This is a genomic window from Kitasatospora sp. NPDC003701, from assembly GCF_053587085.1.
In genome coordinates this window covers 1-57671 of sequence record NZ_JBSFNM010000057.1, presented here as the reverse complement: position 1 = coordinate 57671, position 57671 = coordinate 1, and the positions used below count along the sequence as shown (strand labels likewise).

At 74.1% G+C, this 57671-nt stretch carries 48 protein-coding genes, 1 tRNA gene and 1 pseudogene (1 of these 50 running past the window's edge); 14 read left to right on the top strand and 36 right to left on the bottom strand.

The window, feature by feature from the left end:
* From ACWDRR_RS35390 to bldG, 14 genes are all read right to left on the bottom strand, one after another.
* A protein-coding gene (locus ACWDRR_RS35390) for a hypothetical protein (protein ID WP_449776363.1) crosses the window boundary here: on the bottom strand, positions 1-457 show its 5' end (the start). The gene continues 1160 nt to the left of window position 1, outside the view; the window shows 457 of its 1617 coding nt (coding positions 1-457); the start codon lies at positions 455-457; its stop codon lies beyond the left edge, outside the window.
* A gap of 291 nt (positions 458-748) precedes the next feature.
* Positions 749-822 (bottom strand) — tRNA-Thr (locus tag ACWDRR_RS35385).
* An 82-nt stretch (positions 823-904) separates the two neighbouring features.
* Complete coding sequence (leuE, locus tag ACWDRR_RS35380) at positions 905-1561, bottom strand: leucine efflux protein LeuE (RefSeq protein ID WP_449776373.1); 657 nt, start codon at positions 1559-1561, stop codon at positions 905-907.
* A 159-nt stretch (positions 1562-1720) separates the two neighbouring features.
* A complete protein-coding gene (locus ACWDRR_RS35375) occupies positions 1721-3406 on the bottom strand; it encodes an alpha/beta hydrolase (protein WP_449776362.1) in 1686 nt (561 codons plus the stop codon).
* A gap of 80 nt (positions 3407-3486) precedes the next feature.
* Complete coding sequence (locus ACWDRR_RS35370; protein WP_449776361.1) at positions 3487-4635, bottom strand: hypothetical protein; 1149 nt, start codon at positions 4633-4635, stop codon at positions 3487-3489.
* Between the two features lie 209 nt (positions 4636-4844).
* Positions 4845-6056 (bottom strand): DNA polymerase III subunit delta', encoded by a 1212-nt coding sequence (locus tag ACWDRR_RS35365; protein WP_449776372.1) that lies wholly within the window; start codon positions 6054-6056, stop codon positions 4845-4847.
* A 286-nt stretch (positions 6057-6342) separates the two neighbouring features.
* Complete coding sequence (tmk, locus tag ACWDRR_RS35360; protein WP_449776360.1) at positions 6343-9708, bottom strand: dTMP kinase; 3366 nt, start codon at positions 9706-9708, stop codon at positions 6343-6345.
* Between the two features lie 202 nt (positions 9709-9910).
* The gene (gene topA / locus ACWDRR_RS35355; RefSeq protein ID WP_449776359.1) at positions 9911-12772 is read right to left on the bottom strand and encodes a type I DNA topoisomerase; all 2862 of its coding nucleotides are present in this window, start codon (positions 12770-12772) and stop codon (positions 9911-9913) included.
* A 552-nt stretch (positions 12773-13324) separates the two neighbouring features.
* A complete protein-coding gene (locus tag ACWDRR_RS35350) occupies positions 13325-13786 on the bottom strand; it encodes a hypothetical protein (protein WP_449776358.1) in 462 nt (153 codons plus the stop codon).
* 259 nt (positions 13787-14045) lie between these two features.
* Positions 14046-15578, bottom strand: coding sequence for a DUF7059 domain-containing protein (locus tag ACWDRR_RS35345; protein WP_449776357.1), 1533 nt, complete (start codon positions 15576-15578; stop codon positions 14046-14048).
* A 167-nt stretch (positions 15579-15745) separates the two neighbouring features.
* Entirely contained in the window at positions 15746-16456 is a 711-nt protein-coding gene (locus tag ACWDRR_RS35340; RefSeq protein WP_449776356.1) for a hypothetical protein, read from the bottom strand.
* A gap of 116 nt (positions 16457-16572) precedes the next feature.
* Positions 16573-16941: a cyclophilin-like fold protein gene (locus ACWDRR_RS35335; protein ID WP_449776355.1), complete on the bottom strand. Its 369-nt coding sequence runs from the start codon at positions 16939-16941 to the stop codon at positions 16573-16575.
* Between the two features lie 289 nt (positions 16942-17230).
* Positions 17231-17647, bottom strand: a complete 417-nt coding sequence (locus ACWDRR_RS35330; RefSeq protein ID WP_449776354.1) for an ATP-binding protein — start codon at positions 17645-17647, stop codon at positions 17231-17233.
* A gap of 158 nt (positions 17648-17805) precedes the next feature.
* Positions 17806-18147, bottom strand: a complete 342-nt coding sequence (bldG, locus tag ACWDRR_RS35325) for an anti-sigma factor antagonist BldG (protein ID WP_148644090.1) — start codon at positions 18145-18147, stop codon at positions 17806-17808.
* 221 nt (positions 18148-18368) lie between these two features.
* Here bldG and ACWDRR_RS35320 point away from each other — a divergent pair, with 221 nt between their 5' ends.
* Positions 18369-20816, top strand: a complete 2448-nt coding sequence (locus ACWDRR_RS35320) for a DEAD/DEAH box helicase (protein WP_449776353.1) — start codon at positions 18369-18371, stop codon at positions 20814-20816.
* On the opposite strand, the gene ACWDRR_RS35315 is transcribed toward ACWDRR_RS35320, so the two are convergent.
* The 7 genes from ACWDRR_RS35315 to ssd form a co-directional block, all read right to left on the bottom strand.
* The gene (locus ACWDRR_RS35315; RefSeq protein ID WP_449776352.1) at positions 20811-21293 is read right to left on the bottom strand and encodes an Rv3654c family TadE-like protein; all 483 of its coding nucleotides are present in this window, start codon (positions 21291-21293) and stop codon (positions 20811-20813) included. The two genes, ACWDRR_RS35320 and ACWDRR_RS35315, sit on opposite strands and share 6 nt — an antisense overlap.
* On the bottom strand, positions 21281-21721 hold the full coding sequence (locus ACWDRR_RS35310; RefSeq protein WP_449776351.1) for a TadE family type IV pilus minor pilin: 441 nt from the start codon (positions 21719-21721) through the stop codon (positions 21281-21283). The genes ACWDRR_RS35315 and ACWDRR_RS35310 overlap by 13 nt, the downstream gene beginning before the upstream one ends.
* A complete protein-coding gene (locus tag ACWDRR_RS35305; protein WP_449776350.1) occupies positions 21711-21845 on the bottom strand; it encodes a DUF4244 domain-containing protein in 135 nt (44 codons plus the stop codon). The genes ACWDRR_RS35310 and ACWDRR_RS35305 overlap by 11 nt, the downstream gene beginning before the upstream one ends.
* A 260-nt stretch (positions 21846-22105) precedes the next feature.
* Positions 22106-22582: a type II secretion system F family protein gene (locus ACWDRR_RS35300; RefSeq protein WP_449776349.1), complete on the bottom strand. Its 477-nt coding sequence runs from the start codon at positions 22580-22582 to the stop codon at positions 22106-22108.
* Positions 22583-23043: 461 nt separating this feature from the next.
* Complete coding sequence (locus ACWDRR_RS35295) at positions 23044-23877, bottom strand: type II secretion system F family protein (protein WP_449776348.1); 834 nt, start codon at positions 23875-23877, stop codon at positions 23044-23046.
* 415 nt (positions 23878-24292) lie between these two features.
* Positions 24293-25561: a TadA family conjugal transfer-associated ATPase gene (locus ACWDRR_RS35290; protein WP_449776371.1), complete on the bottom strand. Its 1269-nt coding sequence runs from the start codon at positions 25559-25561 to the stop codon at positions 24293-24295.
* An 83-nt stretch (positions 25562-25644) separates the two neighbouring features.
* Positions 25645-26769 carry a septum site-determining protein Ssd gene (gene ssd, locus ACWDRR_RS35285; protein WP_449776347.1) on the bottom strand — a complete coding sequence of 375 codons (1125 nt, stop codon included), beginning with the start codon at positions 26767-26769 and terminating at the stop codon, positions 25645-25647.
* 930 nt (positions 26770-27699) lie between these two features.
* Between ssd and ACWDRR_RS35280 the strand changes: the two genes are divergently transcribed.
* Positions 27700-28557, top strand: a complete 858-nt coding sequence (locus ACWDRR_RS35280) for an HAD family hydrolase (protein ID WP_449776370.1) — start codon at positions 27700-27702, stop codon at positions 28555-28557.
* 440 nt (positions 28558-28997) lie between these two features.
* Here ACWDRR_RS35280 and ACWDRR_RS35275 read toward each other — a convergent pair whose 3' ends face one another.
* Positions 28998-29891, bottom strand: a complete 894-nt coding sequence (locus ACWDRR_RS35275; RefSeq protein WP_449776346.1) for an oxidoreductase — start codon at positions 29889-29891, stop codon at positions 28998-29000.
* A 267-nt stretch (positions 29892-30158) separates the two neighbouring features.
* Here ACWDRR_RS35275 and ACWDRR_RS35270 point away from each other — a divergent pair, with 267 nt between their 5' ends.
* The 3 genes from ACWDRR_RS35270 to acs all read left to right on the top strand — a co-directional run bounded on the left by ACWDRR_RS35270 (position 30159) and on the right by acs (position 36214).
* On the top strand, positions 30159-31151 hold the full coding sequence (locus ACWDRR_RS35270; RefSeq protein WP_449776345.1) for an ATP-binding protein: 993 nt from the start codon (positions 30159-30161) through the stop codon (positions 31149-31151).
* 469 nt (positions 31152-31620) lie between these two features.
* Positions 31621-34026, top strand: coding sequence for a SulP family inorganic anion transporter (locus ACWDRR_RS35265; RefSeq protein ID WP_449776344.1), 2406 nt, complete (start codon positions 31621-31623; stop codon positions 34024-34026).
* Positions 34027-34258: 232 nt separating this feature from the next.
* Positions 34259-36214: an acetate--CoA ligase gene (gene acs / locus ACWDRR_RS35260; protein ID WP_449776343.1), complete on the top strand. Its 1956-nt coding sequence runs from the start codon at positions 34259-34261 to the stop codon at positions 36212-36214.
* A gap of 163 nt (positions 36215-36377) precedes the next feature.
* Here the strand turns inward: acs and ACWDRR_RS35255 are convergent, their stop codons facing one another.
* Complete coding sequence (locus ACWDRR_RS35255; protein WP_449776342.1) at positions 36378-37706, bottom strand: serine hydrolase domain-containing protein; 1329 nt, start codon at positions 37704-37706, stop codon at positions 36378-36380.
* A gap of 390 nt (positions 37707-38096) precedes the next feature.
* On the opposite strand from ACWDRR_RS35255, the gene nhaA reads away from it, so the two are divergent.
* The 4 genes from nhaA to ACWDRR_RS35235 all read left to right on the top strand — a co-directional run bounded on the left by nhaA (position 38097) and on the right by ACWDRR_RS35235 (position 41870).
* Positions 38097-39536 carry a Na+/H+ antiporter NhaA gene (nhaA, locus tag ACWDRR_RS35250; RefSeq protein ID WP_449776341.1) on the top strand — a complete coding sequence of 480 codons (1440 nt, stop codon included), beginning with the start codon at positions 38097-38099 and terminating at the stop codon, positions 39534-39536.
* A gap of 283 nt (positions 39537-39819) precedes the next feature.
* Positions 39820-40296, top strand: coding sequence for a phage holin family protein (locus ACWDRR_RS35245; protein WP_449776340.1), 477 nt, complete (start codon positions 39820-39822; stop codon positions 40294-40296).
* A 120-nt stretch (positions 40297-40416) separates the two neighbouring features.
* On the top strand, positions 40417-41529 hold the full coding sequence (locus tag ACWDRR_RS35240; protein ID WP_449776339.1) for an alpha/beta fold hydrolase: 1113 nt from the start codon (positions 40417-40419) through the stop codon (positions 41527-41529).
* 131 nt (positions 41530-41660) lie between these two features.
* Positions 41661-41870 carry a hypothetical protein gene (locus tag ACWDRR_RS35235; RefSeq protein WP_449776338.1) on the top strand — a complete coding sequence of 70 codons (210 nt, stop codon included), beginning with the start codon at positions 41661-41663 and terminating at the stop codon, positions 41868-41870.
* Between the two features lie 192 nt (positions 41871-42062).
* Here the strand turns inward: ACWDRR_RS35235 and ACWDRR_RS35230 are convergent, their stop codons facing one another.
* The 6 genes from ACWDRR_RS35230 to ACWDRR_RS35205 form a co-directional block, all read right to left on the bottom strand.
* Positions 42063-42764: a metal-dependent hydrolase gene (locus ACWDRR_RS35230; protein WP_449776337.1), complete on the bottom strand. Its 702-nt coding sequence runs from the start codon at positions 42762-42764 to the stop codon at positions 42063-42065.
* Positions 42765-42898: 134 nt separating this feature from the next.
* Positions 42899-44083 (bottom strand): MarP family serine protease, encoded by a 1185-nt coding sequence (locus ACWDRR_RS35225; RefSeq protein WP_449776336.1) that lies wholly within the window; start codon positions 44081-44083, stop codon positions 42899-42901.
* A 46-nt stretch (positions 44084-44129) separates the two neighbouring features.
* Positions 44130-44891, bottom strand: a complete 762-nt coding sequence (locus ACWDRR_RS35220; RefSeq protein WP_449776369.1) for an NUDIX hydrolase — start codon at positions 44889-44891, stop codon at positions 44130-44132.
* A gap of 53 nt (positions 44892-44944) precedes the next feature.
* On the bottom strand, positions 44945-45829 hold the full coding sequence (gene nth, locus ACWDRR_RS35215; protein ID WP_449776335.1) for an endonuclease III: 885 nt from the start codon (positions 45827-45829) through the stop codon (positions 44945-44947).
* Between the two features lie 40 nt (positions 45830-45869).
* Positions 45870-47192, bottom strand: coding sequence for an MFS transporter (locus ACWDRR_RS35210; protein WP_449776334.1), 1323 nt, complete (start codon positions 47190-47192; stop codon positions 45870-45872).
* A gap of 173 nt (positions 47193-47365) precedes the next feature.
* Positions 47366-48307, bottom strand: coding sequence for a beta-ketoacyl-ACP synthase 3 (locus tag ACWDRR_RS35205; RefSeq protein ID WP_449776333.1), 942 nt, complete (start codon positions 48305-48307; stop codon positions 47366-47368).
* Between the two features lie 89 nt (positions 48308-48396).
* Between ACWDRR_RS35205 and ACWDRR_RS35200 the strand changes: the two genes are divergently transcribed.
* Positions 48397-49062, top strand: a complete 666-nt coding sequence (locus ACWDRR_RS35200; RefSeq protein ID WP_449776332.1) for a TetR/AcrR family transcriptional regulator — start codon at positions 48397-48399, stop codon at positions 49060-49062.
* 58 nt (positions 49063-49120) lie between these two features.
* Here ACWDRR_RS35200 and ACWDRR_RS35195 read toward each other — a convergent pair whose 3' ends face one another.
* The gene (locus tag ACWDRR_RS35195) at positions 49121-49978 is read right to left on the bottom strand and encodes an isocitrate lyase/PEP mutase family protein (RefSeq protein WP_449776331.1); all 858 of its coding nucleotides are present in this window, start codon (positions 49976-49978) and stop codon (positions 49121-49123) included.
* A gap of 449 nt (positions 49979-50427) precedes the next feature.
* On the opposite strand from ACWDRR_RS35195, the gene ACWDRR_RS35190 reads away from it, so the two are divergent.
* Positions 50428-51102, top strand: coding sequence for a Crp/Fnr family transcriptional regulator (locus tag ACWDRR_RS35190; protein ID WP_030240972.1), 675 nt, complete (start codon positions 50428-50430; stop codon positions 51100-51102).
* Positions 51103-51216: 114 nt separating this feature from the next.
* Here the strand turns inward: ACWDRR_RS35190 and ACWDRR_RS35185 are convergent, their stop codons facing one another.
* The 5 genes from ACWDRR_RS35185 to ACWDRR_RS35165 form a co-directional block, all read right to left on the bottom strand.
* A complete protein-coding gene (locus ACWDRR_RS35185; RefSeq protein WP_449776330.1) occupies positions 51217-52038 on the bottom strand; it encodes an MBL fold metallo-hydrolase in 822 nt (273 codons plus the stop codon).
* The gene (locus ACWDRR_RS35180; protein ID WP_449776329.1) at positions 52035-52229 is read right to left on the bottom strand and encodes a hypothetical protein; all 195 of its coding nucleotides are present in this window, start codon (positions 52227-52229) and stop codon (positions 52035-52037) included. The genes ACWDRR_RS35185 and ACWDRR_RS35180 overlap by 4 nt, the downstream gene beginning before the upstream one ends.
* Before the next feature lie 130 nt (positions 52230-52359).
* Complete coding sequence (locus ACWDRR_RS35175) at positions 52360-53226, bottom strand: NUDIX hydrolase (RefSeq protein ID WP_449776328.1); 867 nt, start codon at positions 53224-53226, stop codon at positions 52360-52362.
* A 62-nt stretch (positions 53227-53288) separates the two neighbouring features.
* A complete protein-coding gene (locus ACWDRR_RS35170; RefSeq protein WP_387880730.1) occupies positions 53289-53753 on the bottom strand; it encodes a RidA family protein in 465 nt (154 codons plus the stop codon).
* Positions 53750-53908: a DUF4177 domain-containing protein gene (locus tag ACWDRR_RS35165; RefSeq protein WP_094743074.1), complete on the bottom strand. Its 159-nt coding sequence runs from the start codon at positions 53906-53908 to the stop codon at positions 53750-53752. The genes ACWDRR_RS35170 and ACWDRR_RS35165 overlap by 4 nt, the downstream gene beginning before the upstream one ends.
* Positions 53909-54117: 209 nt before the next feature.
* On the opposite strand from ACWDRR_RS35165, the gene ACWDRR_RS35160 reads away from it, so the two are divergent.
* Together ACWDRR_RS35160 and ACWDRR_RS35155 are read left to right on the top strand one after the other, a co-directional pair.
* On the top strand, positions 54118-55200 hold the full coding sequence (locus ACWDRR_RS35160; RefSeq protein WP_449776327.1) for an ArsA-related P-loop ATPase: 1083 nt from the start codon (positions 54118-54120) through the stop codon (positions 55198-55200).
* Positions 55197-56378 (top strand): ArsA family ATPase, encoded by a 1182-nt coding sequence (locus ACWDRR_RS35155; protein WP_449776326.1) that lies wholly within the window; start codon positions 55197-55199, stop codon positions 56376-56378. Before ACWDRR_RS35160 ends, ACWDRR_RS35155 begins: the two co-directional genes overlap by 4 nt.
* A gap of 159 nt (positions 56379-56537) precedes the next feature.
* On the opposite strand, the gene ACWDRR_RS35150 is transcribed toward ACWDRR_RS35155, so the two are convergent.
* Positions 56538-56861 carry a WhiB family transcriptional regulator gene (locus ACWDRR_RS35150; protein ID WP_033333275.1) on the bottom strand — a complete coding sequence of 108 codons (324 nt, stop codon included), beginning with the start codon at positions 56859-56861 and terminating at the stop codon, positions 56538-56540.
* A gap of 423 nt (positions 56862-57284) precedes the next feature.
* On the opposite strand from ACWDRR_RS35150, the pseudogene ACWDRR_RS35145 reads away from it, so the two are divergent.
* Positions 57285-57671, top strand: a pseudogene (locus ACWDRR_RS35145) (transglycosylase domain-containing protein); the annotation flags it as partial.

Here is a 57671-nt window from a genome sequence, read left to right as displayed (position 1 = left end):
TGACGAGGCCGCTCGCCAGGTCCTTCTGCCCGGCCGACACGGCGAGGAGGAAGGCCCGGACCAGGTTCTCGCCTGCTCGCCAGCGACCGGGTACGACTTCCTGGGCCGCAGCGAACCACTCGGCGGCCTCACGGTAGTCGGCGATGGCCGCTCTGATGTGCAGATGCCGCTGACCGTGACCGGCGGCGGCCAGCAGATCGTGGAGGTGGGCCCGCACCCCGGGGTGCTCGGCAGTGTCGGCGTAGGTCGCCCAGACCTCCAGCGTCTCGGCCGGCACCTTCTCGATCTCGGCCGGCCAGCGCTCAGGAGTAGCGCCGCGGTAGAAGCTAGTGAAGGTGCCATCCAGGCCGAGCCGGTAGTTGGCCGCCGCCACGAGGGCCTCGACTTTGATCGAGTCTTCCGGCGCGGCGGACACCACCGCGGCCCCCAGACGGTCCGCCAGCTGGTCGAACGACACGAACCCCTCAGCTGCACGGTCCAGCGCAACAACGACCGGATCAGGCATCGACAGCCCCTCCCTCGCGGAAATCTCACGCTGTGTAACGAGGATCGGGGCGCTTCCGTTGCGCCAACCGCAACCCGTCCACGACCTGCCAAGTACCCCCGATACACGGCCCCGGACAACCGGGCACCCCTCGGGCACTTTCATGCCGCGTACATGCCATGATTCGCCCTGGCGGCAGCGTGCAACTTGACCGCGAACACACAAAACCCCAGGTCACGGCGAGTGAGTCCTGGGGTTTCGTTGAGCCGCCTATGGGATTCGAACCCATGACCTACGCATTACGAGTGCGTTGCTCTGGCCAACTGAGCTAAGGCGGCACCGTTGCCGCACGTGGTGGCAACGCGGGCCAGTCTACACAGGTTCGCGGGTGATCCGTAACGGGCTTCCGCGGCGGCGCGATCAGGCCGAGGAGACGGCCAGCTTGGCGGCGAAACCGGCGAAGAGGACGGCGACTCCGCTGGTGAGGCCGGCGGAGAGCCGCTTGCGGCGGCGGAAGGCGGTGGCGAGGGTGGTGCCCGCGAAGATCAGCATGGAGAGGTAGAGCAGGCTGAAGGTCTGCAGGATGCCGCCGAGCAGGGCGAAGGAGAGGGCCGGCTGTCCGTAGGTGGGGTCCACGAACTGGGTGAAGAAGGAGAGCAGGAAGAGGATCGCCTTCGGGTTCAGCAGGCTGATCACCAGGGCCCGGCGGAACGGGCGCTCGGTGGCCTCCGCGACGGGGGCGGCGGTCTCGGGGGCGGCCGCGGCGGCGCGGTGCTCGCGCCAGAGCTGGCGGGCGGCGCGGAGCATGCCGATGCCGATCCAGAGCAGGTAGGCGGCGCCGCCGAACTTCACCACGGCGAAGACCGCCGGGTTGGCCTCCAGCAGCGAGGCGGCGCCCAGCGAGGTGAGGCTGATCAGGGTGAAGTCGCCGACGAAGACGCCGGCGGCGGCGGTGTAGCCGGTCCGGACGCCCTTGCGGGCGGCGACGGACAGCACGTACAGGGAGTTGGGGCCGGGGAGGAGGATGATCACGAGGGCGCCGAGGATGTACGTCGCCAGGTCGTTGACTCCGAGCACGGTGGGCTCCGGTGAGGTGGTGGCAGGGGTGGCGGGGCGCTCATCGTAACGTCGCACCGGTCGGCAGTTGAAGCCGAAATTACCCGCGCTCCGCCCGCGCCCGCCCGCTCCCGGGCCCACTCCCCCGCCCGTCCCCGTCCCCGTACCCGTCCCCGCGCCCTACCCGCCGCAGCGCTTCCCCTGCTCCGGCGCCTCACCGCCCAGCAGGTACCCGTTGACCGCCCCGTCGACGCAGGCGTCGTGCCGGCCGTAGGCGGTGTGGCCGTCGCCGTCGAAGGTCAGCAGCCGGCCGGACTCCAGCTGCCCGGCCAGGGACTGCGCCCACGCGTACGGGGTGGCCGGATCGCGGGTGGTGCCGACGACCACGATCGGAGCGGCACCGGCGGCCCGCACGGTGTGCGCGGCGCCGGTGGCCCTGACCGGCCAGTAGGTGCAGGTCAGCGCCATCCAGGCCATGTCGCGGCCGAAGCGCGCCGAGGTCCGCTCGAAGTCCGGCACCGCCTGCTGGACGTCGGCCGGGGCGGCGAACGGCGCGGGCAGGTCCAGGCAGTTCACCGCCATGTTGGCGAACATGAGGTTGGGGTACGAGCCGTCCGGGCCGCGTTCGTAGTACGAGTCCGACAGCTTGAGCAGGGCGGTGCCGTCGCCGGCCTTGGCGTCGGCGAGCGCGGTGCGCAGCTTGGGCCAGAGGAAGTCGGCGTACATGGCCTGGATGACGCCGGTGGTCGCCTGGGACTCGGTGAGCCGGCGGGCGCCGTCGGCGGTGGTCAGCGGCTTGGCGTCGACGGCGGCGAACAGGGCGCTGAGCTGGTCGCCGACCTGCTGCTCGGTGCGGCCGAGCGGGCAGTCCTCGCGCTTGGCGCAGTCCTTGGCGAAGGCCGCCCAGGCGGTTTCGAAGCCGCCGGCCTGGGTGCGGTTGCCGCTGAGCGAGTCGAGCGACGGGTCCATCGCGCCGTCCAGCACGATCCGGCCGGTCCGGCCGGGGAAGAGCCCGGCGTAGGTGGCACCGAGGAAGGTGCCGTAGGACTTGCCCACGTAGTTGAGCCGTTCGTCGCCGAGCAGCGCCCGCAGGACGTCCATGTCGCGGGCCGCCTCGACGGTGCTGAGGTGGGCGAGGCGGTCGCCGGCCCGCTGCCGGCAGCCCTCGGCGAACTCCCGGTCGGCGGCCACCAGGGCGTCGATCTCGGCCTGGTCGTCGGGGGTGATGTCGGCGGCGGTGTACGCGTCCATCCGCTCGCCGGTCAGGCAGGTCACCGGGCTGCTGCGGCCGACCCCGCGCGGGTCGAGTCCGACCAGGTCGTACCGGGCGCGCACGTCGCTGTCGTACGTCTTGGCGACGGCCTCCACGTACTCGATCGCCGAGCCGCCGGGGCCTCCGGGGTTGAGCAGCAGCGATCCCAGCCGGCCGCCCCCCGCGCCCGACCCCGACCCCGAACCCGACCCGGCCCCGGACCCCGCATCGGCCGGGACGGCGACCGAGCGGACCGCCGCGAGCGTGAGGTCGCCGCCGCCCGGGTGGTCGTAGTCCAGCGGCACCGCGAAGGTGGTGCACTCGAACCCGTCGTCGCACGGCTGCCAGGCCGGCCGCTGCCCGTAGTACGGCGCCAGCGCGGCGGGGACGGCCGCCGGGAGCGGCTCCAGCGGCGTGGCGCCCGGCCGGGAGGCGGGCGCCGGCGCCGAGCCCCCCGAGGCGGGTGCGGAGGGCGAGGGGGCGCCGGGCCCGATGGTGTCCGAGGACGCCGCCCCGGGGGTGGACGAGGAGGAACTGCACCCGCCGACCAGCAACCCGGCGGCGGCCAGTACCGCGGCCACCGCCCGCCCGCGGCCGTTCCGCCCTGCCCTCATCCGCTTCCCTTCGGGTGCGGGGGCGCGGCCGCTGCCGACACCCCTGGTACCGCGCAGACTAGCCTCCGCCGGCACCCTGCTCAGGACGCCTTCGCCAGCGTCTCGGCCAGGTACTGCGCCGCCTGCCGGACCAGCCGCAGCCGCTCCCGGTCGGCCGTGTAGTCCTGCACGTTCTCGGAGATCCGGACGTCGGCGCGGGCCGCCGCGCCGGTGCCGCCGCGCAGCGCGGCCTGCAGCTTGCGGGCCGCGTCCAGGCCCGCGGCGTCGGCCTTGGCGGCGGCGAGCAGCAGCTTCGGGGCGGCGTTGGCGGGCGCCTCGGCACCCGTCCGGGTCAGCGCGACGGTGTCGTACCGGCCGGAGACCGCTGCGGCCGCACCGTACAGGTCGGGGCGGGCCAGGCCGGCGGCCGCCGCGCAGGGCGCGCCGCCCTCGACCCCGAGGGTGCCCCAGGAGGCCGGGCCGGGCGGCAGGGTGCGGAAGGTGGCCGCGATGGTGGTGCGCAGCGCGTCGTCGTCGGCGATGGCCTGCGGGGCGGCGGCGACCAGCTCGCACGGGTGCGCGGTGCCGTTCGGCGCCTCGGGGGCGACCAGGATGAACGGGCGGGCCTTGCCGGTCTGGACGGCGGAGCCGAGGCCCTCGAAGACGTCCGGGACTTCGGTGTCGGCGGTCTTGCGCGGGGTGGCCGCGTGCATCACGACCACCGGGAAGCGGGCGTTCGGGTCCTTGGCGTACTGGGCGGGCAGCCAGACCCGGACGTTGCGCGGGTGCCCGTCCGGGCCGGGGACGGCGGACTGCAGCAGCTCGCCGCCGCCCGGGTGGCCGACGCTGTCGAACCGGCTGGCCACGGCGGCCGGGGCGGGCGCCGGAGCGGGCGCGACCGCCGGGGCCGCCGGAGCGGGCGGGGCGGGCGCCTCGGCGGCGGGCGGCGCGGCTTGCCGCGCCCCGCCCTCGCTCGCGGTGTCGGCGGTGAGCTCCGCGGAGTCGGACCGCGAGGCCGGACCGCCGAAGCCGCCGAAGGTGCCCAGGGCCGTCAACAGGGTCAGCGCCGTGACGCAGACGCCGCAGACCATCGCGCCGGCCGCGCGCAGCAGCATCGGCCGCTGATCTCCGGTCAGCTCGTAGGTCTCGGCGGCCCGCAGGTCACGCCAGCGCAGCAGGGCGCCGCGGGCGAGCCAGATGCCACCTGCGGCGGCGGCCAGTAGGGGGACGAGCAGGAGCGAACGGACCATGGGACGCACCGCCTCGGGAGGAGGGCCGGACGACCGGTGGGGAGCCGGCGCCGGACGGGACGCGACGGCCCCGGCGTCGGGGCGCAGTCGGCCCCAGCGTGCAAGACGACCCGGCGGTCACACGCAGGTGTGCCCGGCGCGTACGGCCCGTTCACTCGAAGGTGGGACGCGCGGGTAGCGCGGGAAGCCCTACCGGCGACGGGACCGGCTCAGCCCGCCCGCAGCGCGACGGTCATCGCCTCGACGGCCAGCAGCGGGTCGACGTTGCGGTCCAGCGCCTGCCGGCAGGCGAGCACCGCCTCGATCCGCCGCAGCGTGCCCTCCGGCGGGCCGGCCTGGGCGACCCGGTTCAGCGCCGGCCGCTGGTCCTCGTTGGCGAGCGCGCCGGTGGAGCCCAGCTGGAGGGCGAGCACGTCCCGGTAGAAGCCGAGCAGGTCGAGCAGGGCGACGCCGAGCGTCTCCCGGCGGGTGCGGGTGGCGCGGCTCTTCTGCCGCTTCTCCAGCTCCTTGACCGCCCCGGCCATGCCGCGCGGGGTCTTGCTGCCCTCGGCCGCGCCGTACGCGGCCTTGAGGTCGTCGGTCTCCTTGGCGTCCTGGGTCTCGGCGAGCGCCTCGGCATCGGCCTTCGCCGTGTCGACCAGCCGCTGGGCGGCGGCCAGGCAGCCGCCGATGTCGCCGACCTCCAGCGGGATCCGCAGCACCTCGGTACGCCGGGTGCGGGCCTGGTCGTCGACGGCCAGCCGACGGGAGCGCTCGATGTCCCCCTGCCCGGCGAGCGCGGCCAGCCGGGCCGTCCCGGGGTCGACGCCGTCGCGGTTCACCAGCATGTCGGCGACGGCCTCGGCGGCGGGCTGGCGCAGCACCAGCAGGCGGCAGCGCGAGCGGATGGTGGGCAGCACGTCCTGCACGGAGGGCGCGCAGAGCAGCCAGACGGTGCGCGGCGAGGGCTCCTCCACGCCCTTGAGCAGCGCGTTGGCGGCGGCCTCGGTGAGCCGGTGCGCGGCGTCGACCAGGATCACCGACCAGCGGCCGCCGGTCGGATAGCTGGACGCCCGCAGCACCAGGGCACGCATGTCACCGACGCCGATCGACAGGCCGTCGGTGCGCACGTACTTCACGTCCGCGTGGCTGCCCGCCAGCACGGTGTGGCAGCCGTCGCAGAAGCCGCAGCCCGGCGTGCCGCCGAGCGCGAGATCCGGGCTGGTGCACTGGAGGGCGGCGGCGAAGGCACGGGCGGCGGTGACCTGACCGGCCCCGGGCGGGCCGGTGAAGAGCCAGGCGTGCGTCATCAGCGAGGCGTTGCCGCCCGGCTGCGTCGCGGCCCCGCGACCGGCGGCGGCCGTCGCCCCGGCCGCCCGGGCCGCGGCGGTCAGCTGCTCGACCACCCGCTCCTGGCCCACCAGGTCGTCCCAGACGGCCACTGCTGCTCCCAAGCTCGGTACGGACTGCGCCGGCTCCCGCCACCCGCGCGGCGGACGGCGCTCCGGGCACGGTTACCCGCGGTCGAGCATACGTGCCCGGTACGACGGCGGGCGGTGCCGCCGGAGCACCGCCCCGGCCGCACCGCCCGTCGTCCGTCGAATCACTGCCGGTCCGGGCGGAGTCGCCGCCCCTCGGACCGCGTCACCGCCGTCGACCGCTCACCTCGTGAACCGCCGACCGGCCGCGGCCCGGTCCGCCGGGTCGGCCGAGCCCGCCCGGCCCCGGTCAGCTCCGGCGCCCCCAGCGCCGGCCCTTGCCCTTGCCGTCGCCCCGGTCGTCGGTCGGACCCGGGCCGCTCTGCCCACCGGCGCCCGCCGGCGGAGCGGCCGCGCCGCCGCGCGGGTCCTGCGGCGCCCGGCCGGCGGGGCCGTCGTGCTGCCAGCGGGCCCACTCGTCGCGCGAGCCCAGCAGGGTGTCGGTGAGGCTCGGCAGGTCGTCCATCGGGGTCTCCTCGGCCCAGGAGGGCCGGGGGCGCGGTTCGGCGGCCGGCTGCTCCTCGACCACCGGGAGCTCCCGGGTGCTGTCGACCGGCGGCACCCGGTCGGCCGGGCGGCCCGGCTCGACCCGGGGCAGCACCTCGGTCCGGTCCGCCTGGTCGCGCCCCGTCCCGGACCGGTCGGCGTCCGCCGACGGCACCCGGGGCAGCACGGCCGTCTCGTCCGCCGGGGCGGCGGGGACGACCGGCAGCTTCGCCGTCGCATCGACCTCCGGAGCCCGGCTCCCCGACGCGCCGCCGGCTCCGGCGGCGCCGGCCGCCTCGGCCGCGCGGACGGCCGCCCGGCGGTCCCGCTCGGAGATCTCCTGGGTGGCGTCCTCGGGCTCCCGCACGATCCGCAGCTCGGTGGTCACGTCGTCGGCCGGAGGTGCGGGCCGGTCCGCCCGGTCCGCCGCGCTCTCGGCGGCGGCAGCGGCCGCGGCGAGCGCGGCGGCCTGCGCCAGCCGGGCCTCCTCGGCCCGCTGCAGGGCCTCCTCGGCGCGTCGGCGCTGCTCCTCGCGCTGCAGCTCCCGCTGCCGCTGGAGCTCCGCCTGGGCGGCCGCCTCGTCGGCGAGCCGCTTGCGCTCGGCGGCCTCGGCGGCCAGCCGGACCTCCTCGGCCGCGCGCTGCCTGGCCTCCTCCTCGGCCCGTCGGCGGGCTTCCTCCTCCGCCTTGCGCCGGGCCTCCTCGGCCGCCTTGCGCGCCGCCTCGGCGGCGGCCCGCTCGGCCGCCTCCTTGGCCAGTCGGTCCTTCTCCGCCTGCTCGGCCCGGAGCTGCTCCAGCAGCTCCAGCCGCTTGCGCTCGGCGGCCTCCTCCTCCGCGCGCCGGCGGGCCTCCTCGGCGGCGCGGCGCTCGGCCTCCTCCCGGGCGAGCCGCTCCTGCTCGGCCCGGGAGGCCTTCTCCTGCTCGGAGAGCGGCAGCTCGCGGTCGAGCCGGTGGCGGATCGCGGTGGTGACGAAGCCGGGCTGCTGGCTGCCGTCCACGACCAGGTACCGGGACGGGTCGGCGGCGGCCAGCGCGAGGAAGCCGGACCGGACCCGCTGGTGGAACTCGGTCGGCTCGGACTCCAGCCGGTCCAGCGCCTCGGTGAACCGCTCCCGCGCCCGGGTCGGGTCGACGTCCAGGACGACGGTCAGGTCGGGCACCAGCCCGCCGGTCGCCCAGCGCGAGATCCGGGCCACCTCGGTGGCGGCCAGGTCGCGGCCGGCGCCCTGGTAGGCGATCGAGGAGTCCATGTACCGGTCGGTGATCACCACCGCGCCGCGGGCCAGCGCCGGGCGGATGACGTTCTCGACGTGCTCGGCGCGGTCGGCGGCGTAGATCAGCGCCTCGGCGCGGTGCGACAGGCCGGTGTTGCCGACGTCCAGGACGAGGCCGCGCAGCCGCTGCCCGACGGGGCTTCCGCCGGGCTCGCGGGTGAGCACCACCTCGTGGCCCTTGCCCCGGATCCACTCGGCGAGCGCCTGGGCCTGGGTGGACTTGCCGGCGCCGTCGCCGCCCTCCAGGGCGATGAAGAAACCGGTACCGGTGGTGCGGTGCGGGGCCGGCCCGGTGGCGCCGCGCACGGCGTCCGCCAGGTCCCGGCCGAACGGGGCGATGCCCCGCCGGTCGTCGGTCTTGAGCAGCACGACGGCCGCGAGCACCAGGGTCAGCAGACCGGCGGTGGCCACCGCGAGGGCCGCGCCACCGTGGATGAAGGTGAACGAACCGGGCTCGACGGTGCCGTACTCGACCTCGCCGTAGGCCGCGGCGATCAGCGGGACGACGATCAGCGCACCGCCCACCACGGCCCGCAGCACCGCGTACAGGTGCTCGGTGACCTTCGGCAGCCGGGCCTCCTCGACCTCCTGGGCGAGCAGGGAGCGCCCGGCCGAGACGACGATCCCGGCGGCCAGGCCGGCCAGCACGGTCAGCAGCAGCACCAGGACGAAGTCCAGCACCAGGCCGGCCAGGATCAGCGCGACGCCCTCGGTCAGCAGCGCCAGCGCGAGCAGCCGGCGGCGGGAGAGCGCGGGCAGGGTGGCCCGGGTGAGCCGGGCGCCGAGCGCGGGCGTGCCGACGGCGGCGAGCACCAGCAGGCCGTAGCCGATCGGCCCGGCGCGGTGCTCGGCGGCGGTCAGCAGCGCGAGCGCGGCGACGCCCGCCATCGAGGCGTAGGCGGCCGCGACCGAGAAGGTGAAGTACGGGGCGGCGCCGGTGCGGCCCTTGCTCAGCGCGGGGCCGGGCGTGGCGTCGGTCGGGGCGCGCAGGCTCCGCAGCGGGGACTGCGGGGCGGCCGCCGTCGGGCCGCCGGGCAGCTCCTGCAGGTAGGCCCGGACGGCCGAGACCGCGAACAGGGCGGCCGCGCCGAGTGCCGCGAAGGTGGTCTGGTGGACGCGCAGCCAGTCCGAGCCGAGCGCCGCGAAGACGTTGTTGACCAGGGTGAGCACGACCAGCGCGGCGGCCGCGAGCGGCACGGTGGCCCAGCCGGTGCGGCGGTCCAGCGTCCGGACGCTCTCCAGGTTGGCCGCGGACGGGCGCTGCTCCCCGGGAGGTGCGAAGGGATTGGCCGGCGGGAGCAGACCGGGTACGGCGGCGCCCTTGGCGATCGCCCACACCCGCTCGGCCGCGCCGGTCACGAAGACGGTGGCGAGCAGCACGTAGGTCGCGGCGCCGGAGTGCCTGGAGCCGGAGCCCAGCCAGACGATCCACCAGGGCGCGATGCCGATCAGCACGGCCCGCAGCCCGTCCGCGCCGAGCAGCGTCCAGCGCCGGTCCAGCCTGCCGCCGAGCAGCCCGTGCACCGGGCCGAGCAGCGCGGCGCCGACCAGCAGGGTGGCGGCCAGCCGGGCCGCGAAGACCGCGGCGACGGCGAAGGCGAGGCTGCGCGGCAGGTCGCCGAACTGCCCGCCGAGGGCGGCCGCGATCACGGTCAGCGCGAGCAGCACCAGCAGCCCGAGCCGGTCGGCGGTGCCGCCGATCAGCTGAGTGGTCCAGAGGCGGCGGTACGGGCGCAGCCGCAGCAGCGCCCGGGCCCGCTCACCGGGCGTCCCGGCGGGCGCGACCTCGGGCAGGTCGGGCGTGCCGGCTCTGGCGGCACCGCCGGCGCCGGGGGTGGGCTGCTCCTCGCTCGTCATACGGTCAGCGTAGCGGTCGGCACCGGCCGGAAAAGAGGGGTGCGGGCTTCCGGATGCCCGTCATTGCAGGGTTGTGACGGACCGCGCACACGCTCGGCACCGCCGCCGGAGGGCCTCGCGCACCACGCCGCGCACCGGTCGTCCACGGACCGCGGGCCCGCGCCTCCGGAGAGGACGCGGGCCCGGTGCCACTGGTGGAGGGTCAGCCCTCGTCGGTGGCGGTGGTCTTGCTCGCGGCGGCCTTCTTGGTGGCCGTCTTCTTCGCGGCGGCCTTGGTCGTCGTCTTCTTGGCCGTGGTCTTGGCCGCGGCCGTCTTGGTGGCGGTGGCCGTCTTGGTGGCGGTCTTCTTCGCCGCCGCCTTCTTCGCCGGAGCCTTCTTGGCCGTCTTCTTCACCGGCCCGCGCGCCCTCTTCTCCGCGAGCAGCTCGTAGCCGCGCTCGGGAGTGATGGTCTCGACCTCGTCGTCCTTGCGCAGCGTGGCGTTGGTCTCGCCGTCGGTGACGTACGGGCCGAAGCGACCGTCCTTGACCACCACCGGACGCTCGCTGACCGGGTCGGTGCCCAGCTCCTTGAGCGGCGGCGCGGCGGCGGCGCGGCCGCGCTGCTTGGGCTGGGCGTAGATGGCCAGGGCCTCCTCCAGGGTGACCGTGAACATCTGCTCCTCACTGGTGAGCGAGCGGGAGTCGGTGCCCTTCTTGAGGTACGGGCCGTAGCGGCCGTTCTGCGCGGTGATCTCCACGCCCTCCGCGTCCACCCCGACCACGCGCGGCAGCGACAGCAGCTTCAGCGCGTCCTCGAGCGTGACGGTGTCCAGCGCCATCGTCTTCAGCAGCGACGCGGTGCGCGGCTTGACGGCGTTCTTGCCCGTCTTGGGCGTGCCCTCGGGCAGGATCTCGGTCACGTACGGGCCGTAGCGGCCGTCCTTGGCGACCAGCTGGTTGCCGCTGACCGGGTCCTGACCGAGCTCGAAGTCGCCGCTGGGCTTGGCCAGCAGCTCCTCGGCCAGCTCGACGGTGAGCTCGTCCGGCGGCAGCTCGTCCGGGATGTCGGCGCGCTGGCCGGGCTCGCCCTCGACGGTGGAGGCGCGCTCGACGTAGGGACCGTAGCGGCCGACCCGCAGGGTGAGGTCGTCGCTGATCCGGAACGAGCTGATCTCCCGGGCGTCGATCGCGCCGAGGTCGGTCACCAGCTCCTTCAGACCGCCCAGGTGGTCGCCGTCGCCGTTGCCGGCCTCGGCGGCGCCGCCGGTGGCGTGGCCCTCGCCCTCACCGAAGTAGAAGCGCTTCAGCCACGGCACGGACTGCGCCTCGCCCGCCGCGATGCGGTCGAGGTCGTCCTCCATCCGCGCGGTGAAGTCGTAGTCGACCAGCCGGCCGAAGTGCTTCTCCAGCAGGTTGACCACGGCGAAGGAGAGGAACGACGGCACCAGCGCCGTCCCCTTCTTGAAGACGTAGCGGCGCCCGATGATGGTGTCGATGATCGAGGCGTAGGTGGACGGGCGGCCGATCTCCCGGTCCTCCAGCTCCTTGACCAGCGAGGCCTCGGTGTAGCGGGCCGGCGGCTTGGTGGCGTGGCCCTCCGGGGTGAGCTGCTCGGCGGCCAGCGGGTCGCCCTCGGTCACCTGCGGCAGCCGGCGCTCGCGGTCGTCCAGCTCGGCGTTCGGGTCGTCGGCGCCCTCGACGTAGGCCTTGAGGAAGCCGTGGAAGGTGATGATCTTGCCCGAGGCGGAGAACTCGGCGTCCCGGCCGTCCGAGGAGCGGCCGGCGACCTTCACCGTGACCGACTGGCCGACCGCGTCCTTCATCTGGGAGGCGACGGTGCGCATCCAGATCAGCTCGTAGAGCCGGAAGTCGTCGCCGCTCAGACCGGTCTCGGCCGGCGTGCGGAAGCGGTCGCCGGACGGGCGGACGGCCTCGTGCGCCTCCTGGGCGTTCTTGACCTTGCTGGCGTAGGTGCGCGGCGCGTCCGGCAGGTAGTCGGCCCCGTAGAGCTGGGTGACCTGCGCCCGGGCGGCCGAGATCGCGGTCTCCGACAGCGTGGTGGAGTCGGTACGCATATAGGTGATGAAGCCGTTCTCGTACAGCTTCTGGGCCACCTGCATGGTCCGCTTGGCACCGAAGCCCAGCTTGCGGCTGGCCTCCTGCTGGAGCGTGGTGGTGCGGAACGGCGCGTACGGCGAGCGGCGGTACGGCTTGGACTCGACGCTGCGGACGCTGAACGCGGTCTGCTCCAGGGCGGCGGCCAGCGCGCGGGCGGCCTGCTCGTCCAGGTGCAGGGTGTTGGTGCTGCCGGCCTTCAGCCGGCCGTCCGAGCCGAAGTCGCGGCCGCTGGCGATCCGCTTGCCGTCGACGGCGGAGAGCCGGGCGCCGAAGGTCTCCGGGTTGGCGGCGTCGGCCGGGGTGCGCCCGGTGCCGAAGGTGCCGACCAGGTCCCAGTAGGACGCGCTGCGGAAAGCCATCCGCTCGCGCTCCCGCTCGACCACCAACCGGGTCGCGACGGACTGCACGCGGCCCGCCGAGAGCTTCGGCATGACCTTCTTCCAGAGCACCGGCGAGACCTCGAAGCCGTAGAGGCGGTCGAGGATGCGACGGGTCTCCTGGGCGTCGACCAGGCGCTGGTTCAGCTCGCGCGGATTGGCCACCGCCTCCTGGATCGCGGTCTTGGTGATCTCGTGGAACACCATCCGGTGCACCGGCACCTTGGGCTTCAGCACCTGCTGGAGGTGCCACGCGATGGCCTCGCCCTCGCGGTCCTCATCGGTGGCGAGGAAGAGTTCGTCGGACTCCGCGAGCAGCGACTTCAACTTGCTGACCTGGGACTTCTTGTCCGCGTTCACCACATAGATGGGCGCGAAGTCGTGGTCGACGTCGACGCCGAGGCGGCGCACCTCGCCGGTGTACTTGTCCGGGACCTCGGCCGCTGTGCTGGGCAGGTCCCGAATGTGCCCGACGCTCGCCTCGACGATGTAGCCGGGGCCAAGGTAGCCCTTGATCGTCTTCGCCTTGGCCGGCGACTCGACAATGACGAGTCGCTGTCCGTGCGCGGTCTCGCTGCTCGGGGACACCTTCGCTCTTCTCTCCCGGTCGTTATGTGAGCTGGTCGGCGCTGGCAGCACGGGCTGCGCTCCGCCCGACCCCTCCACCGTCCCGGGGCTGCCGCTGCACGACGACCCCACCAGCGGAGTGTGACCGTACCCCGGCCACCCTTGTCAAACGGAAGGATCCTGCTTTTTCACCGGCAAGGCCGACCGACGCCACTCGAACGGTAACCCGATGATGGAGGATCGCGCCCCGTGGAGGGGGGCTTCGGCGGGTTTCGAAGGATGGAATGACGGATTTCAAAATCTGTCAACGGAAAATCGACACGACCCCGCGGCCGGCCGGTGGTAGGGGGGCGGGCGGGCGTGACGGTGCGCCGCTCGGGGCCTGTGCGCCTTGTGCCCCGGTATCTCCCCGGGTCGGTGTGCCGTTGCGCCGCGCACCCGCCCGAGGCGGCGGATGTGCCGGTGTGCCGCGTACCGGAGCGACGGGTGCGCCGTTGTACCGCTGTGCCGTTGTACCGCTGTGCCGCTGTACCGCGTACCGGAGCGGCCCGGTCCGCTGCGGGTCCCGGCCGCTCAGCCCGTGAGGCCGGCGGTGATCAGGACGGCCCCCGCCGCGACGCAGCCGGTGCCGAGCGACGTCCAGAGCAGATCGGCCACCGCGGCCCGCCCGGTCTCGGCCGCCGCCAGGACCGCGCGGCTCGGCCGGTGCGGGTCGTAGGAGATACGGACGGAGGTACCCGGTGCGAAACGGGCCGGACGGCGCAGCGGGGTGTGGCCGCGCGGCCGTGTGATCACCAGCTCGGCGCATCGCCCCGGGCCGGGACCCGCGGTCGCGGCCGGCGCGGAGAAGGAGAGCAGCGGCGCGCTGTCCAGCTCACCGCGCGGGTCGGCCTCGGCGACCACCGTGGCCACCGCCGGCACCCCCCGGCGTCGCACGCGGTGGCGCAGGCGCACTTCGGCCGCGCACCAGAGCAGCAGTGCGCCGCCGAAGAGCGCGAGCACGGTGCCGCCCACCATGGCCGTCGTCGTGTCCACCCCTTGCCCCCAGCTCTGTCCACAGCCTGTGGACAGAGCTTCACAGTCGGGGGCCAACGCGGGACAGCCGTGCGGCGACCGGGGGGCGAACCGGGGGACACGGGGAGGTGAACCGGCCGGACGACGCCGGCCTCGGGCGACGCCGATGCGGCCCGGGCCGCATCGGGCCCGGGCCGGTGTGGCCGAGGGTGCCAGGGGGGCGGCTGGGCGGCGGGCGGGCCGCCGAGTGCCTGTTCCGGAGGCCGATCGGCCGCGGCGGTCAGTCGACCGGTCGGATGAACCCCTGCTCGGTGAGCAGCCGCAGCGACTCCGGCACCCGGTCCCGCAGCACCACCCGGTCCTCGCCCAGCAGTTGCGCGATGGCGTCCACGATCTCCCCGGCCGACAGCGTCCCGTCACAGACCCCCGCGAACCCGGCACCCACCGTGTCCACCTTGGTGGCCCGCCGCATGCCTCGGTTGTGACGCAGGATCACGTGTTCCGGGTCCTCCGCCCCCGGTGCGCCGACCTGCTCCTGGACCACCTCGTCGGCCAGCACGTACCGGGCCGCGAGCAGCCCCGCGTCGTCGTGCGTGCGCAGGTAGTCCTGCCGGTCGAACCACTCCTCGATGTGCGGGCCGAGCGGCTGCTCGACCGGGTGCGGCCACTCCTCCACCCGGACGGTGGGCCGCTCGGCACCGCTCGCCCGCAGCGTGATCCAGCCGAAGCCGATGCCCTCGACCCGGCCCTCCTCGAAGGCGTCCAGCCACTCGCCGTACCGGGCCTGGTAGTCGCCGCCGGGGCCGCGGTGGTCGCCGCCGTCACGCAGCCACAACTCGGCGTACTGGGCGATGTCCTGGACCTCCCGCTGGACGATCCAGGCGTCCAGGCCGGTACCCGCCACCCAGCCGGCCAGCCGGTCGTGCCAGTCCTCGCCCTTGACGTGCTGCCAGTTGGCGAGCAACTGGCAGTAGCCACCCGGCTCCAGGTGCGCGGCCGCGGAGCGGACCAGACTGCGGCAGAGGTCGTCGCCGGCCATGCCGCCGTCGCGGTAGGTGAACCGGCCGCCGGGCGAGATCACGAACGGCGGGTTGGAGACGATCAGATCGAACTTCCGCTCCCCGACCGGCTCGAAGAGGCTGCCGGCGGTGGCGTCGGTGTTGTCGAAACCGGAGAGCGCGAGGGTCAGCTCGGTGAACCGCAGGGCGCGCGGATTGAGGTCGGTGGCGGTGACCCGCTGGGCGTGCCGGGCGGCGTGCAGCGCCTGCACACCGGAGCCCGAGCCGAGGTCCAGAGCGGCCCGGACGGGGCGGCGGACCGTGATGTTGGCCAGCGTGGTGGAGGCGCCCCCCACCCCGAGCACGAGGTCCTTGCGGGCCACGCCGTGCGCGGTCTCACCGGAGCCGATGCCGCCCGCGCCGCCGACCGCGCAGCCCAGGTCGGAGACCACCCAGGCGTCCGAACTCGGCAGACCGGACACCTCGTTGGCGTACGGGCGGACGTCCACGGTGGCCCGGACCAGCTCGCCGTCCGGGCGCAGCCAGCCGTCGGCCAGGCAGTCCTCGACCGGCAGCGCGGCGGCGGCCGCCCGGTACGGCACGGGCTGCTGCAGCAGGAACAGCCGCACCAGCGTCTCCAGCGGGCTGCCGCCGCGGGTGGCGCGCAGCGCCGGCACGGCCTCGCTGCGCGCCAGCGCGGCGTAGCCGGTGGGCCCGAGCAGGTCGAGGCAGCCGTCGGCGGTGTACGAGGCCGCGAGCAGCGCCTCGCGGAACTTGGCGAGGCGGGTCGGGTCGAGAACGGGGCTACTGATCACCCCGCCATTGTCCCCCGGGCCGCCGGCCCCGCTCCCCCGCCCGACCCGGCCGCACCGCCGGACGACCGGTCCCCACGGGGGTCGAGCCGGGGCGGGTCGGGGCGGCGGCGGGCGGGGGCGGCGGCGGGCGGGGCGGGGGTGGACCGGGCGGCGGTGGACCGGTCGGGTCAGCTCGCCGAGGGGGCGGCGGGGGCGGCAGGGGCCGAGGTCGCGGCGGGGTCCGTCGCGGCCGGGCTGCCCGTCGGGCTCGCGCCGTCCGTCGCGCCGGGCGCGGGGGTGCTGGCGGTGCCGCCGGCGGCCGGGGCGCCGCTCGCCCCGGTGGTCGGCGCCGCGGCGGCCGAGCCGGGCTTGCAGCCCTCCTGCTTGGCCATCGCGGCACCGAGATCGCCACGCTGCAGCTTGGCCTGCGCCTGGGTGGAGAGCGCGCCCAGCTGCTGCAGCTGGTCGGAGACGCTGCGCAGCCCGTCCGCGAACTTCGCCTGGTCGTCGTTGGACAGCGCGTCCAGCTTCTTCTGGACGTCCAGGTAGCCGTCGGCCGCCTTGTTGAGCTCGGCGACGGTGTCCTTCTGGAGGGTCCCGCCGTCGTCGACCTTGGGCGCACCGGCGGAGTTGATGGCCGCGGCGATGTCCTGGTTGGTCTTGGCCAGCCGCCCGATGTCGGCGGAGAGCCGCTTCTGCAGGTCGCCCGGAGTCTCACCGGTCTTCACCTGGCCGGTGTCCGACAGGGCGGTCTGTGCCTGGGCGATCGGGTCCTTGGCCGCGCCGCAGACGTTCGCCGCCCAGGACTCCAGCTGCTTGCTGTTGTCGTCGCCGCAGCCGACGGCGCCGAACGCCAGCAGCACGCCGAGCGCGGGTACGGCCAGCAGTCGCTTGTTCACCGGGAGAAGCCCTTTCGGTCGGTCGTCGAACTGCGAACCTACACGGCTCCCGCCCGGCCCCCGGTTCCCGCCCGCCCCGGCCCGATCGGCCTCCCCCGGCCCCGGCCGCTCCGGACTCAGGCCCGCTCGACCCTGATCGGGTCTCCCGGGCGGACGGTCCGCAGCACTCCGGGGTCTCCGTCCAGGGCACCGAGGATGTTGCAGGGGCTGGCCAGCCGGCACTCCCCGTCCCGCGAGATCGGCGTCGGCCCGAACGGCAGCGCGAGGCTGTCTCCGTCCGTCCAGAACGCCACCGTGCCCGGCTCGACGACCTGCCGGGCACCGTCCTCCCTGGGCACGCTCACCGGCGTCCCGAAGTACACCTCCTCGCCCCAGGTGGCGGCCGACGAACTGATCGGCAGCGCGCCCCAGAGCACCTCGGCGGTGGGGGTGGCCTCAAGCGTGGCGAGCGCCTGACCGGCAGGCCACAGGATGCGAATCCGCATGGGTTCCCTCTTCTACGACAGGCCCGATCACCGATCGGACCCGGTCGTGCCGAGAGCAGGGAACCGCTGAATTCAACAACTTGTCAATGCTTTCCCGCCAGGTGGACCCTCGGACGGACGCCGGAGCGGCCACGGCACGCCGGACGGTGGCGGTGGCGGCGGCCCGAAGCGAAACGCCACCGGGTGCGCGCGGCGGTGACGGGCGAGCGGCCGCGAGGACCGCAGCCGGAACCCCGGAGCCGAAGCACAGGGTCCTGCGTCGGCCGAGGACGAAGGGTCGGTCCGCGCGTCAGAGCGCCATCGCGTCGACCGAGACCGGCCAGCTCATCCGGATCAGGCCACCGCTAGCGCCGCTGGTGACCTCCAGCTCCTCGACCAGCCCGGTGATCACGGCGAGGCCCAGGGTGTCCTCGTCCGGATCGCCCTCGGCAGCGCCCGGGGTCGGAACGGTGGCGGGACCCGCCTCGTCCTCGACCTCGATGAGGAAACGCTTCTCCTGGTCCGTGAGCGCGACCCGGACCGCGCCGGTGATGCCACCGCGCTGGTGCAGGCCGACGGCACGGGAGCACGCCTCACCCACGGCGAGCCGGACTTCGTCGAGCACCGACTCGTCGACCCCGGCTCGTCTTGCCACAGCCGCGGCCACCAGCCGGGCCGTACGGACATGCTCGGGAAGCGCGCTGAATCGAAGTTCGACGGTTGCCATCTCTCCCCCTCGGGGTGTCCGACCGGGGCCGGGCATGCGGGCCCCTACGGGCCGGTCAGAGCCGGCCCCGGGGCGGCCGGGACGGCCGGGGCCACGAGGGCCCCGGCACGACCGGACGCGTGGAACGGGCGGGCCGGCACAGGGCCGGCCCGGCCGGGTCAGTCGGTCGAGTTGACCGCGTCGTCCACCGAGGTGTGGATCGGGAAGACCTTGGTCAGGCCGGTGATGCGGAAGATCTTCAGAATTCGCTCCTGGTTGCACACCAGGCGCAGCGAGCCCTCATGGGCCCGCACTCGCTTCAGACCGCCCACCAGCACGCCCAGACCGGTCGAGTCGAGGAAGTCCACGCCCTCCATGTCGACGACGAGGTGGTAGTTGCCGTCGTTGACGAGCTCGACCAGCTGCTCGCGCAGCTTCGGGGCGGTGTACACATCGATCTCGCCGCCAACCTCGACGACCGTGCGATCGCCGACTGTACGGGTCGACAGGGACAGGTCCACGGAACCTCCAGCACCTTGCCTTGCTACGTCATTGCGATCTTCGGCCGGACGGCCGCCACCGCATGGTCGCGAGCCCCGGGCGCGCCCAGCCACGCGTGGCGAGCCTCAGCGCTGCGACCCCCGGCCGTACGGCCGTCACGGCCACATTCAACCACCTGCGACCATGACCGCACGATGGCTTACGACGATTCTCCGTCACGTCGGTGACACACTGGGTCCTCATGCCGCCCCGTCACAGCCTGCCCGAGGCACTGCTCACGACCCTGTCCACCACCCGGGGGCGGTCGGACCGGCTCACCCATACGGAGCACCTTCCCGCCCGACCAGCCCGTTATTCACCCTGGCCCGACTCGATCCGGTCCGAGATCGTCGACTCCGCCCGGGCGCTGGGTGTGGAACGTCCCTGGGCCCATCAGGCAGAAGCGATGAACCTGGCCAAAAGCGGCCATACTGTGGTGATCGCCACAGGGACCGCTTCGGGCAAGTCGCTCGGTTATCTGGCGCCGGTGCTCAGCGACCTGCTGGACGGCACCGAGGCCCGCAACGGCCGCGGCGCCACCGCGCTGTACCTGGCCCCGACGAAGGCGCTCGCCGCGGACCAGCGGCGGCGGGCCGCCGAACTCGCCCCGCCCAGGGTCCGGCCCGCCCTCTACGACGGCGACACCCCGCCCGAAGAACGCGAGTGGGTCCGCCAGTACGCCTCGTACGTGCTCACCAACCCCGACATGCTGCACCGCGGCATCCTGCCCGCCCACGCGCGCTGGTCCTCCTTCCTCAAGACGCTGCGCTACGTGGTGGTCGACGAGTGCCACAGCTACCGGGGCGTGTTCGGTTCGCACGTCGCCCAGGTGCTGCGACGGCTGCGCCGGATCTGTGCCCGGTACGGCTCCTCACCCACCTTCCTGCTGGCCTCGGCCACCACCGCCGACCCGGCCGCCACCGCCCGCCTGCTCACCGGGCTGCCCGCCGAGGCCGTCACCGAGGACGCCTCTCCGCGCGGTCCGATGGTCTTCGGGCTCTGGGAGCCGCCGCTCACCGAGAACGTCGGCGAGCACGGGGCACCCGTTCGCAGGACGGCCACCGCCGAGGCCGCCCACCTGCTGACCGACCTCGTCGAGCGGCAGATCCGCACCGTCGTCTTCGTCCGCTCCCGCCGCGCCGCCGAACTCGTCGCGCTGCAGACCCAGGACCAGCTCGGCCGGCCGCTCGCCGACCGGGTCGCCGCCTACCGCGGCGGCTACCTCGCCGACGAGCGCCGGGCACTGGAACGCGATCTGCACACCGGCCGGCTGCTCGGCGTCGCCTCCACCTCCGCTCTCGAACTCGGCGTCGACATCTCCGGTCTGGACGCCGTCCTGATGGCCGGATACCCCGGCACCCGTGCCTCGCTCTGGCAGCAGGCAGGGCGGGCCGGGCGGGAGGCCCAGGGCGCGCTGGCCGTCCTGATCGCCCGCGACGACCCGCTGGACACCTACCTGGTGCACCACCCGGAGGCGCTGTTCGCCACGCCCGTGGAAGCCACCGTGCTCGACCCCGACAATCCGCACGTCCTCGCCCCGCACCTGTGCGCGGCGGCCGCCGAGCTCCCGCTAACGGACACCGACCTGGAGCTGTTCGGCCCCTCGACCGGCCCGTTGCTGCCCGTCCTGGAGCAGCGCGGACTGCTCCGCCGGCGCGGTGGCGGGTGGTACTGGACCCGCCGCGAACGGGCGGCCGACGCCGTCGACCTGCGCGGCAGCGGTGGCAACCCGGTGCAGATCGTCGAGGCCCCGACCGGCCGCCTGCTCGGCACGGTGGACGCCTCCGCCGCCCACACCACCGTCCACACCGGGGCCGTCCACATCCACCAGGGGCGCAGCTACCTCGTCCGGGACTTCGACCTGGACAGCTCGGTCGCCCTGGTCGAACCGGCCGACCCGCCCTACACCACGGCCGCCCGCGACATCACCTCCATCTCGGTGCTCTCCACCGACACCTCCGTCGCCTGGGGCGAGGGCCGGCTCAGCTTCGGTTCGGTGGAGGTGGTCAACCAGGTGGTCGGCTACCTCCGCAAACGGATCTCCACCGGGGAGATCATGGGCGAGACCAAGCTCGACCTGCCGCCCCGCACCCTGCGGACCCGCGCCGTCTGGTGGTCCGTCACCGAGGACCAGCTGCTCGACGCGGACATCCCGCCCGACCAGCTCCCCGGGGCCGCCCACGCCGCCGAGCACGCCTCCATCGGCCTGCTGCCGCTCTTCGCCACCTGCGACCGCTGGGACATCGGCGGCGTCTCGGTACCGCTGCACCCCGACACCCAGCTGCCCACCGTGTTCGTCTACGACGGCCACGCGGGCGGGGCCGGCTTCGCCGAGCGCGGCTTCCAGCGCGCCGCCCAGTGGCTGACCGCCACCCGGGAGGCGATCGCCGCCTGCGAGTGCGAGCGCGGCTGCCCGTCCTGCGTGCAGTCGCCCAAGTGCGGCAACGGCAACGAGCCGCTGGACAAGGCGGCTGCCGTCCGACTGCTCGATGTCCTGCTGTCCGGCGCGCCCGCGGTCGACGGGGACCAGGACGGGGGCCGGGACTGGGGCCGAGACAGGACCCGGGATCAAGCCCAGGGCCGGTCCCGGGGCGGGGCCGGGGGCGAAGCACGGGGCGGGGCGGCAGAGCCCCCCAGCGGGGACTCATGACCCGCCCGCCGTCGCACTGACGTCCTCGTCCGTCACGGTGGCCGCGGCGCGGACCGGACCTGCTCGGGAACGCGCCCGGGCCGGTCCGATCGGCAGGTCCACCGGCACTCCGCCGATCCGGACCTCCGCCACCACCTCGACGGCGTCCGCCTCCCGGTCCACCGTGCAGGCCACCAGGGTGGCCGCCTGCGCCTGCGCGATCCCGGCCGCCCGCCCGCACCCGCCGTCCGGGTCCAACAACAGCCGGTCGGCCGCCGCGAGGGCCGCCAGGTCGGCGGCGGACTCGGCCCGGTGGCGGGCACCCACCACCGCGCCGACCGAGAGGGTCGCGGCGAACGTCGCACAGCCGAGCACCGCGAACGCGATCAGCCAGACCGTCGCGGAGCCGCCGTCGGGCGGACGCCCCACCGCCGTGCGGGTGGCCCGGGCCCGGGCCACCCGGCCCATCACGGCCACGACCGGGCTCAGGACGGCCATGGGCCCGCACCTCCTCCGGTGCCCGCCAGGGTGTCCTCGCGCGCCGCCACGGCAGCCGCGCCGAGCCGTACGGAGAGCAGGCCGGCGAGCCTGCCCGGGGCCGCCGACGGCGCGTCCACCGTGACCCGAACCGTGTCGGCCTCGACGGCCACCCGAACGGCCGCCCCGGGCGGGGCTGCCGCGCGGGCGATCTCGGCGGCGTCCGCCTCCCCGCGCGCGGCCGCCCGGGCACCCACCCGCGCCGCGTCGACGCATCGGATCTGCGCAGCCGCCGCCAGCACACCCCAGATCAGCATCACGGCGAGCAGGACGAGTGCCGGCAACGCCACCGCCGTCTCCGCCGTGACGAAGCCCGCGTCACGACGGCGGGTTCGTGCCGACCGAGCGGACCCGCCCGATCGCCCGGTGGACGGCCCGTCACGTCGCATGGAGCGCCCGGTCCAGGAGTTCGGTCAGCGCACCGAGGATGGCCGGGCTGGTCACCACCTTGTAGAGCCCGGCGGCCAGCGCACACGCCCCGAGCGTGCCCACGGCGTATTCGGCGGTGGTCATTCCGGCATCCGACCTGCTCCTGGCACGGGCCGCCCGACGGATCCGGACCGCCGCCCAGCGGCCCCGACGGCGACACACACCGACCAGGTGCCGGCACGGACGCCCGGCGCCGACGGACCTACGCGTGATCACTGCAGTCATGTCTCTCTCCTTGGGTTTCCTGCCGCCTGAGACCGACCGGCGGCCCCACCTGCGACTTCTCGCACGGCGGCTGCTTCGTCTTGCGACTTCTCGTACTTCGGACTGTTCTTGACGCTGCTTCAGATCGAACGGGCGAAGCCGGCGGTGAGCCCCATGACCACCGGAACCACGCTGATCAGCACGAACGCGGGGAGGAAGCAGAGCCCGAGCGGTGCTGTGGCGAGCACCCCGGCACGACGGACCCGGGTGTGCGCCGCGCGCACGGCCGCGCTCCGACAGGCCTGCGCCAACCCGATCAGCTGTCCCGTCGCCGGCGCTCCGCTGAGACTCGTCCGGACCAGGCAGCGTGCCAGTGGCGCCAGAGCCGGATGCTCCTCACCCAGCCGGTTCCAGCAGAGCTCCGGCGGTGCCCCCAGGGCCAGTTCGGCCGCGATGGTCACCAGCCGAGGACCCATCGGGGCGCCGACGCTCCGGCCGACCGCCGCCACCGCCGTGGCGGGAGAGGCGGCCGACCCGAGGCAGGCCGCGAGCAGCTCTGCCGTGAAGGGGAGTTGCCGGGCGAGCTGCTCCTCCTCCCACGCGAACCGTCGCTCCACCGGGGACCGTGCCCCGGACAGCCGTCGGTACAGACCCACGGCCAACAGGGCGCCCGCCACCACCCCGGCCCCGCCGCCGAGCACCGCTGCCGCCCCGGCCCCGGCGCAGGCCGCCACCACCGCCCGCCGCAGGTGCCCCGCCGAGGCCGCACCCGGTGCGGCGGAGCCGGCTTTCCGCAGGGCCCACCCCCGCCGGCCGAGCGGCCGCCTGTCCAGCCGCCCGCCCGGCCCCTCGGCCCGCGCCGTGCCCGGCGACTCACCCTGCGCGGCCCGGATCTGCCATCGGGCCCGAGCGAGGGGACCGGCTCGGCAGCGGGCCCGGGAGCGAGCCCCGGACCGGCCGCCGAAGCCGAGCAGGGCGACCGCCCTCCGACGCCCGGCCTGCCCGTCCGCCCATCGGTACAGAAACAGCGCTCCTGCCCCCAGACCCGCTACGAGGGCGACCCGCTCGGCGCCGGTCGTCACGCCGACGCCGTCTCGGCCCGGAACGAACCGCTGGGCCGTCCGGGCCGGGCCCGCGTGCGGGAGATCCCGCACCGCCACCCGCCGCCATCGAGCCGGTCACCGGAGCCGGAGCCGGGCTTGCCCCCGGCCACGCTCGCACCTCGGCCCCCGACCACGGCCTCGGCAGCCGCCCGCCCGCCGCCCAGAGGGTCCTCCAGGGCGCCCTGTGAGGCCGCCCGGACGATCCGGGCCGTCCACACCACACCCAGCCCCTCCAAAGCCGCTCCGCCCACCAGGCAGGCGAGCCCGGCCGGCGTGTGCAGCAGAACGGTCACCGGCCGGGCCCCGAGCGACGCACCGAGCAGCAACCCGGCGACGGGCAGCGCCGCCAGAACGGCGACCGTCGTTCGCGGCGCGGCCAACTCGGCGTCGATCTCCTCCGCCAGCGCGCGCTCGGCGCGCAGGGCCTCGGCGACCCCGTCCAGTCCGGCGGCCAGCCCCGCGCCCCCGTCGGACGTGACCCGCCAGCAGGCGGCGATCGCAGTCGCCCCACGTCCGCCCGGCAACTCCGCGAGCAGTTGGAAGGCCCCGGGCACGTCTCCGCCGTACCGACCGGCCGCGAGCCGGGCCACCGGCTCCAGACCGATCCGGCGCAGGGCCTCGCCGTCTTCGGCGAGACGCGTGGTCACCATGTGCAGCGCCTGCTCCGGCGTGGCCCCGCTCCGCAGCTCCCCCGCCAGAGCCGCGCAGAGGTCCACCACCGCGGTGGCCCGCTGCCGAGCCTCCGCCTCCACCGCGCGGCGCAGCCGCCAGCGCCGCAACGGGAGGAAGGCCAGCACGGCGGCCAGCACCGGGACTGGCGAGGCCGTCGCCTGCGCGACTCCCAACCCGCCGGGCAGGAGCAGCAGTTCCGGTGTCAGCCACCCCGGCCAACGGACCGGCGTGGCCGGGCCGCCTCCGGCTGCCCTCGGCCAGGGCCACAGGGGCGTCGGCGTACCACCGCTCCCTCCTCCTCCCCCACCGCTGCCACCGGCGAGCAGGAGCCTGGACCGCCTGCCACCCGTCGCCTGCCGCTGCAGAGCCCACCACCCCGCCAATGCCACCACACAGAGCATCGCCACCCAGCACAACTGGAACTGACTTCTCGTCATGTCATTCACCCCTCTCCTCGCTCACCCTTGCCACGCCACAGCCCCAGCAGCGCCACAGCGCCCGTCACGCACCCGCAGATCAGCAGGCCGAACGCCACCTCGGCCGCGCCCGCGATCACGGCGGGCCTTCCGGGAGCACCGCCCCCACGGCCACCCCGCGGGTCGCGAGCAGCCGGAGAAGGCGATCCCGGCCGACCCCGGGCACGGTGGCGCCGGCCGCCGTGAATGCCACCGCCGGGGTGGTGACGGCCAGCCCGTCGCGGTCGCCGGACAGCATGTGGATCTCGGCGACCCGGCGCCGCCCGGAGGCCGGCTCCCGCACCAGGTGCACCACCACGTCCAGTGCGGCCCGGAGTTGGCTGTGCAGTGCCGCCCGGTCCAGCCCCGCGAGCGATCCGAGCGCCTCCAACCTGACCGGCACGTCCGCCGCCGCGTTCGCGTGCACGGTGCCGCAGCCGCCCTCGTGGCCGGTGTTCAACGCGGCCAGCAAGTCCGACACTTCGGCTCCGCGGACTTCTCCCACCACCAGGCGGTCGGGCCGCATCCGCAGCGCCTGGCGGACGAGGTCCCGCAGAGTCAGCTCACCGAGCCCCTCCTGGTTGGGCGGCCGGCTCTGCAGCCGGACCACATGGGGATGGGCGGGTTCCAGTTCGGCGGAGTCCTCGACCACGATGATGCGCTCGCCGGCCCCGGCCAGCCCGAGCAGGGCTGCCAGCAGGGTGGTCTTGCCCGTCCCCGTGCCACCGCTGATCAGCAGGGAGAGCCGGGCCCGCAGGATGCCGGCCAGCAGCTCGGCACCGGCTGCGGGCAGCGCACCGCCGGCCACCAACTCGTCGAGCGTGAAGGGGCGGGGCCGGCAGACCCGCAGCGAGATGTGGGTGCACCCGGTCGCGATCGGCGGCAGTACCGCGTGCAGCCGGGTGCCGTCCGGAAGCCGCGCGTCCACCCAGGGCCGCGCGTCGTCGAGTCTGCGCCCCGCCGCCGTGGCGAGCCGGTGGGCCAGCCGGCGGACCGCCTCGGCATCGGCGAAGCGAACGCCGGCGGCCCTGCGCAGACCGCCGCCCCGGTCGACCCACACCTCGTCCGGCCCGTTGACGAGGACGTCCGTGACATCGGGCGCCGACAGCAGCCGGTCCAGCGGGCCCGCACCCACCAGCTCGGCGCGCAACGAGCGCACGGTGTCGAGGACTTCGTCGCCGCCGAGCGGCGGGCGGGTGGCCCGCAACACCGCCGCGACGGATCCGGCCGTCGGCGCGGCGCCCGACTCGGCCAGCCTGAGCCGTACGGCGTCGACCAGCGCCGCCGTCCGCTCCTCCCGGGCCGTTCGCCCGTAGGGGGGCGGCTCCGGCCCCGGGCCCTGCCCCGACGGCCCCGCGGCCGCCACAACACTGCGGAGCGGCCGGCGCTCCCGCACACCGGGGCTGCGCCCGGTGGCGATCGCCCTTCCCGCACCTCGAAGGCGAACCATCAGTACACACCTCCTCCGACCGCCGGAACCGGCGGCAGCACCTCGTCCAGGAAGGCCTCGCAGAAGCGCGCCAGCGGTCCGTCCGTACGGATCCCGGGCGGCACGCCCTGCTCGACGTCGGCGGCCAGCCCGGGCTCCGGCTCCAACTCCCCCGCGAGCTGGAGCCGCAGCCCCCGCGCGATCCGGTGGGCCGGGAGCCCGAAGGGCCGCAGCGGGCGCACCACGGCCCGTACGTCGTCGAGTCGCATCCGCACGGACGCCGCGATCCGGTCGGCGGCCGCAACGGCGCGCAGTTCGGCCGGCACCACCAGGAGCGCCGTGTCGGACTGCTCCAGTGCCTGCCCGGCGGCCGGGTCGAGCCGGCGCGGCACGTCGACCACGACCAGCCCGCCCCGGCGCCGGGCGGCGGCCAGCACGCTGCGCATGGCCTCGGGGGGCACGGCGAGCGTGTCGCCGCGGTCCCAGGACAGGCAGGAGAGCGAGCTCAGCCGTTTGAGCACCGGCAGTGCCTTGGCCAGCTCGGCGCCACTGACCCGGCCCCGCGACCCGGCCAGGTCGGGCCAGCGCAGACCGCCGGCCGTCTCGCCGCCGAGCAGGATGTCGAGCCCGCCGCCCAGCGGATCGCCGTCGACGAGTATGGTCCGCCGGCCCGTGCGCGCGGCCGTGACCGCCAGCGCACAGGCCAGGGTGGACGCGCCGGCGCCGCCCCGGCCGCCGAGCACCGCGACGGTGAGCGCCGGTGTGCCGATGCCCTCGGTGGCGTCGGCGATCCGGTCGAGCAGCCAGGCTTCGGCATCCGGCAGGAACAGCACGTGCTCGGCGCCGAGTTGAACGGCTCTCACCCAGATTCCGGGGTCGTCCAGGTCCAGCCCGAGCAGCAGCACCCCGGTCCGGCGGGGAAGCCCGGCGCATCGCTCGGCCTGGTCGTCCCCGACCAGCACGAGCGGCGAACCCTCCCAGAGCCCGCGCGTCGGCGGGGCTCCCCGGATCAGCTGTGGTTCGGTGCCGGCGGCGGCGCAGAGCCGCAGCATGTGCTCGGCCAGGCCTTCGTCCTCGGTGACGACGAGCGGGCCGGCGGCCTCCGGGCCGTGCGCGGCTGCGTGATCGGTGAGTGGTGTCGACATGACGGTCTCCCCTGTGCGGCGCCCTGCCGCGTTGAGCGGTACGGGCGCACATCCGGACGGACGCGGCGGGCGATCGCCCGGCCGATCCCGTAGGGCTCGCCCGGCAACCGCTGCCGTCCATCACGGTGGGGGGTGATCCGGATTCCGTCAGCCCGGTTCCGATTCCCTGTGGATAACTCGGGGCTGTGGATAAGTACGTTCACTCGGACAGGGGGCTATTGAGCAAAGAATTGACGAATCGGCCTCACCGAGAAGAACCGGCAGATCACAGAGAGCCGGAACGGCCGGCATCCGTCGGAGCCTCCCGAACACGCTCCGGGGCTTCTTCACGTCCTCTTCGAAGCGCCTCGGGAACGTCTTCGGAGTCGGGACGGGGCATCGGCAACTCTGAGCAACCGGCGACGGAGAGTAACGAAAGCGGGTCGGTGCATCCTCGACCCGACACCCCCTGTAGATCACCACCGGGCCGACCGCAGAGCCGTCCGCAAGAGCCGTTCAAGCCCTGAAAATGGCCCCGGACGTGCGACGACCCCCGCCGGGGGGGAGAGCGGGGGTCGTCTATCCACAGCCCGACTCGGGGGGGAGGAGCCGGACCGGGTTAGCACGGTCGCGAACGATCCGTGACTTCCATGGTGTACCCGAGCGGCCAGAAACACAAACCCGCGCGCCCATGAGTACGCCGAATGGCGGGCCGTTTTGCGGTGCCCTCTATCCTCGGTTCCCGTGGACACCACCGAGAACGCCGACGAGTACGCCGACGAGTCCCCGGACTCCACCGCCGAGACCGCCGACACCGTAGAGACCGCCGGGACCGCAGGGGCGGCCGAGGCCGCCGAGAACATCGAGCGCCCGGCGACCACCGAGCAGGCCGGGAGCGCCGGGGCGGCCCCGAACACCGCGGCCGCCGGGCAGAGCGGGCCTGCCGCGACCGTGGAGCCCGACGGGCCCGCCCCGGCCGACCTCCCGACGGCTCGCCCGCGCCCGGCCGGCCCCAGGACGGCCGCCTTCTTCGACCTCGACAAGACCATCATCGCCAAGTCGAGCGCCCTGGCCTTCAGCCGGCCCTTCTACCAGGGCGGCCTGATCAACCGTCGGGCCGTCCTGCGCAGCGCGTACGCCCAGTTCGTCTTCCTGGTCGGCGGCGCGGACCACGACCAGATGGAGAAGATGCGCGAGTACCTCTCCGCGCTCACCCGGGGCTGGAACGTCCAGCAGGTCCGCGAAATCGTCGCCGAGACCCTGCACAACCTGATCGATCCGATCATCTACGACGAGGCCGCCTCACTGATCGAGCAGCACCACGCCGCCGGCCGCGACGTGGTCATCGTCAGCAGCTCCGGCTCCGAGGTGGTCGAGCCGATCGGCGCCCTGCTCGGCGCGGACCACGTGATCGCCACCCGGCTGAAGATCGAGGACGGCCGCTACACCGGCGAGATCGAGTACTACGCCTACGCCGAGAACAAGGCCGCCGCCATCCGGGAGTTGGCCGAGGTCGAGGGCTACGACCTCGCCCAGTGCTACGCGTACAGCGACTCCTCGACCGACCTGCCGCTGCTGGAGGCGGTGGGCCATCCGTCCGCCGTCAATCCGGACCGTGCGCTGCGCAAGGAGGCGGTGGCCCGCGAGTGGCCGGTGCTGGTCTTCGACCGCCCGGTGGAACTGCGGCGGCGGCTCCCGGAATTCTCCGCGCCGAGCGGCTCGGTGCTGACGGCCGTGGCGATCGGCGCGGCCGTGCTGACCGCCGGCGTGATCTGGTACGCGGCGCGGCGACGCCGACCGGCGGCCTGAGGGCGCGCGCGGCGGCGGCCGGTGCACCGGGCGGGCGGGGCGCCCAGCCCGTACGCCCAGCGGCCACTGCGTGCGCCCCGCCCCAGAGGGTGGCGTACCAGCTCGTTTGGGACAAAACGGGCAAAAGCCGAAGACTTCTCGTTTCGGGTTCCCCTTTCCCCCGAAACGCGATACAAATGAAGCACGGCCCGCGAGACCCGGTCAGGACCGAAGAGGTCAAACCGACAACGCAGTTCAGGCCCCACGGACCGCACGTACAGATAGTCGAGCACCCACATGCAGCCGACCCGCTGTCGGGCCGCCGCACCAGACGAACGGGCAGGATCCCCGTCTGATGGGCACTTCCGGTGCATGCATGGTCACCCGGCACCTGTACCAGCGGCGGCATCCGGCAGGATCGGGTGCCGCCGCATCTCTCTGCCCCGGGCCGCGCGGTCCGGTCAGACCATGCCGCGCTGCATCGCCTCGCAGACCGCCGTACTCTCCCGCACGCCGAGCCGCAACGCCCGCCCGCAGTGGGCGATCCAGGCCGCCAGACCTTCCGGCGTGCCGGCCAGATAGCCGGCCAGCGCACGCCGGTAGGCGTCCGTACCGAGCTCGGCGAAGCCGACCTCGGCCGGGCAGATCGACTTCGGGTCGAGCCCCTCGGCGATCAGCACGATCCGCTGCGCGGCCCGCGCGATCACACCGTTGTGCGAGCCGAACGGACGCAGCGCCAACAGCTCCCCGTGCACCACCGAGGCCACCACCAGGGCCGGCGTTCCGACGCCCTGCCCCTCGGCGCGCGCGATCAGCAGCCGGGAGAGCTGGTCGAGCCGGGCGGCGACCTCCTCCGCCCCGGGGGCCGGCGGCAGCTCGACCGCCGGTCCGGCCGGAGCGGCCTCCACCTCGACGCTCTCCACCGGCTCGAGCTCCAGCGGGAACAGGGCTTCCACGCCCTCTCCGGCCTGCCGCGGCCGCCCCGCCGCGAGGTCGGCGTCGCCGACCGCCAGCAGATGCAGCCGGGCCAGCACCTGGAGCGGGGAGTGCCGCCAGATGCTCAGCAGCTGACCCGCTTCGGCCGCGATCCGCAGGGCCGCGCCGACCGTACGGGACTCGGGGTCGGCGCTGAAGTCGGTACGGCGCCGGACCTCCTCCAGCGGCCAGTCCGCCCCGGCCAGTGCCGCCGAGGCGCGGGCACCGCGCAGCGCGGACTCGGAGGTGACCTCGTCCGCTCGGCGGCGCATCACCCGGTGGCCGTAGAGGCGGTCGACGGCCTTGCGCACCTCGGCCACCGCGTCGGGCACCCCGGGGAGCTGGGCCAGCGGGGCGAGGGGATCTGTTCCAGTGCTCACCTACCCGAGAGTAATGAACGAGGCGCCCCTCCCGGAACAGCAACCCCGCATCACCCGTTAGAGGCAATCCTCACTTCCCTTCGACGGTGAACCCGAAACCGCGGATAGCATGGCCACTATCGGAGACGATAACGATTTCCAACTCCGGAGATCGTCGGCCTCGGCGCAGCGCGCAAGCGACCTGGAAGGGCGCTGCGGAAGCGGCCCGGAAGAGGCCCGAGCAGGCGGCCCCGAGGTCGGGCCCCAGAGCGAGAGCGGGAGTCCCAGGTGAAGATCGCCTTCGTCGGCAAGGGCGGCAGCGGCAAGACCACGCTGTCCTCACTGTTCATCCGCCATCTGGCCGCCGCGGGCCGGCCGGTCATCGCCGTCGATGCCGACATCAACCAGCACCTCGGCCCCGCGCTGGGCCTGACGGACGCTCAGGCCGAGGAGCTGCCGTCCCTCGGCGCCCACCTGCCCGAGATCAAGGAGTACCTGCGCGGGGACAACCCGCTGATCCGGTCCGCCGAGGAGATGATCAAGACCACGCCGCCCGGCCGGGGTTCGCGCCTGCTGCGGATCGTCGAGGAGAACCCGGTGTACGCGGCCTGCGCCCGCCCGATCGCGCTCGACGAAGGGTCGGTGCGACTGCTGGCGACCGGCGCCTTCACCGAGGAGGACCTCGGGGTGGCCTGCTACCACTCCAAGGTCGGCGCGGTCGAGCTGCTGCTCAACCACCTGGTCGACGGCCGGGACGAGTACGTGGTCACCGACATGACGGCGGGCTCCGACTCCTTCGCGTCCGGGCTGTTCACCCGCTTCGACCTGACCTTCCTGGTGGCCGAGCCGACCCGCAAGGGCGTCTCGGTGTACCGCCAGTACAAGGACTACGCCCGCGACTTCGGCGTCCGGCTCCGCGTGGTCGGCAACAAGGTGCAGAGCTCCGACGATCTGGAGTTCCTCCGCGCCGAGGTCGGGGACGACCTGCTGACCACCTTCGGGCAGTCCGACTGGGTGCGCCGGCTGGAGCGGGGCGCCGAACCGCCGCTTCGGACCCTGGAGCCCGGCAACCGGGCGGTACTGGAGCAACTGCGCGCCGAGGCGGACACCGCCCACGGCCGGCGGGACGCCCTCCGCTACACCGAGCAGGCCGTCCTCTTCCACCTCCGCAATGCGGAGAGCTGGGCCAACGCGAAGGTCGGCATCGACCTCGCCACCCAGGTGGACCGCGACTTCGTGCTGGGCGCAGAGCAGCCCGCCCCGGCAGGCGCCCACGCCTGACGGCCGCCACCCCGGCTCCGCCGCCCCCGGGCCGCCGCCCCCGGGCCGCCACCGCCGCCCCACGCCGCAGACGGGCCGCGGCCTCCCCAGACCGGGGGAGGCCGCGGCCCGTTGCGCACGTCCGGCCCCGATCCGGACGCCACCAGCAGATTTCCATCGGTTCGAACACCACCCAATGGGGTGAATCCAGGGCATTGGCCCTGGCCCCCGGGATGACGCTGTGCAAAGCTTTCATTACCCTCGGTTTACCGAGTCTTGATGGTCCTCTCTGCGGCCTGGTTCTCCACGCCTCTTCGAGGCCCCCTGATGGTCCACGGCCCGGCCGGTGACACCCGCAATCCCCGCCGCGCCCAACGCCATCCCGCCACACCGTCGCAACCCACGACAGCCGATCCGAGTCCCCGAGCCCCCACAACCGGACTCACCACCGGACCTGACTGCGTTCGTTCCCCGGAAAGACGGGAAGACAATGACCCTCGACATCTCCAGTGCACCCATCGCCTCCGACACCAACGATCACGCCCCGCCCGGCCCGCACTCCCGCAGCCGGTGGGTGCAGGACTTCTCCGCCTCCCTGGTGGTCTTCCTGATCGCGGTGCCGTTCTCCCTCGGCATCGCGATGGCCACCGGCGCCCCACTCACCGCCGGCCTCGCCGCGGCGGCCGTCGGCGGCATCGTCGTCGGGTTCCTCGGCGGCACTCCCCTCCAGGTCAGCGGCCCCTCCGCCGCACTGACCGTGATCACCGCCGGGCTGATCACCCAGTACGGCTGGCAGGCCACCTGCGCCATCACACTCGCCGCCGGACTGCTCCAACTCCTCCTCGGCGTACGCCGGGTGGCCCGCACCGCGCTCGCCGTCTCGCCCGCCATCGTGCACGGCATGCTGGCCGGCGTCGGCCTCACCATCGCCATCGCGCAGCTGCACGTCGTCCTCGGCGGCTCGGCGCAGAGTTCGGCGCTGGCCAACATCCTCGCGCTGCCGAGCCAGTTGGCGGGACCGCACCCGTCCGCACTGGTCGTCGGCACCGTCACCGCCGCCGTCCTGCTCGCCTGGCCCAGGCTCTCCCGACTCCCCGGCCGGGCCGGAGCGTTCGGCGCCCGGCTGGCCAAGGTGCCGGGTCCGCTGGCCGCCGTGGGCGCCGCCACGGCGCTCTCCATGACCCTCGGGCTGCAGCTCGCCCGGGTCGAACTGCCCGCCTGGCAGCCGCACGACCTCGTCCCCGACCTGCCGCACGGGCCGTTCGCCGCGGTCCTGGCCGCCGTGCTGACCGTCACCGCCGTGGCGAGCGTCGAGTCACTGCTCTCCGCCGTCGCGGTCGACCGGATGTCGCACCGCACCGGGGACCTCGACCGCGAGCTGCGGGGTCAGGGCCTCGCCAACATGATCAGCGGCCTGCTCGGCGGGCTGCCGATCGCCGGCGGCGCGGTCCGCAGCACCGCCAACGTCCGGGCCGGCGCACAGAGCAGGTGGTCCTCGATCCTGCACGGTGTCTGGGTGCTCGCGGCCGCACTGGCGCTCACCGGCGGGCTCCGCCGGATCCCGCTCGCCGCGCTGGCCGCCCTGGTCCTGGTCGTCGGCCTGCAGATGGTCAGCTTCGCGCACATCCGCAAGGTGCACCGGCACCGCGAGTTCCCGGTCTACCTCGCCACCGTGCTCGGCGTGGTGCTGCTCGGCGTCCTGCTCGGGGTGGCGCTGGGCGCCGCGACGGCCGTCCTGCTCGCGCTCTACCGCCTGACCCGCGCCCACGTGGACGTCCTGGCCGGCCCCGACGGCTCGTTCACGGTGCAGACGCACGGGCCGCTCACCTTCACCGCGGTGCCCCGGCTGAGCCGCGCGCTGGCCGGCATCCCCGCCGCCGCCGATGTGGCGGTCGTCCACGACGGCTCCTTCCTGGACCACGCCGCGTACGAAACGCTGCACAGCTGGCGAACGGGCCGGCAGGCGGCCGGCGGCCGGGTCTCGATGGTGACGCGCCGCCAGGACGACGAGGTCCTCGATCCCGACGGCACCGTCCGGGCGGGCAGCTCCTCCGGCCCGCACCGCTGCCGCGCCTGGACCCCCTGGGTCGGCCACCACTGCATCGATCAGCAGGAGGATCCGCACGGCCGACTGCTGGACGGCGTCCGGGTGTTCCAGCTGCACACCGCCCCGCTGGTGCGGCCCGAGCTCGCCCGGCTCGCCCGGGAGGGGCAGACGCCCTCCCAGCTCTTCCTGACCTGCGCCGACTCGCGCATGGTCACCAGCATGATCACCAACAGCGGACCGGGCGACCTCTTCACCGTCCGCAACGTGGGCAACCTCGTACCGGCGCCGTTCGAGCCGGGCGCGGCCGACGATTCGGTGGCCGCCGCGGTGCAGTACGCCGTCGAAGCGCTGGAGGTGCGCTCCATCACGATCTGCGGGCACTCCGGCTGCGGCGCCATGAAGGCCCTGCTGGACGGTATCCACGAGCGTCCGGGACCGCCGACCCCGCTCACCCGTTGGCTGCGCAACGGCCGCGGCTCGCTCGACCGGCTGCGCCGCGCCCCCGCCGAGTTCACCGGCCGCCCGGTGGCCGATCTGGCGGAGCAGCTCTGCATCACCAATGTGGTCCAGCAGTTGGACCAGTTGCTGGCGAACCCCGCCGTCGAGCGCAGGGTCGCCGAGGGCACCCTGCGGCTGGTGGGGATGTACTTCGACTTCGCCACCGCCCAGGCCTACGTGCTCGACCGGGAGAGCGGCCGGTTCAGTCCGGTCGAGGCCCTGGGCGGCACGGCAGGCCCCGCGCCCTGCGACACGCCCGAGCGAATGAGTGAATTCGAACAGGTCCCCGCCGACGGCGCGGACCTCACCGCGGCCGCCGTCACCGGGAGCGACCCCCGGCTGGCCGCCTGAGAGCCGGGCCCGTGCTCTGCCGGGCGGGCAAGGGCACGGGCCCACTTCACCGCATCGCCGCCGAGACCCTCCTCCCTCGGCCTGCCGTTCGACTCTCGGTCAAAGGTCTACACCAATTACCCGGTGCCTCTTGTCAACCGACCACTTCGCCTGGTGAGCTGTGCGCTGGGACACACGGGACAATCCCCACGCACGGGATTGACCCCGATCATGACTCGATGAGGAGTGCGCGTTGAGCAACGAGAGCCTGGCCAACCTGCTCAAGGAGGAGCGGCGCTTCGCCCCGCCGGCAGAGCTCGCCGCCGCCGCCAACGTCACCGCGGCCGCGTACGCGCAGGCCTCCGAGGACCGCCTGGGCTTCTGGGCCGAGCAGGCCCGCCGCCTCACCTGGGCCGTCGAGCCCACCGAGACGCTCGACTGGTCCAACCCGCCGTTCGCCAAGTGGTTCGCGGACGGCAAGCTCAACGTCGCGTACAACTGCGTCGACCGCCACGTCGAGGCGGGCAACGGCGACCGGGTCGCCATCCACTTCGAGGGCGAGCCCGGTGACAGCCGCTCGATCACCTACGCCCAGCTCAAGGACGAGGTCTCGCAGGCCGCCAACGCGCTGCTGGAGCTCGGTGTCACCAAGGGCGACCGGGTGGCGATCTACCTGCCGATGATCGCCGAGGCGGTCGTCGCGATCCTCGCCTGTGCCCGGATCGGCGCCACCCACTCCGTGGTCTTCGGCGGCTTCTCGGCCGACGCCGTCGCCTCCCGGATCCAGGACGCCCAGGCCAAGCTGGTCATCACCGCCGACGGCGGCTACCGCCGCGGCAAGCCGTCCGCGCTCAAGCCCGCCATCGACGAGGCGCTGACCAAGGCCGACGGCGTCGAGCACGTCCTGGTGATCCGCCGCACCGGCCAGGACGTCTCCTGGACCGAGGGCCGCGACGTCTGGTGGGACGAGATCACCGCCCGCCAGTCCACCGAGCACACCCCCGAGGCGCACGACGCCGAGCACCCGCTCTTCATCCTGTACACCTCGGGCACCACCGGGAAGCCCAAGGGCATCCTGCACACCTCGGGCGGCTACCTCACCCAGGCCGCCTACACCCACCACGCCGTCTTCGACCTCAAGCCGGAGACCGACGTCTACTGGTGCACCGCGGACATCGGCTGGGTCACCGGCCACTCGTACATCGTCTACGGTCCGCTCGCCAACGGCGCCACCCAGGTCATCTACGAGGGCACCCCGGACACCCCGCACCAGGGCCGGTTCTGGGAGATCGTCCAGAAGTACGGCGTGACGATCCTCTACACCGCGCCCACCGCGATCCGCACCTTCATGAAGTGGGGCGACGACATCCCCGCGAAGTTCGACCTCTCCTCGCTGCGCGTCCTGGGCAGCGTCGGCGAGCCGATCAACCCCGAGGCGTGGATCTGGTACCGCGAGCACATCGGCGCCGGCAAGGCCCCGATCGTGGACACCTGGTGGCAGACCGAGACCGGCGCGATGATGATCAGCCCGCTGCCGGGCGTCACCGAGACCAAGCCCGGCTCCGCCCAGCGCGCCCTGCCCGGCATCGCCGCCACCGTCGTCGACGACGAGGCCAACGAGGTCCCGAACGGCTCCGGCGGCTACCTGGTCCTCACCGAGCCGTGGCCGTCCATGCTGCGCACCATCTGGGGCGACGACCAGCGCTACATCGACACCTACTGGTCGCGCTTCCAGGGCCGCTACTTCGCCGGCGACGGTGCCAAGAAGGACGAGGACGGCGACATCTGGCTGCTCGGCCGGGTCGACGACGTCATGCTGGTCTCCGGCCACAACATCTCGACCACCGAGGTGGAGTCGGCCCTGGTCGGTCACCCGTCCGTCGCCGAGTCCGCCGTGGTCGGGGCCACCGACGCCACCACCGGCCAGGCGATCGTCGCCTTCGTCATCCTGCGCGGCAGCGCCACCGACAGCCCCGAGCTGGTCGAGGAGCTGCGCGCGCACGTCGGCCGCACCCTCGGCCCGATCGCCAAGCCGAAGCAGATCAAGGTCGTCGGCGAGCTGCCGAAGACCCGCTCCGGCAAGATCATGCGCCGACTGCTGCGCGACATCGCCGAGGGTCGCGAGGTCGGCGACACCACCACCCTCGCAGACAGCTCGGTGATGAGCCTGATCCAGTCCCAGCTCCCCCCGGCGGGCAGCGAGGGCTGACGCCCCCTCGAACGGCGCAGTGCCCCGGGCGGTCGTGACCGCCCGGGGCACCGTCGTCCGCGCCTGCCGTCCACACCCGTCGTCCGCGCCCGTCGACGCGGCATCAGGCGTGCATCCGGCGGGCATCAGGCGGGCATCAGGCGTGCGTCCGGCTTCCGCGGGGTCAGTCCCCCGGTGCCCGACGTTCGGCGACCAGCGTGCGCAACGTGTCGTACGCGTTCTGGACGAAGCCCCGACTGCGCAGCGGTAGCGTGCCGGCCATCACCGCCAGCCCCACCTGCGCCCGCGGACTGAACCCGACGAACGTGGTGAAGCCCCGGGTGGCTCCGGCGTGGTAGACGACCTCGTCGGCGAACTCCCGGCCCACACCGGTACCCGTGACAGCACCCGTGTCACCACTGGCGCCACCGCGTGTGTCGTCGTCCACCGGGCCGTCCACCGGGCCACCCATCGGGTCGTCCACCGACTCGGCAAGCAGTTCGGCAGCCGACTCGGCCGCCGGCCGGTGCGCTTCCGGAGCTGCCGGGACCGAGCGGTGGTTCCAGCCCAGGCAGATCCGCGTCCCGCCGCGCCGTCGGCCGGCCCGCGGCCGCCGGACCTCGCCCAAGGCCGTCCGCAACGCCGCCGCGTCGGCCCGTTCGGGCAGCGGGACGGCGTCCAGCGCCAGATGCGCCTGAAGATAGCGGAGCATGTCGTCCGCCGTGGAGCGCAGCGCGGAGGCGCCGGGCAGTGCGGGCAGGCGGAAGGACGGGACGCGCCGACCGCGCCGGTACCCGGCGGCGTCCTCACGGCCGGGGCCGCAGGAGGTGTCCACCAGGCCGAGCGGTCCGCAGACCCTGGCCTCCAGCAGGTCGTCGTAGCGCTGTCCGGCCGCGTTGGCCAGCAGCAGGCCGAGCAGACCGCAGCCGAGGTTCGAGTAGCGCACCTGCGCGCCCGGGGTCCCGCGGACCGGGGTGCGGGGCAGGGCTCTGAGCAGGTGGGCCGGGCCGAACGTGGCGTACGGGCTGGTGAACCACCTGGGGGCCATCGCCGGGAGCAGCCCGACCGGCAGCCGGGGCAGCCCCGAGGTGTGGGTGGCCAGGTGGAGCAGGGTGATCGGCCGCTCGTGCGGGTAGCCGGGGGCGGCGTCGGCGGGCAGGTAGCGGTCGATCGGATCGTCGTAGCCGACCTCGCCGCGGGCGGCCATCTCGGCGAGCAGCAGTCCGGTGAAGGTCTTGGTGACGGAGCCGAGCTCGAACCTGGTGTCGGCGCGGACCGGACGCTCGCTGGAGCGGTCGGAGTGGCCGCGACAGGCGACGGTCCGTTCGCCGCCGCGGATCACCACGACGGCGACGCCACCGCCCGGGGCGGCGGCGCGGAACAGCGGGCGGAGCAGGCGGTCCAGTTCCGGGCCGGGCTCGGTGGCCGCATCGGTGGCCGCGTCGGTGGCCGCATCAGCCGCAACGGCGCCGGGAGCGGCTCCGGCGAAGAGGTCGTGCGTCGAGCCGTTCACCGGTCCGCGCTCCACCGGAGCAGCCGGCCGAACGGCAGGGGCGATAAGAGGGGCGGTCTGGGCATCGTCGTGTCTCCACAGCAGAGCGGGAACAGGGAAATCGCGCCACTCGAACGGGTGGCACTGTGATCGACGATAAGGAGGCGTTCACCCGTCTGCATGCGGCCGACTCCATTCGAGTGCCACGCACGAGTGCAGAACGGGACATCAAGGCCTAGGTCCTGAAGTATGACAATACGGATATCCCATTCTCGCTCCGGTTAGACTGTCAAAGACGCGACAAGATCTCCCCCGGGAACTTCGTCGCGTCACAGGGCGCGCCGGGAAGTCTGGTCGGCACTGCACCACAGGTGCATCCGTACACCGATCCCCCGCCCCAGGAGGTCCCGCGTGGCCGACCAGCAGCCCGTCAACGAGCCGACCCGACGCCGCCAGTTCCTCGGCAGACTGCCCCTCCCCGAGCGGGCCTACATCGCCGACGCCCTGCGCACCGAGACGGTCGGCGGCATCCTGCTCCTGGTCGCCGCCGTGATCGCCCTGATCTGGGCCAACGTCTGGCCGCACGCGTACGAGAGCGTCCTCGACTACACGATCGGCCCGTCCGGCCCGCTCCACCTGGACCTCAGCCTGGACGCCTGGGCCAAGGACGGCCTGCTGACGATCTTCTTCTTCGTGGCCGGCATCGAGCTCAAGCGCGAGTTCGTGGCGGGCGAACTGCGCAGCCCCAGCGCGGCGCTGCTACCGGTCATAGCCGCGGTCTGCGGCGTCGCCCTGCCGGCGATCGTCTTCGCGATCGCCAACTCCGGCAGCGGCGGCCACCCGGGCGGCTGGGCGATCCCGACCGCGACCGACATCGCCTTCGCACTCGGCGTGCTGGCCGTGGTCGGCAGCCACCTGCCGTCCGCGCTGCGGGCCTTCCTGCTCACCCTCGCCGTGGTGGACGACCTGATCGCGATCCTGATCATCGCGGTCTTCTACAGCTCGGGCATCAAGTTCTGGGCGCTCGGACTGGCCTTCGCCGGCCTGGTGCTGTTCTGGTTCCTGCACCGGCGCGGGGTGCACGGCTGGTACCTGTTCGTGCCGCTCGCCTTCGTGATCTGGGCGCTGATGCACGAGAGCGGTGTGCACGCCACGGTGGCGGGCGTCGCGATGGGCCTGATCCTGCGCTGCCACCGGGAGGGCGACGAGAAGTACTCCCCCGGCGAGCACATCGAGCACCTCGTCCGACCGCTCTCGGCCGGGCTGGCCGTCCCCGTCTTCGCGCTGTTCGCGGCCGGGGTGACGATCTCCGGGCCGGCGCTCGCCGACGTGTTCACCCAGGCCACCCCGCTCGGGATCGTCCTGGGCCTGCTGGTCGGCAAGACCGTTGGCATCTTCGGCGGCACCTGGCTGGCCGCCCGCTTCACCCGCGCCGAGCTGAATCCGCAGCTCAAGTGGGCCGACATGTTCGCGGTCTCGGTCCTCGCCGGCATCGGCTTCACCGTCTCCCTGCTGATCAGCGAGCTGGCCTTCCCCGACGACGCGGACCTCGCCGACCTCTCCAAGGCCGCCGTTCTGGTGGGCTCGCTGCTCTGCGCGCTGGTCGCCACCGTGCTGCTGAAGCTGCGCAACCGGCACTACCGCGACCTGTGCGAGGAGGAGGACCGCGACCTCGACGGCGACGGCATCCCCGACGTCTACCAGCAGGACGATCCGGCCTGGCAGGCCCGAGTGGCGGAGGCGTCGCGCCATACGGGCGAGAGCGGCCCCGGTGGCGCCGGCCCCGACGGCGTCGGCCCCGGACCGAACCCCGGCCCGAGCTCCGGACCGAACCCCGGCCCGAGCCGCTGACGGCGCACCCTCCGAACAGGACACGCCCCGCTGCCGACGCACCCCGCCGAACGGAACGGACCCCCTGCCGACGCACCCCACCGAACGGGACACGTCCCTCCGCCGGGGCCCCGGAGTGGTGTGCGACTGACCGGTAGGGGCATGATTCTGAGCTGTCGACAGTCCACAGACGCCGCCGGCCGCTCCGACCCCTGGAGCGGTCCACGGAAACAGCACCCGGAACGACCCGGGAGCAGCACCGCCCGGCGGCGTCACGCCGCACAGCCGCAGAGGAGAACCGCTGATGCCCGCAGGAGCCGCAGACCCGTCCAGCAACGGCCGGGCGCCCTACGAGGGCGAGCGTTCGGTGGGGCAGCTGTTCGCGGCGGCCACCGCGGACCTGTCCGCCCTGGTCCACGACGAGATCGCGCTCGCGAAGGCGGAGATCCGCGCGGACGTCAAGCGCGGCGTCTCCGGCGGTGTCTCGCTGGCGGTCGCCGGCGTGGTGGCTCTGGCCGCGGTGCCGATGCTGAGCGCCGCGGCGGCGTTCGGGATCCACGCGCTGGGCCTCTCGCTCGGCTGGTCGTTCCTGATCGTGGCCGGCGCGTACCTGCTGCTGGCGGTGCTGCTCGGGCTGCTGGCGCTGCGCTCGTTCAAGCGGATCGAGAAGCCGCACCGCACCATCGAGGGCGCCCAGAAGACCGCCGACGTGCTCAAGAACGCCCGGCCCCGGCCGGCCACCCAGGAGGAGATCGACCGGGCCCTCGGCCGCATCCCGTAGGCCCGTCGGACGCCCCGGCCGCGCCCGGCAGGCACGGCGTCAGCGACCGCGTCCGCTCCGGACGCCCGGAGAGCGAGTGCCGAACGCGTACCCGGCGCGCCGATGTGACACGCTCTCGGTATGCCGCTCGACCAGAATCCCGTGCCCGCGCAGCCGTCCGCCAGCTCCGGCCCCGACCGCACGGTCGGTCAGGACGCCGTCGACCACGGTCAGGACGCCGTCGAGGAGACCGCCGGCACGCCGGCGGACGGTGAGGACGAGGGCGAGGGCGAGGGCGACGGGGGCAGCGAGGGCGACGAGGGCGGCCCCGCGACGGGGGCCGTGCCCGCGGCACCCTGGGACATCCGGCAGGGCGGCCCCTGGAAGCACCGCGACCTCGCGGCCAACGGCGCCCGGTTCCACATCGCCGAGCTGGGCGAGGGCCCGCTGGTCCTCCTGGTGCACGGCTGGCCCGAGTACTGGTGGGCGTGGCGTCACCAGCTGACCGCGCTCGCCGAGGCCGGCTACCGGGCCGTCGCGCTCGACCTGCGGGGCATCGGCGGCAGCGACCGCACCCCGCGCGGGTACGACCCGGGCAACCTCGCCCTGGACATCACCGGGGTGATCCGCTCGCTCGGCGAGCGCCGGGCGCACCTGGTGGGCCATGCCTCCGGCGGCACGCTGTCCTGGGTGGCGGCGGTGATGCGACCGTCGGTGATCCAGAGCCTCACCGTGGTCTCCGCGGCGCACCCCCGGGACCTCCGCCGGGCGCTGCTGACGGACCGCCGCCAGATGGCCGCCTTCGAGCACGTGCTGGGCTTCCAGCGGCCGTGGATACCGGAACGCCGCCTGGTGGCCGACGACGCCGCGCTGGTCGGCCGCTACCTGGACGCGTGGACCGGCCCCAACCAGCTGGACCGGACGGCGGTGGCCGCGTACCGGCAGGCGATCCAGATCCCCAGCACCGCGCACTGCTCGATCGAGCCGTACCGCTGGCTGCTGCGCTCGATGGCCCGACCGGACGGCATCCAGTTCGCCCGCCGGATGAAGAAGCCGATCACCGCGCCCACCCTGCACGTCCAGGGCGCCGCGGACCCGGTCCTGCTGTCGCACACCGCGCTGGGCGGCGGCGAGTACGTGGCCGCGCCGTACCGCTGGCGGCTGCTCCCCGGGGTCGGGCACTTCCCGCACGAGGAGGCGCCGGAGCAGTTCACCGCCGAGCTACTGGACTGGATCGGCCGCCACAAGGACTGAGCGCCGTCACATTCCGGAGACGGAAGCGGAACTCAACTCCCTTTATATTGCGCTCATATGACAAACGCATAGGCCAAGTTGACGACCCCCCGGGCGGTTACTCCGGCCGGCCCAGGGGCATCCATTCCGGTATGACCTGGATGCCCGATCACGGCAGCGCCCCGCGCGGCCGACGTCACAACAGCTCGCAGAGGTCCGGCCACCGCCCCGACTGGGCGGACGACCTGGGTCACGACGGCACGGACCACCGCCGGAGCACGACACAGCGGCAGCTCGGCATCCCGCGGATCCTCGGCCGCCGCGCCCGCTGGGTGGGCGCGCGGCTGCGGCGCGAGACCTGAGAGCGCGAGACCTGAGAGCGCGCGCCGGGGCGGGCCGGCACCCGGCAACGGGCCCGGCCCGCCCCGGCCCAACAGCCGCCCCGGCCCACTGCTGAGCCCGGCCCAGCGATCGGCCCGGCCCGCTCCGGCCCAGCGATCGCCCGGCCCGCTCCGGCCCAGCGATCAGCCCGGCCCAGCGATCAGCGCACCCGCTCAGTTCACCACCGTGTGCGACACCGCGGTGAACCAGAGCAGCACGAAGGTCGCCACCGACATGATCGGCACCAGCACCTTGGTCTCGACGCTGTTGCCACTGCGCTTGATCAGCACCACCTCGTAGCGCTCCTTGTGCGGCCAGAGCAGCGGCGCGCCCTTCTTCGTCAGGCAGTCGCCCAGCAGGTGCGCCAGCGTGCCCAGCGCCACCGCGTACGGCAGCCAGCCGGGGGCGTTCGGCATCCAGGTGTTCATCCCGGCGGTGCCCAGCACGGCGAGGCCGATGATGGTGATCCACATCGTCGGGCCGTCGCCCGGCGGGTGCAGCCGCAGGGCGCGGATCGCGAGCGCCAGGAGGAAGAACGTCATTCCGAGGGTGAAGTTCCGGCCCAGGAAGGTGACGCCGGCCCAGGTGCCGCCGCCCATCAGCGCCACGAACAGCAGCGAGTGGGTGGCGTGCCGGTGCCCTCCGGAGATCCAGGCCACCAGGCGGCAGAGCACCTTGGAGATCGGGCCGAGGAAGTTGGCGATCGTCCCGTCGTGGTGGTCGAGGTCCGGCAGCAGGGCGGCCCCGGCGCACAGCACCGTGCCCATCAGGATGTCCGCCGGCTGCAGGGTGGTGTCGAGCAGCAGCGGCGGCAGGAACGGCGCCGAGGCCGCGTACAGCATCGCCCCGCTGACCGCGTGCGAGTGACCCATCATCGGACGCCCCCGACCTCCGCTCGGCCCACGCCGGGACGGCGCCCGATTGAGCCGAACGGGTGAGCGCGGCCGACGCTACCAGCCGGGAGCGGCGGGGCGGCGGACATCGGCCGTACCGGGTCCGGCCGGCCGCGTCAGAGCGCGCAGCCCTGGGTGTCCACCCGAGCCGTCGCGGTGCTGCCCTTCTCGGCGTCCTCGCGCACCTCGGCGGCGGTCAGCACGTATCCGGTGTCCGCGCTGTCCAGCGACTTGGCGAAGACGACCCCGAAGACCTGGCCGTCCGGGGTGAGCAGCGGGCCGCCGCTGTTGCCCTGGCGGACCAGCGAGCGCACCGAGTAGACGTCGCGGACGACCTGGCCGCGGTGGTAGATGTCCGGACCGTTGGCCTGGATCCGGCCGCGGATACGGGCCGGCTGGACGTTGAAGGCGCCGTTCTCGGGGAAGCCGGCCACGATCGCGCTGTCGTTGGTCTTCGCCTCGCCCGCGAAGGAGAGCGCCGGCGCGTTCAGCTTGGGCACGTCCAGGATCGCGATGTCGCGCTGCCAGTCGTAGCGGACCACGGTCGCGTCGTAGAGCTGGCCGACGCCGCCGACCTGCACGGTGGGTTCGTCGACGCCGCCGACCACGTGCGCGTTGGTCATCACCCGGTGCGGGGCGAAGACGAAGCCGCTGCCCTCCAGGGTCTTGCTGCAGGCGGTGGCGGTGCCGACCACCTTGACCAGGCTCTGCTTCGCCCTGGCCACCGCCGGGCTGGCGGCCAGCGCCGGATCGGGGAGGTCGACCTGGGTGATCGGCTCGTGCTCGAAGGGGTTGAAGACCTGCGGGAAGCCGTTGCGGGCGAGCACCTTGGAGAAGTCGGAGAACCAGTTCGGCGCGTCGGAGGGCAGCGTGTCCTGGACGCCGCCGAGGATCGCCGAGGTGCGGACCTGCTTGGAGACGGTCGGCAGGGACGTTCCGGCGAGCGCCGAGCCGATCAGCCAGGCCACCAGCAGCATCGAGATCACGTTGACCACCGCGCCGCCGGCGGCGTCCAGCGCCTTCGCCGGGCGGCGGTCGATGTGGCCGCGCAGCTTCCAGCCGAAGTGGGTGGTGACCGCCTGGCCGATCGCCGCCAGCACGATGACCACCACGACGGCCACCACCGAGGCGGTGGTGCCGGGGCTGAGGTGGTCGAGCAGCAGCGGCAGCAGCTGGACGGCGAGCAGGCCTCCGCCGAGGAAGCCGAGGACCGACAGCACGCCGACCACGAAGCCCTGGCGGTAGCCCGACACGGCGAACCCCACGGCGGCGGCGATCAGCAGCAGATCCAGGACATTCACCCCGACACCCTCCCACGACGGGCGCCGGGGCCACACAGGCGGGCGTTCACGTGGTCCTGGCGTCGCCGCCCAGCAGCGCGCGGGAGCGGTCGCGGTCGCCCTGGACCAGCGCCAGCGCCTCGTCCGAGAGGTCGACGATCCGGGCCGGGTCCCAGGGCAGCTCCAGGCCGCTGTGGTGCAGCACCCGGTCGATCACCCCGGCGGTGAAGCCCCAGACCAGCCGGCCGCCGACGGCGAAGGCCGGTCCGAGATGGCCGGACGGGTGGCGCAGCCGGGCCCGGTTGGCCGGGTCGGTCAGCTCGGTGATCGGCACCCGGAACACCGCGCCGGTCTCGCCCGCGTCCACCGGGCGGACGGGTGACTCCTCGCGCCACCAGCCGAGCACCGGGGTCACCACGAAGCGGCTGACCGGGATGTAGAGGGCGGGCAGGGCGGCGAAGACCTGCACCCCGGACGGGTCCAGGCCGGTCTCCTCCCAGGCCTCGCGCAGCGCCGCCGCGATCGGGCCGGGCCCGTCGGGGTCGCCGTCCTCCGGGTCCAGCGCGCCGCCGGGGAAGGACGGCTGGCCGGCGTGCGAACGCAGCGAGCGGGCCCGTTCGATCAGCAGGAGGTCCGGACCGGCCTCGCCCTCGCCGAAGAGCATCAGGACGGCCGCGGCGCGTCCGCCCTCGGCGGGCGGCAGGAAGCGGCTGAGCTGCTCGGGCAGCACGCGCTCGGCGGCGTCCCGGACCGGCTCCAGCCACGACGGCAGGCCGTCCCGCTCGATCCGCCCGTCCGGTCCCGGCCGCTGCTCGTGGCCCCGCTCGATCCGCCCGTCCGGCCCCGGCCGCTGCTCGTGGCCCCGCTCGGGTCGGTGCGCCGTCACTCGGCCACCGCCAGGTCCGCGACCTTGCCCCGGTGGGCGACGGCGTCGGCCCGCGCCGCCGCCTCGCCCGGGAAGTCGGCGGGCGGCCGCAGCCGCTGGCCGGGGTGACCGCCCATCTCGTACTTGAGCAGCTTCTTCGCCTTCTCCGGGTCGGTCTCGCCCTCCCCGTACGCGGGGCAGAGCGGCGCGATCGGGCAGGCCCCGCAGGCCGGCTTCTGGGAGTGGCAGATCCGGCGGCCGTGGAAGACCACCCGGTGCGAGAGCATCGTCCACTCCGACTTCGGGAAGATCTCCGCGACGGCCGCCTCGACCTTGACCGGGTCCTCCTCGGCCGTCCAGCCGAACCGCCGGGCCAGCCGTCCGAAGTGGGTGTCCACGGTGATCCCGGGCACCCCGAACGCGTTGCCGAGGACCACGTTCGCGGTCTTGCGCCCGACGCCGGGGAGGGTGACCAGGTCGGCCAGCCGGCCCGGGACCTCCCCGCCGAACTCGTCCCGCAGCGCGATCGAGAGCCCGATCAGCGACTTCGCCTTGTTCCGGAAGAACCCGGTCGGCCGGATGATCTCCTCCAGCTCCTCGGGAACGGCCGCGGCCATGTCCTCCGGGGTGGGGTACTTCGCGAACAGCGCCGGCGTCGTCTGGTTCACCCGCAGGTCGGTCGTCTGCGCCGACAGCACGGTGGCCACCAGCAGCTGGAACGGATCGTCGAAGTCCAGCTCGGGATGCGCGTACGGGTACAGCTCCGCCAGCTCCCGGTTGATCCTCCGGGCCCGCCGCACCATCGCCAGGTGCGACTCCGGCTTCCTCGGCTTCGCCGCCACCTTCGCCGCCGCCTTCTTCGCCGGCTCGGCTGCGGCCTTCCGGACCTTGCTCTCTGCCATGCACGAAGGCTACGCCGAACAGCCCTGGCCTCGCGGGCGATCAGCCATCGGCGCAGGGCGGCAGGCGGTTCGCGGAGCACGGGCCGGAGGACTCGGACGCTGCGGGCGCCGCAGGCGCTGCAGGCGGTACGAGCGGCGCGGGTACTGCGGGCGGTACGAGCGGCGCGGACGCCGCGACCGGCGCGGGCGGTGCGGCCCGGCGGTCGCGGTGGGCGGGGGCCAGGGCGCCGAGCATCACCACGGCCGTGACGGCGAAGGCCTGCGGGTACCCCAGCGGACCGGCCAGCACGCCGAAGGCCACCGCGCCGACGCCCATGCCCGCGTCGTAGGCGACGTTCCACAGCGCGGTGACGGCTCCGTAGCCGGCCCCGGAGACCCTCGCGTACATCATGGTCAGGGTGGCGTTCTGGGCGATGCCGAAGCCGATGCCGAACACCGCCGCGCCGGCGACCACGGCGACCGGGCTGCCGGTCAGCGCGATCAGCAGCGTGCCCGCGGCGCTGAGCAGCAGGCCGGGGAGGACGAGCCGGTCCGAGCCGTGCCGGTCGCCGTACCGGCCCGCCGCCCAGCGGGCCGCCGTGGCCGCGGCCGGCTGGACGAACAGCGCCACCGCGGCGAGGCCCGCGGACCCGGCCGGGAGGGCCAGCGGCAGGAAGGTCACGATGACCCCCGCCGCCAGTGCGGTGGCCGCGAAGACCACCGTGGGGCGCCGGAGCCCGGCCGAGCGGAAGCCCTCCACCACACCGACCGACGGCTCGGCGGACGCCTCGCGATCGGGCAGGCCCGGTACGGCGGCGATCGCGGCCAGCGCCACCACCCCGGCCGTCACGGCCACCGTCGTGTAACCGAGGTGGGCCGCCAGCCACACCCCCAGCGGCAGGCCCAGCAGCGACGGCGCCCCCGAGACCACCCCGACCAGCGCCAGCCCCTCGCCGCGTCGCTCGGCCGGGATCAGCGACGCGGTCAACGCACCGCCGGCGACGATGGTGAAGGCGAAGCCCAGCCCGCGCACCAGGCAGACCGCCGTGATCCAGACGGCGCTGCCGTCGAAGGCGGTCAGCACCAGTGCGGGCGCGCCGAGCAGGAACAGGCCCACCGCCAGCACCGCCCGGTAGCCGAAGCGGACCACCAGCCGGGGCGTGGCCAGTTCGCCCAGCACGGTCGTCAGCATCAGCGCACCGGTGGCGAGCCCGGCCGCGTTGCCGCCGCCGGTGGACTCCTCGGCGTAGAGCGGGACGACCGAGAGCAGCAGGTTGAAGCCGGTCGAAGCGCCGAGGATCGACACGAAGCGCAGCAGCAGCGGCCGGGTGACCAGCCTGGGGCGGGGACCGGCCGCGGTCCGGGAGGGTGCCGTCGAGGTCATATGACGGACCGTAGGGGCGATTCGGGCCGCCGGTAAGATCCGAATCGGCCTGCTCCGCTCCGCCCGGTGGCCCCCGCGGCCGGGATCCGCGAGCGGGGCGCCACGCCGGCCCGCTCAGCTCCGCCCGGCGGCGCCGCCCCCGAGCCGCGACCACACCGACGGCGACGACGACGTCAGGGGCAGACGACGACCTGGCCGGCCCAGGACAGGCCGCCGCCGAAGCCGAGCAGCAGCGTGGGCGCCCCGCTGGGCGCCTCGCCGCGCTCCACCAGCTTGGCCAGCGCGAGCGGGACGGAGGCGGCCGAGGTGTTCCCGGACTCGACGACGTCGCGGGCGACCACCGCGCCGGTCGCGCCGAGCCGGTCGACCACCGCCTCGATGATCCGCAGGTTGGCCTGGTGGGTGACCACCGCGCCGAGGTCCGCGGGGGTGATCCCGGCCCGCCGGCAGGCCTCCTCGGCGATCGGGGCCAGCGCGGTGGTGGCCCAGCGGTAGACGGTCTGGCCCTCCTGACGGAACTTCGGCTGCCAGCCGTCGTCCAGCCGGACGGCGTGGCCGCGGGTCGGGTCGGACCCCCAGACGACCGGTCCGACGCCCCGGCCGGTCGGGTCGTGGCTGAGGACGGCCGCGCCCGCGCCGTCGCCGAGCAGGACGCAGCTGGACCGGTCGGTCCAGTCGGTGACGTCGCTCATCCGCTCGGCGCCGATCACCAGTGCGTGCCGGGCGGCCCCGGCCCGGACGGCGTGGTCGGCGGTGGCCAGCGCGGTGCAGAAGCCCGCGCAGCCGTTGTTGACGTCGAAGCCGACGGCCGAGGGGATGCCCAGCCGGCCGGCGACCTGGGTGGCGATGCTCGGGCAGCGGTCCATCGCCGAGCAGGTGGCGACCACCACCATGTCGATCTCCTCCGGCGCCAGGGCGGCCGAGGCGAGCGCCTTGCCGGCGGCGGCGGAGGCGAGGTCGGTGACGGACTCCGTGTCGGCGATGCGCCGGGTGACGATGCCGGTGCGCTGCCGGATCCAGTCGTCGCTGGTGTCGACCAGCCGGGCGAGGTCGTCGTTGGTGAGGACCCTGGCGGGCTGGTGGTGGCCCAGGGCTGCGATCCGGGATCCGGACATGTCTGCTCCTCCGTGCGGGGGTGTCAGGCCGGGACTATAGCGTCCGAACGGTCGGACGCTAAATGGCCGGCGCTGGCTACACTGGCGGGGTGAGCCCGAGAAGATCCGCCGCCGACGCCCGCCGGACCCGCACCGCGATCCTGCGCCGGGGCCTGGACCTCGCCTCGGTCGAGGGCCTGGAGGGGCTGACCATCGGCCGGCTCGCCACCGACCTGTCGATGAGCAAGTCCGGCGTCCTCGGCCACTTCGGCACCAAGGAGACCCTGCAGCTCGCCGTGGTCGACGAGGCGGTCGCCATGTTCGTCCGTGAGGTGGTGCACCGCGCGACGGCCGCCGGCACGGAGCCCGGACTGCCCCGGCTGCTCGTCCAGTGCGAGGCCTGGGTCTCCTACCTGGAGCGCGACCTGCTGCCCGGCGGGTGCTTCTTCACCGCCGTGACCTGCGAGTTCGACGACCGGGAGAGCGGGCCGGTCCGGTCGGCGGTGGCCGCCAAGAACGCGGTCTGGCAGCGCGAACTGCGGCAGCAGGTGGAGCTGGCGATCGCCGCCGGACAGCTGCCGGACGAACCGGACGCCGAGCAGGTGGTCTTCGAACTGACCGGACAGGTACTGGCGCTCAACCACGCCCGGCGGCTCTACCGGGACACGGCCGCGCCCGCCCGCACCCGGCGGGCGATGCGACGCCTGCTCGGGCTGCCCGCCGCACTCGACGGACAACCCGAGCTGGCCCCGCTACCGGAGCCGGCCGACCACTGACGCCGACCGGCCCCGACCACCGGCACGTCCCCTGTGCGTGCCGGTGAGCTCTTCCCGGTCAGCGCCGGTACAGCGCGTCCAGCTCTCCGTAGCCCAGCGCGCCGTCCAGCTCCGCCAGGGTGCCCGCGCCGAGCAGCTCGGCGGCGGCCCGGTGGGCGGCGGTGTACGCGGCCTGGGCCAGCCCGGTGCCGACGCTGATCCGCCGCACCCCGGCGGCGGCGAGTTCGGCGACCGCCGGCCCGCCCGGCCCCGCCATCGCGTTCACCGGCAGCGGGGACGCGGCGCAGAGCCGGGCCAGCACGTCGAGATCCAGCAGGCCGGGGACGAAGAGGCCGTCCGCGCCGGCCTCCGCGTAGGCCGCCGCGCGGGCCAGCACCTCGTCGAACCGGCCCCCGCCCGGGCCGATCCCGAACAGGAAGACGTCCGTCCGGGCGTTGACCACCAACTCCGGCAGGCCCGCCCCGGCGGCCGCCTCCCGGGCGGCCCGCAGCCGCGCGGCCTGCTCGGCCACCGGGAAGAGCGGGCCGCCGGCCGCCGTCGAGTCCTCCAGGTTGACCCCGACCGCGCCGGCACCGACCAGCGCCCGGACGGTGTCGGCGACGTCGGCGGGCCCCGGCCCGTAGCCGCCCTCGGCGTCCACGGTGACCGGCAGCTCGACGGCGGCGGCGATCCGCCGCGCGGCCTCGACCATCTCCGCCCGGCCGAGCCGCTGGCCGTCGCCGCGACCCAGCGACCAGGAGACGCCGCCGCTGGTGGTGGCGATCGCCGCGGCCCCGGCGGAGGCGATCACGGCGGCGCTGCCCGCGTCCCAGGCGTTCGGCAGGACGAGCACCCCGTCGGCCACGAGCGCCCGCAGTCGCAGGGCCCGCTCGCGGAGCTCGGGGGTGGTGGTGCCGGTGGACAGGGGGGCGGACATACGGGGTCACCGTCTTTCGGGCCGTCGGATCGTCAGGACCGCATCCTGTGGCCCCGGCCTCGGCCCGCTCCACTGATTAAGGTGGAACCGAATCCTGGCGGGCGGCCGTGCCGTGGCCCGGACCGGTCCGAACCGGGCTCCCCCGCCGGGAGCCGTCCCGAGGGTTCCGGGCCCCCAACCGCGCGCAACCCGGCTGACCTGCGAACACCTCGGCGGCCCCGCGGCACCGGCCGCGCACCCCGCCGCCACCGCTCCCCACGCCGCCCCGCGCGCCCGCACGCGCGCTCCGCCGACCGATCCGGCGGTACGAATGGCCCCGCGCAGCACACCTCGGCGCACCCCCTCCTCATATGATCGGAGCGACATGCGCCATGCTTGGTGATGCAGAGCACTGTACGGAACTTGCGCCGACCGGCTTGATCGCCGGCCGGCCGAGAAGGAGGAAGCACGTGGACGACGTTCTGCGGCGCGCCGCACTCTTCGCGGCACTCGACGACGAACAGGCCGGCGAGCTGCGCGCTTCCATGACCGAGGTCACCCTCGCCCGCGGTGAGTCGCTGTTCCACGAGGGCGACCCCGGCGACCGGCTGTACGTCGTCGCCGAGGGCAAGGTCAAGCTGCACCGCGCCTCGCCGGACGGCCGCGAGAACATGCTCGCCGTCCTCGGCCCCAGCGAGATGATCGGCGAGCTGTCGCTGTTCGACCCGGGCCCGCGCACCGCCACCGCGAGCGCGCTGACCGAGGTCAAGCTGCTGGGCCTCGGCCACGGTGACCTCCAGCCCTGGCTGCACGCCCGTCCCGAGGTCTCGATCGCGCTGCTGCGCGCCATCGCCCGCCGGCTGCGCCGGACCAACGACGTGATGTCCGACCTGGTCTTCTCCGACGTGCCCGGGCGCGTCGCCAAGGCCCTGCTGGACCTCTCGCGCCGCTTCGGCGTGCAGTCCGAGGAGGGCATCCACGTCGCCCACGACCTCACCCAGGAGGAGCTGGCCCAGCTGGTCGGCGCCTCCCGCGAGACGGTCAACAAGGCGCTCGCCGACTTCGCCGGCCGCGGCTGGCTGAAGCTGGAGGCCCGCGCCGTGGTCCTGATGGACGTCGAGCGGCTCTCCCGCCGCTCGCGCTGACCCGCCCGGCCGGAGCACGCGCACCGGCCCACCGGTCGCGCCGGTCCAACGACGAGGGCCCGTACACCGCTCGGTGTACGGGCCCTCGCGCAGCTCCGGGGCGGCTGCGGCCGGTCAGATCAGCCCGTGCTCCTCCAGGTACTGGAGCTGGGCCAGGACGGACAGCTCGGCGGCCGGCCAGAGCGCGCGGTCCACGTCCGCGTACACCCGGGCCACCACCTCGGGCGCCGTCCGGAGGCCGGCCTCGACCGCCGTCTCCACCTGGGCGAGCCGGCCGGCCCGGTGCGCGAGGTAGTAGTCGACGGCGCCGAGCGCGTCCGCGAGCACCGGCCCGTGGCCGGGCAGCACCGTCCGCACACCGTGCTCGGCCGCCATCGTGTGCAGGTGGCGCAGCGAGTCCAGGTAGTCGCCGAGCCTGCCGTCGGGGTGGGCCACCATCGTCGTGCCGCGGCCGAGGACGGTGTCACCGGTGAGGATCGCGCCGTCGGCCGGCAGGTGGAAGGTCAGCGAGTCCGAGGTGTGCCCCGGGGTGGCGATCACCCGCAGGTCGAGGCCGCCGACCTCCAGCCGCTGCCCGTTCGTCAGGCCCTCGGAGCCGAGCCGGTACGCCGGGTCCAGGGCGCGGACCTCGGTGCGGGTCAGCTCGGCGAACCGCGCGGCGCCCTCGGAGTGGTCGGCGTGGCCGTGGGTGAGCAGGGTGAGCGCGACGCGCTTGCCCTGCTGCTCGACGGTGTCGATCACCCGGCGCAGGTGCCCCTCGTGCAACGGGCCCGGGTCGACGACCACCGCGAGGTCCGAGCCGGGCTCGGAGAGCAGCCAGGTGTTGGTGCCGTCCAGCGTCATCGGCGACGGGTTCGGCGCCAGCACGCACAGTGCCCTGGGGGTGGCCTCGCCGCCGATGCCGGCGGCGGGGTCACCCGGGAGGATTCCGCTCACCGGCCGCCCCCGCCGAGTCGGCCGCCCTCACAGGTCCGGTCGAGCACGCGCGAGGGCAGCGTCCGGACGAGGGCGCGCAGCCCCGGTACGGCGTCGTCGACGGCTGCGGCCTCGCAGGCGAGGGTGCGGGGGGTCAGGCTGCGGGCGGGCATCTCGCGCGCCGTCCGGCGAGCCACGTCGTTGTGGGTCATCGGGCGTCGATCCTTCCTCGGGTCGGTGTTTCGGGTCGTCGGTCGGCTCGGGTGTCCGGGGCCCCCAGGCTCCGGGGCCAGGGCTCCGGCTCCAGGGCTCCGGCTCCGGGGCTTCAGGCGCTCCGGGGCTTCAGGGGGCTTCGGGAAACCGTCCATCGATGGTCAGCTCTTCATACCCCGACCATCGAACCGTCATTCGATCGCCCCGGACCTCGGCCGTGCCGAGGACCGGCTCCAGCGAGCGGCCCGCCGCCGCGGCCAGCGCCTGGGCGGCACTGCGCACCGGCAACAGCTCCCGCAGCACGGTCACGGTGGGCGGCAGCATCCCGAACCGGCCCTCCTCCTGCCCCCGGACGGCCTCCGCCGGGGAGAGCCAGGTGACCCGGTCGGCCTCGCCGACCTCCAACGCCGCACGCTGACCCGGCGGCAGGGCCGCGACGAAGAACCAGGTGTCGTACCGCCGCTCCTCGAACGCCGGGGTGATCCAGCGGGCCCAGCCGGCCAGCAGGTCGCTGCGGAGCAGCAGGCCGTGGTCGCGGAGGAAGTCGGCGAAGGAGAGTTCGTGGGCCTCCAGGGCGGCGCGCTCCGCGCTCCAGTCCCGGGGCTCGGCGGTGCTCGCGGCGTCCGGGCCGGCCAGCAGGACGCCGGCCTCCTCGAAGGTCTCGCGGACGGCGGCGCAGACCACCGCCTGCGCGGTCCGGGCGTCCACGCCGAGGCGCTCGGCCCACTCCTGCGGACCGGGACCGACCCAGCCGAGTTCGGCCTCGGCGTCGCGCGGGTCCACCCCGCCACCCGGATAGGCGTACATGCCGGCGGCGAATGCCATCGAGCTGCGCCGGCGCAGCAGATAGGCCTCCGGCCCGGTCGCCGTGTCCCTCAGCAGCACCACGGTGGCGGAGGGCCGGGGCACCGGCGGGGTCACCTCGCCGGCCTCGACCGCCCGGATCCGGGCAGGCCAGCCGGGCGGCATCGGGAGCGTCGTTGCTCGCTGGTCCATGCCCGGATGCTAAGCGCACGAGGGCGGGGTTGGACAGGGCCAACCCCGCCTCATGATCGGGTTCAGGCCTTGACCCGGACCTGCAGCTCCACCTCGACCGGGGCGTCCAGCGGCAGGACGGTGACGCCGACCGCGCTGCGGGCGTGCACACCGGCCTCGCCCAGCACCTGGCCGAGCAGCTCGCTGGTGCCGTTGATGACGCCGGGCTGCCCGGTGAAGTCGGGGGCGGAGGCGACGAAGCCGACCACCTTCACGACCCGCTCGATCAGGTCCAGGTCACCGATCACCGACTTCACGGCGGCCAGCGCGTTGAGCGCGCAGATCTGCGCGAGCTCCTTGGCCTCCTCCGGGGTGACCTCGGCGCCGACCTTGCCGGTGGTCGGCAGCTTGCCGCCCACCATCGGCAGCTGGCCGGAGGTGAAGACGAACTCGCCCGAGCGCAGGGCCGGCACGTAGGCGGCGACCGGTGCGGCCACCGGCGGCAGGGTCAGACCGAGTTCGGCAAGCTTGTCCTCGACCTTGCTCATGCGTTCTTCTCCCGCTTGAAGTAGGCCACCAGCTGCTCCGGGTTCGGGCCGGGCACGACCTGGACGAGCTCCCAGCCGTCCTCGCCGAAGTTGTCCAGGATCTGCTTGGTGGCGTGCACGAGCAGGGGCGCCGTCATGTATTCCCACTTGGTCATGGCCAGACTCTAGACGAGCGGCAACGGCGAGCGGTGCGGCCCGCGGGCGGGCGTGTGAGGTGGCCCACAATCCGGGCATGATTCAGGCCCGGCCTCCCTGATGCTCCCGGCATCCGGCGCGGTCCCTGGTTACCCTCGCGGGAGGGCACCTGCGCGGTGGCGGCCCTCGGAACGGCCCCTCGGCCCTCGGAGACGGACGGAGACGGAGCGTGGCACGCACCCCCGGCCAGGCGGCCCGGCGTGATCCCGACTGGGAGGGCGTCCGGCTGCACGTGGTCAGTGGCAAGGGCGGTACCGGGAAGACCACCCTGGCCGCGGCACTGGCGCTCGCCCTCGCGGCCGAAGGGCGGCGGACGCTGCTGATCGAGGTGGAGGGCCGCCAGGGCATCGCCGAACTGTTCGGGATCGCCGCACTGCCGTACGAGGAACGCAAGATCGCGTCCGTCACGCGCGCCCAGCTGGGGCTGCCGGGCAGGGGCGGCGACGGGGCCGGCAGCGGCGACGTCTACGCGCTGGCCATCGACACCGAGCAGGCGCTGCTGGAGTACCTCGACATGTTCTACAAGCTCGGCCGGGCCGGGAAGGCGCTCCAGAAGGTCGGCTTCGTCGACTTCGCCACCACCGTCGCCCCCGGCGTCCGGGACGTACTGCTCACCGGGAAGGCCTGCGAGGCGGCCCGGCGCAAGGGCCCGGACGGGCGGCGCACGTACGACGCGGTGGTGATGGACGCCCCGCCGACCGGCCGGCTCACCCGCTTCCTGAACGTGAACTCCGAGGTCGCCGGGCTGGCCCGGTTCGGGCCGATACATACGCAGGCGCAGGCCGTGATGCGGGTGCTGAAGTCGCCGGAGACCGCGGTGCACCTGGTCACCCTGCTGGAGGAGATGCCGGTGCAGGAGACGGTCGACGGCTTCGCCGACCTGCGCGAGGCCGCCCTCCCGGTGGGCGGGGTGATGGTGAACATGGTCCGGCCGCCGCTGCTGGACGCGGCGGCGGTGGCCGCGGTGCACGGGGACCACCGCGAGGAGGTCGCGCTGGCCCTCGGCGAGGCGGGCCTCGGCGGGCGCTCCCGCAAGCCGGACACCGTCCGGGCGGCGGTCGACCCGCTGCTGGACCCCCTGCTGGAGCAGGCCCGGGAGCACGCCGAGCGGGTGGAGCTGGAGCGCGAGCAGCGCGCCGACCTGCAGCAGCTGAAGCTCCCCACCTACGAACTTCCGCTGCTGGGCGAGGGTGTGGACCTCGGCGGGCTGTACCGGCTGGCGGGCGAACTGAAGCGTCAGGGGGCGGCGTGAGCGACAACGGCAAGCAGGGCACCGGCGGCGAGCAGGGCAGCCACCTCGACGTGGACGCGCTGATCGACGACCGGAAGACCAGGATCATCGTCTGCTGCGGCTCGGGCGGCGTCGGCAAGACCACCACCGCCGCGGCGCTCGGGCTGCGGGCGGCCGAACGCGGCCGCAAGGTCGTCGTGCTGACCATCGACCCGGCCCGTCGGCTGGCCCAGTCGATGGGCCTGACCGAGCTGGACAACACCCCCCGCATCGTCAAGGGCGTCACGGGCGAGGGCGAGCTCCAGGCCATGATGCTCGACATGAAGCGGACCTTCGACGAGGTCGTGCTGGCCCACGCCGAGCCCGAGCGGGCCCGGGCGATCATGGAGAACCCGTTCTACCAGTCCCTCTCGGCCGGCTTCGCGGGTACCCAGGAGTACATGGCGATGGAGAAGCTCGGCCAGCTCCGGGCGGCCGAGGAGTGGGACCTCATCGTCGTCGACACCCCGCCGTCCCGCTCCGCGCTGGACTTCCTGGACGCGCCGAACCGGCTCGGGTCGTTCCTCGACGGCAAGGTGATCCGGATCCTGACCGCGCCGGCCAAGGTCGGCGGGCGCAGCGCGATGAAGTTCCTCAACGTCGGGATGGGCCTGCTCACCGGCACCCTGGGCAAGATCTTCGGCGCCCAGCTGCTGACCGACGTGCAGACCTTCGTCAGCGCGATGGACTCGATGTTCGGCGGCTTCCGCGAGCGCGCCGACCGGACGTACCAGCTGCTCAAGGCTCCGGGGACGGCGTTCCTGGTGGTGGCCGCGCCGGAACGGGACGCGCTGCGCGAGGCCGCCTACTTCGTCGACCGGCTCGCCGCCGACCGGATGCCGCTGGCGGGCCTGGTCCTCAACCGGGTGCACCGGACGGGCGCCCCCCAGCTCACCGCCGAACGCTCGCTGGCGGCGGCCGAGGCCCTGGAGGAGAACGGCTCGGAGCACACGTCACCCGAGGCCGAGCTGCTCGCGGCCGGGCTGCTGCGGCTGCACGCCGAGCGGATGCAGATCATGTCGCGGGAGCGCCGTACCCGCGACCGCTTCGTCTCGGTCTACCCGGACGTGCCGATCGTCGAGGTCGCCGCGCTGCCCGGGGACGTGCACGACCTGGACGGGCTGCGCGCGATCGGCGAGCGCCTCAGCGGCACCGTGTAGTACTCCCGCACCCTGCTGCGCACCGGCCGTCCACAGCGCTGCTCCCCCGCAGCACCGCTCCCGGACCGTTGCCGTACAGCTCGTGACCCGCCGTCGCGTGATGTGTCGTACCCGCCGGTTCCGTACCGCGCCGACTCCGTACCCCGCGGTGCGGGAGGCTCAGCCCGCCTGGGCGTAGTCCGTCAGTATCACACCGGTGGCGAGGGACTCCTCGTACTCGGTGCGGGCCGTCTCCAGCAGCCGCCGCCAGGACATCACCGTCGGCCGCCGGCGCAGCAGCGCACGGCGCTCGCGCTCCGTCATCCCGCCCCAGACACCGAACTCCACCCGGTTGTCCAGTGCGTCCGCCAGACACTCCGTACGCACGGGGCACCCGCTGCACACCGCCTTGGCGCGGTTCTGCGCCGCCCCCTGGACGAACAGTTCGTCCGGATCACTAGTGCGGCAGGCGGCCTGCGCACTCCAGTCGTCTACCCAGCCCATGCCGGCGCCGTCCTCTCCCGAATCGAGGCTCCCCCACGGCGGCAACGGCATATTCACCGTTGCCAGTTGAGGACGTTACGGAAGAACGACAGCTTGCAACAGCCCCTTCGGGCTCAATCTCGAATGACCCGATTGGACTATGGGTATCGGTCAGCTCACTCGTTGGAGTGATCGCAGGTCGCAAGCCTTGCCAAGAACCACGGGGAAACTCTCGCCACGCGCGCCGTCACGGAGAGCCACCAAATGTGGGGGTACAGCTGCCAACAGCTGCCTCAAAAGCACTCCAGAGAGGGGCAATTCGGGCAAACCTCATCACTCACAAGAGTGAGTGATATTGACGCACCGAAGCTGTCGCAAGCTTGTGACAAGCCTAGGCGAACACCTGCCCCTATGTACGGGAATCGGCGACGTAGGGTTCTCCTCATGGCACCGAAGCGCCCCCAGGCACCCCAGCCCCCAGGCAACACCGGAGCTCCGAGCGGCCGACGCCGCGGGTCACCGCTCGAGTTCGCGGGACACGGAGTGAAGTTCCTGGGTGTCAGCGTGCTCTCCGGAGTCCTGCTGGCCGGCATGGCCCTGCCCGCCGTCGGCGCGCTCGGGCTGACCGCCAAGAACACGGCGGAGAGCTTCGACAACATCCCCGACGACTTCAAGACCCCGCCGCTCACCCAGGCCACGCAGATCTTCGACGCCAAGGGCGGGCTGATCGCCAAGGTCTACGAGCGCGACCGCACGGTGCTCACGGCGGACCAGATGTCCCCCTACATGCGCCAGGCGCAGGTGGACATCGAGGACGCGCGCTTCTACGAG

Coding starts and splice junctions, on each gene's coding strand:
- ACWDRR_RS35375 (WP_449776362.1), bottom strand. CDS start 3,406: ATGAGGGCAGGGCGGAACGGCCGCGGGCGGGCGGTGGCCGCGGTACTG.
- ACWDRR_RS35370 (WP_449776361.1), bottom strand. CDS start 4,635: ATGGTCCGTTCGCTCCTGCTCGTCCCCCTACTGGCCGCCGCCGCAGGT.
- tmk (WP_449776360.1), bottom strand. CDS start 9,708: ATGACGAGCGAGGAGCAGCCCACCCCCGGCGCCGGCGGTGCCGCCAGA.
- ACWDRR_RS35335 (WP_449776355.1), bottom strand. CDS start 16,941: ATGCGGATTCGCATCCTGTGGCCTGCCGGTCAGGCGCTCGCCACGCTT.
- ACWDRR_RS35330 (WP_449776354.1), bottom strand. CDS start 17,647: ATGGCAACCGTCGAACTTCGATTCAGCGCGCTTCCCGAGCATGTCCGT.
- ACWDRR_RS35320 (WP_449776353.1), top strand. CDS start 18,369: ATGCCGCCCCGTCACAGCCTGCCCGAGGCACTGCTCACGACCCTGTCC.
- ACWDRR_RS35315 (WP_449776352.1), bottom strand. CDS start 21,293: ATGGCCGTCCTGAGCCCGGTCGTGGCCGTGATGGGCCGGGTGGCCCGG.
- ACWDRR_RS35310 (WP_449776351.1), bottom strand. CDS start 21,721: ATGCGACGTGACGGGCCGTCCACCGGGCGATCGGGCGGGTCCGCTCGG.
- ACWDRR_RS35305 (WP_449776350.1), bottom strand. CDS start 21,845: ATGACCACCGCCGAATACGCCGTGGGCACGCTCGGGGCGTGTGCGCTG.
- ssd (WP_449776347.1), bottom strand. CDS start 26,769: ATGTCGACACCACTCACCGATCACGCAGCCGCGCACGGCCCGGAGGCC.
- ACWDRR_RS35265 (WP_449776344.1), top strand. CDS start 31,621: ATGACCCTCGACATCTCCAGTGCACCCATCGCCTCCGACACCAACGAT.
- ACWDRR_RS35245 (WP_449776340.1), top strand. CDS start 39,820: ATGCCCGCAGGAGCCGCAGACCCGTCCAGCAACGGCCGGGCGCCCTAC.
- ACWDRR_RS35240 (WP_449776339.1), top strand. CDS start 40,417: ATGCCGCTCGACCAGAATCCCGTGCCCGCGCAGCCGTCCGCCAGCTCC.
- ACWDRR_RS35235 (WP_449776338.1), top strand. CDS start 41,661: ATGACCTGGATGCCCGATCACGGCAGCGCCCCGCGCGGCCGACGTCAC.
- ACWDRR_RS35230 (WP_449776337.1), bottom strand. CDS start 42,764: ATGATGGGTCACTCGCACGCGGTCAGCGGGGCGATGCTGTACGCGGCC.
- nth (WP_449776335.1), bottom strand. CDS start 45,829: ATGGCAGAGAGCAAGGTCCGGAAGGCCGCAGCCGAGCCGGCGAAGAAG.
- ACWDRR_RS35210 (WP_449776334.1), bottom strand. CDS start 47,192: ATGACCTCGACGGCACCCTCCCGGACCGCGGCCGGTCCCCGCCCCAGG.
- ACWDRR_RS35205 (WP_449776333.1), bottom strand. CDS start 48,307: ATGTCCGGATCCCGGATCGCAGCCCTGGGCCACCACCAGCCCGCCAGG.
- ACWDRR_RS35195 (WP_449776331.1), bottom strand. CDS start 49,978: ATGTCCGCCCCCCTGTCCACCGGCACCACCACCCCCGAGCTCCGCGAG.
- ACWDRR_RS35180 (WP_449776329.1), bottom strand. CDS start 52,229: ATGACCCACAACGACGTGGCTCGCCGGACGGCGCGCGAGATGCCCGCC.
- ACWDRR_RS35175 (WP_449776328.1), bottom strand. CDS start 53,226: ATGGACCAGCGAGCAACGACGCTCCCGATGCCGCCCGGCTGGCCTGCC.
- ACWDRR_RS35170 (WP_387880730.1), bottom strand. CDS start 53,753: ATGAGCAAGGTCGAGGACAAGCTTGCCGAACTCGGTCTGACCCTGCCG.
- ACWDRR_RS35165 (WP_094743074.1), bottom strand. CDS start 53,908: ATGACCAAGTGGGAATACATGACGGCGCCCCTGCTCGTGCACGCCACC.
- ACWDRR_RS35150 (WP_033333275.1), bottom strand. CDS start 56,861: ATGGGCTGGGTAGACGACTGGAGTGCGCAGGCCGCCTGCCGCACTAGT.